The 55376-nt window shown below is 72.3% G+C and carries 57 protein-coding genes, 2 rRNA genes and 1 riboswitch (2 of these 60 cut by a window edge); of the genes, 25 read left to right on the plus strand and 34 right to left on the minus strand.

Translation table 11 applies throughout. The features are described from left to right. From AB8735_RS09775 to AB8735_RS09795, 5 genes are all read right to left on the minus strand, one after another. Positions 1–507 (minus strand): 23S ribosomal RNA (locus AB8735_RS09775) (it extends 2616 nt beyond the left edge of the window). A 273-nt stretch (positions 508–780) separates the two neighbouring features. Further along, positions 781–2306, minus strand: a 16S ribosomal RNA gene (locus tag AB8735_RS09780). The 16S and 23S rRNA genes sit together here, the layout of an rRNA operon. Before the next feature lie 556 nt (positions 2307–2862). Then, positions 2863–3513 (minus strand): DNA-3-methyladenine glycosylase, encoded by a 651-nt coding sequence (locus tag AB8735_RS09785; RefSeq protein WP_344030856.1) that lies wholly within the window; start codon positions 3511–3513, stop codon positions 2863–2865. Between the two features lie 38 nt (positions 3514–3551). Further along, positions 3552–3983, minus strand: coding sequence for a barstar family protein (locus tag AB8735_RS09790; protein ID WP_344030858.1), 432 nt, complete (start codon positions 3981–3983; stop codon positions 3552–3554). Continuing rightward, positions 3980–4471, minus strand: a complete 492-nt coding sequence (locus AB8735_RS09795; RefSeq protein ID WP_372406670.1) for a ribonuclease domain-containing protein — start codon at positions 4469–4471, stop codon at positions 3980–3982. The genes AB8735_RS09790 and AB8735_RS09795 overlap by 4 nt, the downstream gene beginning before the upstream one ends. A gap of 46 nt (positions 4472–4517) precedes the next feature. Between AB8735_RS09795 and AB8735_RS09800 the strand changes: the two genes are divergently transcribed. Then, entirely contained in the window at positions 4518–5087 is a 570-nt protein-coding gene (locus AB8735_RS09800) for a YbhB/YbcL family Raf kinase inhibitor-like protein (protein WP_372406672.1), read from the plus strand. 307 nt (positions 5088–5394) lie between these two features. On the opposite strand, the gene AB8735_RS09805 is transcribed toward AB8735_RS09800, so the two are convergent. From AB8735_RS09805 to AB8735_RS09820, 4 genes are all read right to left on the minus strand, one after another. Continuing rightward, a complete protein-coding gene (locus AB8735_RS09805; protein WP_372406673.1) occupies positions 5395–6162 on the minus strand; it encodes a sulfite exporter TauE/SafE family protein in 768 nt (255 codons plus the stop codon). A 122-nt stretch (positions 6163–6284) separates the two neighbouring features. Continuing rightward, positions 6285–7217 carry an SPFH domain-containing protein gene (locus AB8735_RS09810; protein ID WP_344030863.1) on the minus strand — a complete coding sequence of 311 codons (933 nt, stop codon included), beginning with the start codon at positions 7215–7217 and terminating at the stop codon, positions 6285–6287. Between the two features lie 118 nt (positions 7218–7335). Continuing rightward, positions 7336–7692: an NfeD family protein gene (locus AB8735_RS09815; protein WP_344030907.1), complete on the minus strand. Its 357-nt coding sequence runs from the start codon at positions 7690–7692 to the stop codon at positions 7336–7338. A 126-nt stretch (positions 7693–7818) separates the two neighbouring features. Further along, the gene (locus AB8735_RS09820) at positions 7819–8628 is read right to left on the minus strand and encodes an ABC transporter ATP-binding protein (RefSeq protein ID WP_344030865.1); all 810 of its coding nucleotides are present in this window, start codon (positions 8626–8628) and stop codon (positions 7819–7821) included. A 90-nt stretch (positions 8629–8718) separates the two neighbouring features. Between AB8735_RS09820 and AB8735_RS09825 the strand changes: the two genes are divergently transcribed. After that, on the plus strand, positions 8719–9525 hold the full coding sequence (locus AB8735_RS09825; RefSeq protein ID WP_344030867.1) for a hypothetical protein: 807 nt from the start codon (positions 8719–8721) through the stop codon (positions 9523–9525). Positions 9526–9594: 69 nt separating this feature from the next. Here AB8735_RS09825 and AB8735_RS09830 read toward each other — a convergent pair whose 3' ends face one another. From AB8735_RS09830 to AB8735_RS09845, 4 genes are all read right to left on the minus strand, one after another. Further along, a complete protein-coding gene (locus AB8735_RS09830; protein ID WP_372406674.1) occupies positions 9595–9843 on the minus strand; it encodes a chaplin in 249 nt (82 codons plus the stop codon). Between the two features lie 187 nt (positions 9844–10030). Beyond that, positions 10031–10276, minus strand: coding sequence for a chaplin (locus tag AB8735_RS09835; protein ID WP_372406675.1), 246 nt, complete (start codon positions 10274–10276; stop codon positions 10031–10033). A 172-nt stretch (positions 10277–10448) separates the two neighbouring features. Continuing rightward, entirely contained in the window at positions 10449–11096 is a 648-nt protein-coding gene (locus AB8735_RS09840) for a response regulator transcription factor (RefSeq protein WP_344030872.1), read from the minus strand. Beyond that, positions 11089–12240, minus strand: coding sequence for a GAF domain-containing sensor histidine kinase (locus AB8735_RS09845; RefSeq protein ID WP_344030874.1), 1152 nt, complete (start codon positions 12238–12240; stop codon positions 11089–11091). The genes AB8735_RS09840 and AB8735_RS09845 overlap by 8 nt, the downstream gene beginning before the upstream one ends. A 108-nt stretch (positions 12241–12348) precedes the next feature. Here AB8735_RS09845 and AB8735_RS09850 point away from each other — a divergent pair, with 108 nt between their 5' ends. Both AB8735_RS09850 and AB8735_RS09855 read left to right on the plus strand, forming a co-directional pair. Next, positions 12349–13047 carry a nitroreductase family protein gene (locus tag AB8735_RS09850; protein WP_372406678.1) on the plus strand — a complete coding sequence of 233 codons (699 nt, stop codon included), beginning with the start codon at positions 12349–12351 and terminating at the stop codon, positions 13045–13047. A 360-nt stretch (positions 13048–13407) separates the two neighbouring features. After that, positions 13408–14130: a transglycosylase SLT domain-containing protein gene (locus tag AB8735_RS09855; protein ID WP_372406681.1), complete on the plus strand. Its 723-nt coding sequence runs from the start codon at positions 13408–13410 to the stop codon at positions 14128–14130. 90 nt (positions 14131–14220) lie between these two features. Here the strand turns inward: AB8735_RS09855 and AB8735_RS09860 are convergent, their stop codons facing one another. Then, positions 14221–16851: an FHA domain-containing protein gene (locus AB8735_RS09860; protein ID WP_372406683.1), complete on the minus strand. Its 2631-nt coding sequence runs from the start codon at positions 16849–16851 to the stop codon at positions 14221–14223. A gap of 279 nt (positions 16852–17130) precedes the next feature. On the opposite strand from AB8735_RS09860, the gene AB8735_RS09865 reads away from it, so the two are divergent. Then, positions 17131–18789, plus strand: coding sequence for a streptophobe family protein (locus tag AB8735_RS09865; protein WP_372406686.1), 1659 nt, complete (start codon positions 17131–17133; stop codon positions 18787–18789). A gap of 77 nt (positions 18790–18866) precedes the next feature. Continuing rightward, entirely contained in the window at positions 18867–20108 is a 1242-nt protein-coding gene (gene serB, locus AB8735_RS09870; RefSeq protein WP_344030884.1) for a phosphoserine phosphatase SerB, read from the plus strand. A 346-nt stretch (positions 20109–20454) separates the two neighbouring features. Here serB and AB8735_RS09875 read toward each other — a convergent pair whose 3' ends face one another. The 4 genes from AB8735_RS09875 to AB8735_RS09890 all read right to left on the minus strand — a co-directional run bounded on the left by AB8735_RS09875 (position 20455) and on the right by AB8735_RS09890 (position 22895). Then, positions 20455–20973, minus strand: a complete 519-nt coding sequence (locus tag AB8735_RS09875; RefSeq protein ID WP_344030886.1) for a histidine phosphatase family protein — start codon at positions 20971–20973, stop codon at positions 20455–20457. A gap of 86 nt (positions 20974–21059) precedes the next feature. Next, positions 21060–21260: a hypothetical protein gene (locus tag AB8735_RS09880; RefSeq protein WP_372406687.1), complete on the minus strand. Its 201-nt coding sequence runs from the start codon at positions 21258–21260 to the stop codon at positions 21060–21062. A 165-nt stretch (positions 21261–21425) separates the two neighbouring features. Then, positions 21426–21548, minus strand: coding sequence for an SGM_5486 family transporter-associated protein (locus tag AB8735_RS09885; protein WP_344030890.1), 123 nt, complete (start codon positions 21546–21548; stop codon positions 21426–21428). A 75-nt stretch (positions 21549–21623) separates the two neighbouring features. Then, positions 21624–22895: a CynX/NimT family MFS transporter gene (locus AB8735_RS09890; protein ID WP_372406689.1), complete on the minus strand. Its 1272-nt coding sequence runs from the start codon at positions 22893–22895 to the stop codon at positions 21624–21626. Between the two features lie 29 nt (positions 22896–22924). Here AB8735_RS09890 and AB8735_RS09895 point away from each other — a divergent pair, with 29 nt between their 5' ends. Continuing rightward, positions 22925–23644: a FadR/GntR family transcriptional regulator gene (locus AB8735_RS09895; RefSeq protein ID WP_372411810.1), complete on the plus strand. Its 720-nt coding sequence runs from the start codon at positions 22925–22927 to the stop codon at positions 23642–23644. On the opposite strand, the gene AB8735_RS09900 is transcribed toward AB8735_RS09895, so the two are convergent. The 3 genes from AB8735_RS09900 to fabG all read right to left on the minus strand — a co-directional run bounded on the left by AB8735_RS09900 (position 23629) and on the right by fabG (position 25643). Next, positions 23629–24006, minus strand: coding sequence for a hypothetical protein (locus AB8735_RS09900; RefSeq protein WP_372406691.1), 378 nt, complete (start codon positions 24004–24006; stop codon positions 23629–23631). The genes AB8735_RS09895 and AB8735_RS09900 overlap by 16 nt on opposite strands. Before the next feature lie 156 nt (positions 24007–24162). Next, positions 24163–24933, minus strand: coding sequence for an enoyl-ACP reductase FabI (gene fabI / locus AB8735_RS09905; protein WP_344030895.1), 771 nt, complete (start codon positions 24931–24933; stop codon positions 24163–24165). 5 nt (positions 24934–24938) lie between these two features. Beyond that, a complete protein-coding gene (gene fabG / locus AB8735_RS09910) occupies positions 24939–25643 on the minus strand; it encodes a 3-oxoacyl-[acyl-carrier-protein] reductase (RefSeq protein WP_344030897.1) in 705 nt (234 codons plus the stop codon). 202 nt (positions 25644–25845) lie between these two features. On the opposite strand from fabG, the gene AB8735_RS09915 reads away from it, so the two are divergent. The 3 genes from AB8735_RS09915 (at position 25846) to tyrS (ending at position 30287) form a co-directional block, all read left to right on the plus strand. After that, entirely contained in the window at positions 25846–27369 is a 1524-nt protein-coding gene (locus tag AB8735_RS09915; protein ID WP_372406694.1) for a TldD/PmbA family protein, read from the plus strand. A gap of 2 nt (positions 27370–27371) precedes the next feature. Next, positions 27372–28769 carry a metallopeptidase TldD-related protein gene (locus AB8735_RS09920; RefSeq protein WP_372411811.1) on the plus strand — a complete coding sequence of 466 codons (1398 nt, stop codon included), beginning with the start codon at positions 27372–27374 and terminating at the stop codon, positions 28767–28769. Between the two features lie 99 nt (positions 28770–28868). After that, on the plus strand, positions 28869–30287 hold the full coding sequence (tyrS, locus tag AB8735_RS09925) for a tyrosine--tRNA ligase (RefSeq protein ID WP_372406696.1): 1419 nt from the start codon (positions 28869–28871) through the stop codon (positions 30285–30287). A 433-nt stretch (positions 30288–30720) separates the two neighbouring features. Here tyrS and AB8735_RS09930 read toward each other — a convergent pair whose 3' ends face one another. Then, complete coding sequence (locus AB8735_RS09930; protein ID WP_344022389.1) at positions 30721–30996, minus strand: GlsB/YeaQ/YmgE family stress response membrane protein; 276 nt, start codon at positions 30994–30996, stop codon at positions 30721–30723. A 141-nt stretch (positions 30997–31137) separates the two neighbouring features. On the opposite strand from AB8735_RS09930, the gene AB8735_RS09935 reads away from it, so the two are divergent. Continuing rightward, positions 31138–31512 carry a DUF3099 domain-containing protein gene (locus AB8735_RS09935; RefSeq protein ID WP_372406697.1) on the plus strand — a complete coding sequence of 125 codons (375 nt, stop codon included), beginning with the start codon at positions 31138–31140 and terminating at the stop codon, positions 31510–31512. Between the two features lie 222 nt (positions 31513–31734). Continuing rightward, positions 31735–31968: a hypothetical protein gene (locus AB8735_RS09940; protein WP_372406700.1), complete on the plus strand. Its 234-nt coding sequence runs from the start codon at positions 31735–31737 to the stop codon at positions 31966–31968. A 42-nt stretch (positions 31969–32010) separates the two neighbouring features. Here AB8735_RS09940 and moaA read toward each other — a convergent pair whose 3' ends face one another. The 3 genes from moaA to AB8735_RS09955 form a co-directional block, all read right to left on the minus strand. Continuing rightward, a complete protein-coding gene (moaA, locus tag AB8735_RS09945; protein WP_344022385.1) occupies positions 32011–32994 on the minus strand; it encodes a GTP 3',8-cyclase MoaA in 984 nt (327 codons plus the stop codon). A gap of 105 nt (positions 32995–33099) precedes the next feature. Beyond that, positions 33100–34728: a cation acetate symporter gene (locus tag AB8735_RS09950; protein ID WP_372406703.1), complete on the minus strand. Its 1629-nt coding sequence runs from the start codon at positions 34726–34728 to the stop codon at positions 33100–33102. Continuing rightward, the gene (locus AB8735_RS09955) at positions 34725–35123 is read right to left on the minus strand and encodes a DUF485 domain-containing protein (RefSeq protein ID WP_372406705.1); all 399 of its coding nucleotides are present in this window, start codon (positions 35121–35123) and stop codon (positions 34725–34727) included. Before AB8735_RS09955 ends, AB8735_RS09950 begins: the two co-directional genes overlap by 4 nt. A gap of 239 nt (positions 35124–35362) precedes the next feature. Between AB8735_RS09955 and AB8735_RS09960 the strand changes: the two genes are divergently transcribed. After that, a complete protein-coding gene (locus tag AB8735_RS09960; RefSeq protein ID WP_344022381.1) occupies positions 35363–35494 on the plus strand; it encodes a hypothetical protein in 132 nt (43 codons plus the stop codon). Between the two features lie 244 nt (positions 35495–35738). Then, the gene (locus AB8735_RS09965; RefSeq protein WP_344022379.1) at positions 35739–37265 is read left to right on the plus strand and encodes a S8 family serine peptidase; all 1527 of its coding nucleotides are present in this window, start codon (positions 35739–35741) and stop codon (positions 37263–37265) included. Positions 37266–37371: 106 nt separating this feature from the next. Here AB8735_RS09965 and AB8735_RS09970 read toward each other — a convergent pair whose 3' ends face one another. Beyond that, positions 37372–38001: a lysoplasmalogenase gene (locus AB8735_RS09970; protein WP_372406707.1), complete on the minus strand. Its 630-nt coding sequence runs from the start codon at positions 37999–38001 to the stop codon at positions 37372–37374. Beyond that, positions 37998–39020 carry a sterol desaturase family protein gene (locus AB8735_RS09975; RefSeq protein ID WP_372406708.1) on the minus strand — a complete coding sequence of 341 codons (1023 nt, stop codon included), beginning with the start codon at positions 39018–39020 and terminating at the stop codon, positions 37998–38000. Before AB8735_RS09975 ends, AB8735_RS09970 begins: the two co-directional genes overlap by 4 nt. Before the next feature lie 140 nt (positions 39021–39160). Here AB8735_RS09975 and AB8735_RS09980 point away from each other — a divergent pair, with 140 nt between their 5' ends. Both AB8735_RS09980 and AB8735_RS09985 read left to right on the plus strand, forming a co-directional pair. Beyond that, positions 39161–40180, plus strand: coding sequence for a DEDDh family exonuclease (locus tag AB8735_RS09980; RefSeq protein WP_344032268.1), 1020 nt, complete (start codon positions 39161–39163; stop codon positions 40178–40180). Between the two features lie 31 nt (positions 40181–40211). After that, positions 40212–40997, plus strand: a complete 786-nt coding sequence (locus tag AB8735_RS09985; protein WP_372406709.1) for an SURF1 family protein — start codon at positions 40212–40214, stop codon at positions 40995–40997. 176 nt (positions 40998–41173) lie between these two features. Here AB8735_RS09985 and AB8735_RS09990 read toward each other — a convergent pair whose 3' ends face one another. Then, positions 41174–41749, minus strand: a complete 576-nt coding sequence (locus AB8735_RS09990) for a hypothetical protein (protein WP_372406711.1) — start codon at positions 41747–41749, stop codon at positions 41174–41176. A gap of 119 nt (positions 41750–41868) precedes the next feature. Between AB8735_RS09990 and AB8735_RS09995 the strand changes: the two genes are divergently transcribed. From AB8735_RS09995 to amaP, 5 genes are read left to right on the plus strand one after another with little or no spacing between them, the layout of a single operon-like run. Next, positions 41869–42330, plus strand: a complete 462-nt coding sequence (locus AB8735_RS09995; RefSeq protein ID WP_344032273.1) for an Asp23/Gls24 family envelope stress response protein — start codon at positions 41869–41871, stop codon at positions 42328–42330. A 32-nt stretch (positions 42331–42362) separates the two neighbouring features. Next, positions 42363–42572: a hypothetical protein gene (locus AB8735_RS10000; RefSeq protein WP_372406713.1), complete on the plus strand. Its 210-nt coding sequence runs from the start codon at positions 42363–42365 to the stop codon at positions 42570–42572. Positions 42573–42575: 3 nt separating this feature from the next. Next, positions 42576–42929, plus strand: coding sequence for an Asp23/Gls24 family envelope stress response protein (locus tag AB8735_RS10005; RefSeq protein ID WP_372406714.1), 354 nt, complete (start codon positions 42576–42578; stop codon positions 42927–42929). Beyond that, entirely contained in the window at positions 42926–43498 is a 573-nt protein-coding gene (locus AB8735_RS10010) for a DUF6286 domain-containing protein (RefSeq protein ID WP_344032279.1), read from the plus strand. The genes AB8735_RS10005 and AB8735_RS10010 overlap by 4 nt, the downstream gene beginning before the upstream one ends. Continuing rightward, positions 43495–44097: an alkaline shock response membrane anchor protein AmaP gene (amaP, locus tag AB8735_RS10015; RefSeq protein WP_372406715.1), complete on the plus strand. Its 603-nt coding sequence runs from the start codon at positions 43495–43497 to the stop codon at positions 44095–44097. The genes AB8735_RS10010 and amaP overlap by 4 nt, the downstream gene beginning before the upstream one ends. 39 nt (positions 44098–44136) lie before the next feature. On the opposite strand, the gene AB8735_RS10020 is transcribed toward amaP, so the two are convergent. The 3 genes from AB8735_RS10020 to abc-f all read right to left on the minus strand — a co-directional run bounded on the left by AB8735_RS10020 (position 44137) and on the right by abc-f (position 47225). Then, entirely contained in the window at positions 44137–44928 is a 792-nt protein-coding gene (locus AB8735_RS10020) for an enoyl-CoA hydratase/isomerase family protein (RefSeq protein WP_344032283.1), read from the minus strand. Between the two features lie 119 nt (positions 44929–45047). Further along, entirely contained in the window at positions 45048–45269 is a 222-nt protein-coding gene (locus tag AB8735_RS10025; protein ID WP_030366669.1) for a helix-turn-helix domain-containing protein, read from the minus strand. Positions 45270–45626: 357 nt separating this feature from the next. Beyond that, positions 45627–47225 carry a ribosomal protection-like ABC-F family protein gene (gene abc-f / locus AB8735_RS10030; RefSeq protein WP_344032292.1) on the minus strand — a complete coding sequence of 533 codons (1599 nt, stop codon included), beginning with the start codon at positions 47223–47225 and terminating at the stop codon, positions 45627–45629. A gap of 336 nt (positions 47226–47561) precedes the next feature. Here abc-f and AB8735_RS10035 point away from each other — a divergent pair, with 336 nt between their 5' ends. After that, on the plus strand, positions 47562–48455 hold the full coding sequence (locus AB8735_RS10035) for a neutral zinc metallopeptidase (RefSeq protein WP_344032294.1): 894 nt from the start codon (positions 47562–47564) through the stop codon (positions 48453–48455). Between the two features lie 210 nt (positions 48456–48665). Here the strand turns inward: AB8735_RS10035 and AB8735_RS10040 are convergent, their stop codons facing one another. From AB8735_RS10040 to AB8735_RS10050, 3 genes are all read right to left on the minus strand, one after another. After that, on the minus strand, positions 48666–50063 hold the full coding sequence (locus AB8735_RS10040) for a hypothetical protein (protein ID WP_344028257.1): 1398 nt from the start codon (positions 50061–50063) through the stop codon (positions 48666–48668). 88 nt (positions 50064–50151) lie between these two features. Further along, positions 50152–51276, minus strand: a complete 1125-nt coding sequence (locus tag AB8735_RS10045) for an alpha/beta hydrolase (RefSeq protein WP_372406719.1) — start codon at positions 51274–51276, stop codon at positions 50152–50154. 75 nt (positions 51277–51351) lie between these two features. Continuing rightward, on the minus strand, positions 51352–52014 hold the full coding sequence (locus tag AB8735_RS10050; protein WP_372406721.1) for a class II aldolase/adducin family protein: 663 nt from the start codon (positions 52012–52014) through the stop codon (positions 51352–51354). A gap of 144 nt (positions 52015–52158) precedes the next feature. Here AB8735_RS10050 and AB8735_RS10055 point away from each other — a divergent pair, with 144 nt between their 5' ends. The 3 genes from AB8735_RS10055 to AB8735_RS10065 form a co-directional block, all read left to right on the plus strand. After that, positions 52159–53406, plus strand: coding sequence for an anion permease (locus AB8735_RS10055; protein WP_372406724.1), 1248 nt, complete (start codon positions 52159–52161; stop codon positions 53404–53406). A 14-nt stretch (positions 53407–53420) separates the two neighbouring features. Next, on the plus strand, positions 53421–53636 hold the full coding sequence (locus tag AB8735_RS10060; RefSeq protein ID WP_344028269.1) for a hypothetical protein: 216 nt from the start codon (positions 53421–53423) through the stop codon (positions 53634–53636). A 698-nt stretch (positions 53637–54334) separates the two neighbouring features. After that, positions 54335–54483, plus strand: a riboswitch (cobalamin riboswitch). Positions 54484–54603: 120 nt separating this feature from the next. Beyond that, on the plus strand, positions 54604–55376 hold the 5' portion of the coding sequence (locus tag AB8735_RS10065; protein WP_372406726.1) for a cobalamin biosynthesis protein. 202 nt of this gene lie beyond the right edge of the window; 773 of the gene's 975 nt are visible here — the first part of the coding sequence; the start codon lies at positions 54604–54606; its stop codon lies off the right edge, out of view.

A 55376-nucleotide genomic window follows, 5' to 3' on the forward strand; every position in this document is an offset into this window, starting at 1 on the left:
CGGGTGGTCCCGCCAGATTCACACGGGATTTCTCGGGCCCCGTGCTACTTGGGTGTCTCTCAAACGAGCCGCTAATGTTTCAGCTACGGGGGTCTTACCCTCTACGCCGGACCTTTCGCATGTCCTTCGCCTACATCAACGGTTTCTGACTCGTCCAACAGCCGGCAGACTGTTGAAGAGAGATCCCACAACCCCCACGACGCAACCCCTGCCGGGTATCACACGCCGTAGGTTTGGCCTCATCCAGTTTCGCTCGCCACTACTCCCGGAATCACGGTTGTTTTCTCTTCCTGCGGGTACTGAGATGTTTCACTTCCCCGCGTTCCCTCCACACTGCCTATGTGTTCAGCAGCGGGTGACAGCCCATGACGACTGCCGGGTTTCCCCATTCGGACACCCCCGGATCACAGCTCGGTTGACAGCTCCCCGGGGCCTATCGCGGCCTCCCACGTCCTTCATCGGTTCCTGGTGCCAAGGCATCCACCGTGCGCCCTTAAAAACTTGGCCACAGATGCTCGCGTCCACTGTGCAGTTCTCAAACAACGACCAGCCACCCGTCACAACCTGCCGAAGCAGACCTACACCGGGGCCGGCAGAAGGAACAGCCTCTCGGCCGTACCCTCAGACACCCAACAGCGTGCCCGACACTCTCCACCCAGGACTCACGTTCCACGCCGAAGCAGTACTAATGATCCCTTCCGGAAAGTGCCGAATAGTCAACGTTCCACCCATGAGCAACCGTGCAGAACGTTTGTCTGCAGTCGGCTATGTGCTCCTTAGAAAGGAGGTGATCCAGCCGCACCTTCCGGTACGGCTACCTTGTTACGACTTCGTCCCAATCGCCAGTCCCACCTTCGACGGCTCCCTCCACAAGGGTTGGGCCACCGGCTTCGGGTGTTACCGACTTTCGTGACGTGACGGGCGGTGTGTACAAGGCCCGGGAACGTATTCACCGCAGCAATGCTGATCTGCGATTACTAGCAACTCCAACTTCATGGGGTCGAGTTGCAGACCCCAATCCGAACTGAGACCGGCTTTTTGAGATTCGCTCCACCTCACGGCATCGCAGCTCATTGTACCGGCCATTGTAGCACGTGTGCAGCCCAAGACATAAGGGGCATGATGACTTGACGTCGTCCCCACCTTCCTCCGAGTTGACCCCGGCAGTCTCCTGTGAGTCCCCATCACCCCGAAAGGCATGCTGGCAACACAGAACAAGGGTTGCGCTCGTTGCGGGACTTAACCCAACATCTCACGACACGAGCTGACGACAGCCATGCACCACCTGTACACCGACCACAAGGGGGCGACCATCTCTGGCCGTTTCCGGTGTATGTCAAGCCTTGGTAAGGTTCTTCGCGTTGCGTCGAATTAAGCCACATGCTCCGCTGCTTGTGCGGGCCCCCGTCAATTCCTTTGAGTTTTAGCCTTGCGGCCGTACTCCCCAGGCGGGGCACTTAATGCGTTAGCTGCGGCACGGACGACGTGGAATGTCGCCCACACCTAGTGCCCAACGTTTACGGCGTGGACTACCAGGGTATCTAATCCTGTTCGCTCCCCACGCTTTCGCTCCTCAGCGTCAGTATCGGCCCAGAGATCCGCCTTCGCCACCGGTGTTCCTCCTGATATCTGCGCATTTCACCGCTACACCAGGAATTCCGATCTCCCCTACCGAACTCTAGCCTGCCCGTATCGAATGCAGACCCGGGGTTAAGCCCCGGGCTTTCACATCCGACGCGACAAGCCGCCTACGAGCTCTTTACGCCCAATAATTCCGGACAACGCTTGCGCCCTACGTATTACCGCGGCTGCTGGCACGTAGTTAGCCGGCGCTTCTTCTGCAGGTACCGTCACTTTCGCTTCTTCCCTGCTGAAAGAGGTTTACAACCCGAAGGCCGTCATCCCTCACGCGGCGTCGCTGCATCAGGCTTTCGCCCATTGTGCAATATTCCCCACTGCTGCCTCCCGTAGGAGTCTGGGCCGTGTCTCAGTCCCAGTGTGGCCGGTCGCCCTCTCAGGCCGGCTACCCGTCGTCGCCTTGGTAGGCCATCACCCCACCAACAAGCTGATAGGCCGCGGGCTCATCCTGCACCGCCGGAGCTTTCCACCACCAACCATGCGGTCAGCGGTCGTATCCGGTATTAGACCCCGTTTCCAGGGCTTGTCCCAGAGTGCAGGGCAGATTGCCCACGTGTTACTCACCCGTTCGCCACTAATCCACCACCGAAGCGGCTTCATCGTTCGACTTGCATGTGTTAAGCACGCCGCCAGCGTTCGTCCTGAGCCAGGATCAAACTCTCCGTGAATGTGTACCGGGCTGCGTTTAATTAAAAACTGCCGGTTCAACACTCGCGTTGAGCGGAACAGCCAGGCGGAATAAGCCCGGCCGTTCACAGCGTCCTCGCTGTGTTTTTCAAAGGAACCTCATCCCAACCGGTAAACCAGCCGGGACGGGGTTGTTTTATAGTCTGGCGTTGACTTTTGGCACGCTGTTGAGTTCTCAAGGAACGGACGCTTCCTTCGTACTCACCGAGACTCTCTCTCGGCTTTCCTCCGGGCGCTTCCCTTCGGTGTTTCCGACTCTATCAGATCTTTTTCCGTGCCGTTCCCGGCCCGGATTCAGAATCCGAATTCCCGTCGGAGGGGATGTCCATCACTTTAGCGGAATTTCCCGCCGACTCCCAATCGAGCCGGCCGGATCCATTCGAGCCCTGATTTCGGCACAGCGAAACCAAGCCCCGTCCGGGGATCCCGCGTAGTAGTGGTGGTACCGCCTATCGGTACAGACGCCCATGGCGCTGCCCGTCTCCAGCGGCTCGGGCTACGTTAGGCCCTTCCGGGGCCGGAGTCAAGCACTGCCGGTCAGGCCTTCGTCCGGGTGCGGTCCCGTGGGACATGTGCCCGGTACGGGCTCACCGTCCGGTCGCCGTCCACCCAGAAGCGCCAGGGGTGCGTCGCCCCTTCGCCGCCGACGCCCGTACGGGGGCCGTTGCGGATCGACGAGGTGGGGAGCGGCGTTCCCGCCAGGACGGAGAGGGGGGCCGCCGGACCGGCGCAGAGGTCCGTGCCGTTGAGGCTGCGGTCCACGTCGAGGGCGGTGGCCAGGCGGGCCGGGCCCTGGGCGAGGTCGCGGTCGTTGCGCGACTTGGGCCGACGGGCGCGGGCCAGGTCATGGCCCTTGAGCACCTCGCCCGCGCGCAGCAGCACACCGCTCGCCGCGCCCTCCGGGCCGCACACCAGGTTGAGACTGAACCACATCCCATAGATGAAGTAGACGTACGCGTGACCGGGCGGGCCGAACATGGCCGCGTTCCGCTCCGTACGTCCCCGGTAGGCATGCGATCCCGGGTCCGCCTCGCCCGCGTAGGCCTCGACCTCCGTGATGCGGAGCTCGATCGGCCCGTCGGGGCCCGTGCGGACGAGGGTGCGGCCGAGCAGGTCGGGGGCCACCTCGAGGACGGGCCGGTCGAAGAAGGCGCGGGCGAGCGGAGTGCGGTCAGGGCCGGAGGTCATGCCGGCCGAGGGTAGTGGAACGGCCGGCCCCCCGTGGGTCAGGCGAGCAGGACCGCCATGGGGGTCTGCCGGCCCGTCCAGTACCCGACGGCGTCGGTGAGGATCGTCCTCGCGACGGAGGCCGCCTCGGGGGCGGCCTTCTGGAAGGCGTCCCAGTCCTCCGCGACGAGGAGATAGCCGTGCGGCTCGCCGTCCTTGCGCCACCAGGAGAGGTCGGTGAGGCAGTCCGCGAGGGCGTCCCAGTTGTGGCCGAACCACCCGGGGAAGCCCAGGTCGGCGGCGCAGCGGTCGAGGAAGGCGGTCTTGTCCCCGATGCCGTCGAGGTGGAGCCGGGCCGTGCGCCAGCCCGCGTCGGCGGCCTGCGCCGCGGCGTGTTCGGGGGTCTCGGTGACGGGCAGCCGATAGAGACCGGGCGGGACCGAGCCGGTGAGGAGCCCGGGGACGCCGGGGGCGGGGAGTTGGCTGGTCATGGGTGCACCACCGCTTCGAAGGTCTTGTAGTGGTCGCCGGTGTAGTAGCGCTCGGAGTGACTGCCGGTCACGATGCGGCGGGCGCCGCGGTTGCGGGCCTCAGGGGTGGGGACCGTGTACTCGTGGTAGTAGCCGCGGGACTGCTTGGGCAGCCGGTTCTCGTAGTTGCCGAAGACCGTGCCGTCCTTGGGGTACGGGAACGGCCCGCCCTTGTCGATGAGTTCCAGGGTGCGTCTGGCTTCGGGCGGGAGCTTGTCCGGGGTGACGGTCCGCATGCCCTTGGCCCAGGAGGGGGTGGTGCCGGAGCCGCCGGTGGTTCTGCCGGAGGAGGTTGTGGCCGGTGCCTTTGCGGACTTGCCGTGGTCACCGGAGGAGCAGGCGGGGAGGAGGAACAGGGGCAGGGCGGCGAGGAGCACGGTGAGGGAGCGCAGGGCGCGGCCGGCCGGTCGTCGTCCGCCTCGTCGGAACATACGTCGAAGCACGTCCATATGGTCGCAGCCCGCGTCGTCCGTGCCTCGCTAGGCTGGCGCCCTCATGTCCGTGCGTACTGGAGGTGTCTCCGTGTCAGCTGGTCAGGGCCGTCCGCCGCTCCCCCACGATTTCTTCCCGCCGGTCCCCTCGTTCACGGTGGTGAGCGAGGACGTCGAGCCCGGGGCGCGGCTCCGCGACGGCCAGGTCCTCAGCGGGGGCAACACCTCTCCCCAACTGCGCTGGGAGGGCTTCCCGGAGGGGACGAAGAGCTTCGCCGTGACCTGCTTCGACCCCGACGCCCCCACGGGCAGCGGGTTCTGGCACTGGGTCCTCTTCGACCTCCCCGCGACGGTGACCGAACTGCCGGCGGGGGCCGGGAGCGGTGACATGAAGGGGCTGCCGGCGGGGGCGGTGCACGTCCGGAACGACTACGGGACGCGGGACTTCGGGGGCGCGGCGCCGCCGGCCGGGGACGGCCCGCACCGGTACGTCTTCACCGTGTACGCCGTGGACCAGGAGAAGTTGGGGCCGGACGCGGCGGCGACGCCGGCGTTCGTCGGGTTCCATCTGCGGTTCCATGCGCTGGGGCGGGCGCAGTTGATCGGGGAGTACGAGGTGCCCGCGGCCGGCTGACCTGTGGCCCGGCGGCGGGCCGGGCGGCGGCCGGAAATTCCGTTGCGCGCCCTGGCCCGTGCCGCCACAGTGGTTCCTGCCGACGGCTTCGCATGCGGCCGTCGGGCGGCGGATACCGCAGTGGCGGGGGCGGGTTGGCGTGTCGCGCGTCGGCGCCGCCTGTCGGAGCCCTGGGCGTGGGCCCGGGGTGGCCTCGTCCGCTGCCGTGCGCTCCGGGCCCGCGTTTCTGACGGGGGAAGGGCCCGGAGCGTTTCCGTTTCCGCGGGGGTTTGCTCCTGACCCGTCCTTGAACGCCGGACAGGCTGATTCAGCGCAGCAGCAACTGCACGATCGCGACCACCCCCACCGTCACGATCACTCCCCGCAGCACCGTCGGGCTCAGGCGGCGTGCGACCTTCGCGCCCAGCTGGCCTCCCAGCGTGGAGCCCACGGCTATCAGCAGCACGGCCTCCCAGTTCACCTCCGCGACGAAGACGAAGAAGACCGCCGCGACGCCGTTCACCACCACGCCCAGGACGTTCTTGAGGCCGTTGATGCGCTGGAGGTCGTCGTCGAGCAAGAGGCCCATGAGGGAGAGGTACATGACTCCCTGGGCCGCGCCGAAGTAGCCGCCGTAGGTGCTGGCCAGCAGGAGGCCGAGGAGGAGGGCGACGCCGCCGTCCGCGTGCGGGGCGGTGCCGTTGCGTTCGTGGCGGCGGGCGAGCGCCCGGGCGAGCCGGGGCTGGAGGATCACCAGCACCAGCGCGAGCGCGATGAGCGCGGGGACGATCGCGTCGAACGCCCGCGACGGCAGGGCGAGCAGCAGGGCCGCCCCGGCGAGGCCGCCCGCCAGGGCGACGAGGCCGAAGCGGAGGATCCGGGCGCGCTGGCCGCGCAGTTCGCGGCGGTAGCCGACGACCCCGCTGACGCTGCCGCTGATCAGCCCCAGGGTGTTGGAGACGTTGGCGGTGACCGGCGGCAGTCCCGCGGCGAGCAGCACCGGAAAGGTGAACAGCGTGCCGGAGCCGACGACGACGTTGATGGTGCCGGCTCCGATGCCGGCCGCGAAGACCGCGAGTGCTTCCCAGATGGACAAGGCCATCTCCTTCGGATCAGTACGGCGCCTCCCCGCCATGGCAGGTCGGGGGGCCGTACTTGATCATGCACGAGAAGGAGCGGGAAGGATACGGCTGTTGAAGGAGTTGCTGGATACGGTCGTCAGTCGATCGGCGGCTCTTCGCGGCGCGGGCTCTCCTTGGTCGTCTTCACGACGCCCCGGGGGCCGCCGAAGTTGCCGACGGCGCCGCTGAGGCCCTTGAGGGCGTCACCGATCTCGCTGGGCACGATCCAGAGCTTGTTGGCGTCGCCCTCGGCAATCTTCGGGAGCATCTGGAGGTACTGGTAGGAGAGCAGCTTCTCGTCGGGGTCGCCGGCGTGGATGGACTCGAAGACCGTGCGGATCGCCTGGGCCTCGCCCTCGGCGCGCAGGGCCGCGGCCTTGGCCTCGCCCTCGGCGCGCAGGATCGCGGACTGCTTCTCGCCCTCCGCGGTGAGGATCTGCGACTGACGGATGCCCTCGGCGGTGAGGATCGCGGCACGCTTGTCACGGTCGGCGCGCATCTGCTTCTCCATCGAGTCCTGGATGGAGGTGGGCGGTTCGATCGCCTTGAGCTCGACGCGGTTGACGCGGATGCCCCACTTGCCCGTCGCCTCGTCGAGGACGCCGCGCAGGGCCGCGTTGATCTCCTCGCGGGAGGTGAGGGTCCGCTCCAGGTCCATGCCGCCGATGATGTTGCGCAGGGTGGTGACGGTGAGCTGCTCGATGGCCTGGATGAAGCTGGACACCTCGTAGGTCGCGGCCCGCGCGTCCGTCACCTGGTAGTAGATGACGGTGTCGATGTTGACGACGAGGTTGTCCTGGGTGATGACGGGCTGCGGGGGGAACGGCACGACCTGCTCGCGGAGGTCGATGCGGTTGCGGATGGAGTCGATGAACGGGACGACGATGTTGAGGCCGGCGTTGAGCGTCCGGGTGTAGCGGCCGAAGCGCTCGACGATGGCGGCGCTGGCCTGCGGGATGACCTGCACCGTCTTCATGAGGGCGATGAAGACGAGCACCACCAGGATGATCAGGACGATGATGATCGCCATCGTGGCTCCTCGTGCCTTTGTCGTGGGTCGGGCGTGCCGGGATCGATCGTGTCCGGGGAGTCTTTCAGAACCGGCGGTGGCGTGCAGGCCGGATCCCGCCGCCCCCGTAACGGTCGTCTCACATCACCACCGCCGTCGCGCCGTCGATGTCGACGACATCGACCTGCTCTCCGGCCTCGTAGACATGGCCCCCGTCGAGGGCCCGCGCGGACCAGATCTCGCCGCCGAGCTTGATGCGCCCGCCGTGGCCGTCGACCCGCTCCAGGACGACGGCCTGCCGCCCCTTGAGGGCCTCGATCCCGGACTGCAGGGCGGGGCGGCGGGCACGCTGCCGGTTGGCGATCGGCCGGACCACGGCGATCAGGGCGACGGAGACGACGGCGAAGACGACGAACTGGGTCACCGTGCCCCCGCCCAGCGCGTCCGTGACGGCTGCCGCGACGGCTCCGACCGCGAGCATGCCGAACTCCGGCATCGCGGTCACGACCAGGGGGATGCCGAGCCCGACGGCGGCCACGAGCCACCACGCCCATGTGTTCACATGGTCATGGTAGGCGCGTGGGAGGGGTCACCGACAGGGCTCCTCGGCCCTACGGGGGGCTTACGAGAGCGGCAGGCCGTGCGCGGTCCAGCGGTCGCCGCGGCTCTCGACGACCAGGGGGAGGCCGAAGCACTTGGACAGGTTGCGGGAGGTGAGTTCGAGCTCGATGGGACCGGCGGCGAGCACCTGGCCCTGACGGATCATCAGGACGTGGGTGAAGCCGGGGGCGATCTCCTCGACGTGGTGGGTGACCATCACCATCGAGGGGGCGAGCGGGTCCCGGGCGAGCCGGCCGAGGCGGCGCACCAGGTCCTCGCGGCCGCCGAGGTCGAGGCCCGCGGCGGGCTCGTCCAGCATCAGCAGCTCGGGGTCGATCATCATCGCGCGGGCGATGAGGGTGCGCTTGCGCTCGCCCTCGGAGAGGGTGCCGAACTTCCGGTCCAGGTGCTCGGTCATGCCGAGCACGTCGAGGAAGGCGCGGGCGCGCTGCTCGTCGACGGTCTCGTAGTCCTCGCGCCAGGTGGCGGTCATGCCGTACGCCGCGGTGAGCACCGTCTGCAGGACGGTCTGGGTGCGCGGCAGCTTGTCGGCGAGGGCGATGCCCGCCATGCCGATGCGCGGCCGCAGTTCGAAGACGTCGACCGAGCCGAGCGTCTCGCCGAGGATCCGTGCCGTGCCCTTGGTCGGGAAGAGGTAGCTGGAGGCGACATTGAGAAGCGTGGTCTTGCCGGCGCCGTTGGGGCCGAGGATCACCCAGCGCTCGCCCTCCTTGACCGACCAGGAGACCTGATCCAGCAGAGCCCGGCCCTCGCGGACCACGGATACGTCCACCAGTTCCAGTACATCGCTCATGAGCGCGTTGTCTCCCATTGCAGTTCGTCGTCGCTGGCGCCTGTCGGCGCAGCCCCCAGGGAAAACCTACGCCACCTGCCGTCGTCGCCAGTCCCTAGGCTGGGGCACATGCTCGATGAACATCGCTCAGGCCGGCTGACAGCCTGGGGAAATGCCCTGCTTGCCGGATTTGCCGCACCTGATGACGTGGCGCTCCGTATCACCGGGGAGGACGCCGTCCACCGGGTCGTCGGCCTGCCGGGTGAATCCGGGCCCGTGGGCCTGACCCTCGCACTGGGCAGACTGCGCGCGCTCGGCGCGGCGGGGCTGCGGCTGGCGCTGCCGGCGCCCGGGCACCCGCTGGGGCTGAGCGGGCCGCCGGAGTTCAACGCCCTGGCCCTGGAGGCCGGCGAGGCGGTCGTCGCCGTGGGAACGGGCCTGGGGCTGGTGCCCGAGGTGCACGCGGCGGGGCCCGAGGGCGACGAACACGTGGAGGTCCTCTGGCAGTGCCTGCCGGTGCGCGAGGCGCCGCCGGCGGATGTGCCGTCGCTGGGCGAGGCGGAGCGGGAGCTCGCGGAGGCGCTGCGGGAGGCGACGGAGGTGCTCACCCGGCTCGACGTGGCGGGCTCGGGGCCGGCGGCCGAGGCGGCGCTGGAGGCGTACCGGGCAAGGGCGGGGCGCGGGAAGGAGATCCTTGCGCCGGGATATCCGCCGCGCGCGGCGCGCGTGCTGGAGCTGGCGCAGCGGGTGGGCGCGCTGGTCGCCATCGCGAGCGGATCGGGGGACGGCGGCGGCCGGGAGCACGGGGCCGCCGTGAGCGCGGCCGAGATCACGGCACGGGCGGCGGCGCTGCGGCCCGTGGAGCGCACGGCCCGGCGGGCCCAGGTGGCCGCGTACAACGCGCTGCTGGAGGAGCGGGAGCGCGGCAGGCCATAAAAGAAGCCATGAAGGAAGCGGCCACGGACAAGGCCCCGCGGACCGAGGGTCCGCGGGGCCTTCCGGGCGTCACTTGCTGATGCAGACGTTTCCGAATGTCGGGTTCAGGAGCCCGATGATGTCGATCGTGTTGCCGCAAGCGTTGATCGGCACGTCCAGGGGGATCTGGATGACGTTGCCGGAAATGACGCCGGGCGAGCCCTTCGCGACACCGTGGGCGCTGGAGCCTTCGTCGTGCGCGACTGCAGTACCGACGGAGGCGCCGACGGCGACGCCTGCGGCGGCCAGAACGAGAGCGGCCTTTTTGGCTCGGTTCATGGGTGTCTTCCTTTGCTGGTGACCTCGCGGCCCCGGTGACGGAGTCGCGCCCTGATGAACGCCACCGCACCACCGACGGCACGGCCGTCAGTGGCGTTTGCCCTCGTTCGGGCGATTGATCACCCTCGGACGTCGGCCCCGCAGGGGCGGGGCCGACCGACCGGGCGGGTGACCGCCGGGGGTGCCGTTAATCGTTGACGCAGTCGTTTCCGTGCGCCGGGTTCAGCAGGCCCACGACGTTGATGGTGTTGCCGCACACGTTCACGGGGACCTCGACGGGCGCCTGGATGACGTTGCCGGAGACCACGCCGGGGGAGTTCTTGGCAAGGCCGTCCGCGCCGTGCGAGGTGTGCGCGGAGGCGACACCACCGGCGAGGGCGGCGAGACTGCCGGCCGCGAGCGTGACGGCAGCTGCCTTCTTCATGTTCTTCACTCTTCCTCTGACCTTCCTGGAACGTCCCACGGCCAGCCGCCGCGGTTACGCCATGGAAAACGGGCCACCGCCATCCGGGTTATCGGCTCCGGCGGACAATCACACGACCGCATGAACCGCTCGTCGGAATGAGACGTTCCGGATAGACGGCAGCCCGCTCCCACCAGGCAGATCAGTCGCCGACCCCGTGCCGGACCGCCCAGAGGGCCGCCTGGGTGCGGTCGGCGAGGTCGAGCTTCATCAGGATGTTGGAGACATGCGTCTTGACCGTCTTCTCCGAGAGCACCAGCGCACGGGCGATCTCCCGGTTGGACCGGCCGTCGGCGATCAGGGCGAGCACCTCGCGCTCGCGCTCGGTGAGCGCGTTGCCCCGCCCCTGGCCGCCGCCCGAGTCGTCCTGGGTCAGCAGCGCACCGGCCACCTCGGGCTGGAGCAGGACGTGCCCGGCGTGCACCGAGCGGATGGCACCGGCGAGCGCGTCGGGGTCCACGTCCTTGTAGACATAGCCCGCGGCCCCAGCCTTCAGGGCCGGGATCACCGTGCGCTGCTCGGTGAAGCTGGTGACGACCAGCACCCGGGCGGGGCTGTCCAGGGCGTGGAGCCGGCGCAGCGCCTCGATGCCGTCCATGCCGGGCATCTTCACGTCCAGGAGGATCACATCGGGCCGCAGCTCCTCGGCGCGGGCCACGCCCTCGGCGCCGTCGGCCGCCTCCCCCACCACCTCGATGTCGTCCTGGATCTCCAGGAAGGTGCGCAGGCCCTTGCGGACCACCTGGTGATCGTCCACCAGCAGAACCTTGATCGTGTGGCCCTCAGCCACCGGGCACCTCCATCTCGATCGCGGTGCCCTGTCCGGGCTCCGAGACAACCTTCAGCCTGCCGCCGACCCCGTTGGCCCGGTCCCTCATGGAGACCAGGCCCAGGTGGCGGCCCGCCTGCCGGACGGCGGACGGGTCGAATCCGCTTCCGTCGTCGGCCACCCGCAGCGTGGCGCCCTGGCCCCGCCGGGCGAGGGTGACCTCGACGTGCTCCGCGCCGGAGTGGCGCAGGGCGTTGTGGAGGGCCTCCTGGGCGACGCGCAGCAGTGCCTCCTCCTGGGAGGCCGGCAGCGCCCGCATCCCGTGGGCGGCAAAGCCGACGCTCGCGGCGTGGGCCCGGTCGAGCACCTTGACCTGGGTGCGCAGGGTGGCGACCAGCCCATCCTCGTCGAGCCCGGCCGGGCGCAGTTCGACCACCGCGGCGCGCAGCTCGTCGGTGGCCTCGGCGGCCAGATGGGCGACCTGGTGCAGCTGGTCCTTGGCGCGGCCCGGGTCGCGGTCCACCAGGGCGGTGGCGGCCTGGGCCGTCAGCCGCAGGGAGAACAGCTTCTGAGCGACGGCGTCGTGCAGCTCGTGGGCGAGCCGGGCGCGCTCGTCGGCGATGGTCAGCTCGCGGCTGCGCTCGTAGAGACGGGCGTTGGTCAGGGCGATGGCGGCGTGCTGGGCGAGGACGGCGAGCAGCTCCTCGTCCTCGTCGGTGAAGCCGCAGCCGACGCCGGTGCCGCCGTGCTTGTACGCCTTGTTGGCGAGGAAGAGGACGGCGAGGTTCTCGTCCCCGTCGGCGACGGGCATGCCGAGGAAGTCGCCCATCTCGGGGTGGGCGTCGGGCCAGCCGCCGAAGCGGGGGTCCTTGCGGACGTCGGCGAGCCGCTGGGGGTTCTTGTCCTCCAGCATGGCGGCGAGGATGCCGTGCTGGCGGGGCAGCGGGCCGATGGCCTTCCACGTCTCGTCGCTGACGCCGTCGACGACGAACTGGGAGAAGCCTCCGTGGTCGTCGGGAACGCCGAGGGCGGCGTACTGGGCGTCGAGCAGCTCGCGTGCGGAGACGACGATCGTCTTGAGGACGTCCCGCACCTCCAGATGTCTGCTCATCGCGAGGATCGCGGCGCTCACGGCGGAGAGGCCGGAGCGTGGGCCATGGGTCATGGGATCACCGTAGACCGCCGGGCGATCTCCGCGGATCGGACCGCTGGCGGGCGGGCGCTTACACCGCGCGCCCTAGGCCGAAGGGCCCTCCCGCGCCAGACTCGTGTCATGTCTATACCAACGCAGTGGACACCCACCCATGGCGATCCCTACCGGCCGGTCCCCTACCGGCCCGGCCGGATACCCGCCGACGAGTCGCTGGCCCGGGCCGCGGAGCTGCGCGCGCGCATGGCGGAGCGGCGGACCGTGCGGCAGTTCTCCGCCGACCCGGTGCCGGAGCAGGCGGTGCGGGACGCGATCGCCTGCGCGGCCACGGCGCCGTCCGGGGCGCACCAGCAGCCGTGGACGTTCGTCCTGGTCAAGGACGCCGAGGTGCGGGCGCGGATCCGGGCGGCGGCGGAAGAGGAGGAGCGCACCTCCTACGCCGGGCGGCTCGGCGAGGAGTGGCTGGCGGCCCTGCGGCCGCTGGGCACGGACGAGGTGAAGCCGCATCTGACGGACGCGCCGGCGCTGATCGTGGTCTTCCAGCAGCGCTACTGGCTGGGGGCGGACGGGGAGCGGCGCAAGCACTACTACGTGGACGAGTCGGTGGGCATCGCCGTCGGGATGCTGCTCTCGGCGCTGCACCTGTCGGGGCTGGCGGCCCTGGTGCACACGCCGAGCCCGATGCGGTTCCTGTCCGAGGTGCTGGGACGGCCGGTGAACGAGAAGGCGTTCGCGGTGATCCCGGTCGGCTATCCGGCGGACGACTGCCGGGTCCCGGGGCTGGTGCGCAAGAGCCTGGACCAGGTGCTGGTCGAGATCTGAGCCGGGTCCCCGCCGGGCCCGGCGGGGAGGTGCACCGAGGGTGCGGACACGGTCACACCGAGTGCGGCGGAGCACCGCCCGGTGTGACCCCGCACATAGGACGCACATCACCTACGACGGTGGATAGTGGACGGATAAACCGCCCGTAAAGAGGGGTGTGAGCGGGAGTCGGCCGGTTTTCCGGGGGGTCGCCCGAGGGGTTCCGCAACGAAGCGGGATAGTACGTCACATCTTTGCCAGGACTTTTTGCTGCCGCTAACAATTGCCCCGTCGCAGGGCGCCGTAGATCGATACGGCGCTTCTTTAACGCGCCGATCCGGGCCCGCGACCCCACGCGATTGGAAGAGGTTCAGCTCAGTCATGCGCTCCATCTCCGGCTATACCCGTCTCACGAAGGTCCACAAGTTCTCCGCGGCGGGCATCGCCGCGGCAGGCGTCGCCGCCGTGGCATTCGCGGTCGTCCCCGCCTCCGCGGAGGGTGACAAGCAGCAGGCGATCGCCGTGAAGCCGGTGGCGTGGAACGCCAAGACGTTCGGCACCGAGGACCAGCGGGCGGAGCTCGTGCAGCAGGCGGACAGCGCCGCCCAGCAGGCCCGCCACGAGGCCGAGGCCCGGAAGAAGTCCGAGGCCGAGGCGAAGGCCAAGGCGGACAAGGAGCGCGCCGAGAAGGAGGCCGCGAGCCGGTCCGCCGCGCGCAAGCCGGTCGAGGCGGAGACCGCCGCCCCCAAGGCCGCCCCGGCCGCCCCGGCCCCCAAGTCCTACGCGAACAACCTGGACGGCTGGATCCGCGAGGCCCTGGACATCATGGCCGCCAAGGGCATCCCGGGCTCCTACGACGGCATCTACCGCAACGTCATGCGGGAGTCGACGGGCAACCCGAACGCCATCAACAACTGGGACTCGAACGCCGCCGCCGGCATCCCCTCCAAGGGCCTGCTCCAGGTGATCGACCCGACCTTCCAGGCGTACCACATCGAGGGCACCTCCTGGAACATCTACGACCCGGTCGCCAACATCGCCGCCGCCTGCAACTACGCGGCCAAGACCTACGGCTCCATGGACAACGTCAACTCGGCCTACTGAGCCGGGCGGACACCAAAAGGGCGCTGCACCCGGTTTCCCGGGTGCAGCGCCCTTTTGCAGTGGCAATGCGGATTACTTCCGCATGATCTCTTACTTCCGCATGACTTCCGGCTCGTGCCGGCGCAGCAGGCGCGCGACCGCGAATCCGCAGGCGACGCCGAGCGCGACGAGGACGACCATGTCGATGCCCCACTGGCCGACCGTGTGGGCCCAGAGCGGGTCGAGGTTGTTCCGGTCGTTCTTGTCCATCGGCGCCATGATGTGCGAGAGGTCCAGCGTGGCACCGGCCGCGCCGATGGCCCAGCGGGAGGGCATCAGCCAGGCGACCTGCTCGACGCCCGGGGCGTCGTAGATCTTGAACATGATGCCGGTGAAGACGACCTGGACGATCGCGAACATCACCAGCAGCGGCATGGTCTTCTCCGCGGTCTTCACCAGGGAGGAGATCACCAGGCCGATCATCATGGACGTGAAGCCGAGGGCGATGATCACCAAGCAGAGCTCGGCGGCCGGCACGGCCTTGAGGATCAGCCCCTCCTCCGGCAGCTTGCGGATCGAGAAGCCGATGGCGGAGATGATCACGCCCTGGAGCGCGGTGATCGCGCCCAGGACGACGACCTTCGACATCAGGTACGCGGACCGGGAGAGGCCGACGGCGCGCTCCCGCTCGTAGATCACCCGTTCCTTGATGAGCTCGCGGACGGAGTTGGCGGCGCCCGAGAAGCACATGCCGACCGCGAGGATCAGCATGATCGTGCCGGCGTCCTGGTTGAAGTGGCCCTTGGCGGGGGCCCCGAGCCCGTAGTCGGAGGGGATCACACAGCTCACGCCGCCGAGCACGGCGGGCAGGATGAGCATGAGCCCCATGAAGCCCCGGTCGGAGGCGATCACCGACACATAGCGGCGCATCAGCGTCCACAGCTGGGAGCCCCAGCTCTGCGGCACCGGCGGCTTGACCACCTGCGGCTGGACATGGACGGACTGCGGCGCCACCGCGTCGATGTCCGCGGCGTACATCTGGTAGTGCTGGGAGCCCTTCCAGCGCCCGGCCCAGTCGTAGTCGCGGTAGTTCTCGAAGGCGGAGAAGACATCCGCCCAGGTCTCGTACCCGAAGAAGTTGAGCGCCTCCTCGGGCGGGCCGAAGTAGGCGACCGAGCCGCCGGGCGCCATGACCAGCAGCTTGTCGCAGAGCGCCAGTTCGGCGACGGAGTGCGTGACCACCAGGACGGTGCGGCCGTCGTCGGCGAGGCCGCGCAGCAGCTGCATCACATCGCGGTCCATGCCCGGGTCGAGGCCGGAGGTGGGCTCGTCCAGGAAGATCAGCGACGGCTTGGTCAGCAGCTCCAGGGCGACGGAGACGCGCTTGCGCTGGCCGCCGGAGAGCGAGGTGACCTTCTTGTCCTTGTGGATGTCGAGCTTGAGCTCGCGCAGCACCTCGTCGATGCGCGCCTCGCGCTCGGCGGGCGCGGTGTCGCCGGGGAAGCGCAGCTTGGCGGCGTAGCGCAGCGCCTTCCGGACGGTGAGCTCCTTGTGGAGGATGTCGTCCTGCGGCACCAGGCCGATGCGCTGGCGCAGTTCGGCGAACTGCTTGTAGAGATTGCGGTTGTCGTAGAGGACGTCGCCCTGGTTGGCCGGCCGGTAGCCGGTGAGCGCCTTGAGCAGGGTGGACTTGCCGGAGCCGGACGGGCCGATGACGGCGATCAGCGACTTCTCCGGGACGCCGAAGGAGACGTCCTTGAGGATCTGCTTGCCGCCGTCCACCGTGACGGTCAGATGGCGCGCCGAGAAGGAGACGTCGCCGGTGTCGACGAACTCCTCCAGGCGGTCGCCGACGAGCCGGAAGGCGGAGTGGCCGACGCCCACGATGTCGTTCGGGCCGATGACCTGCTGGCGGACCGGCTGGCCGTTGACGTAGGTGCCGTTGTGGCTGCCCAGGTCGACGATCTCGAAGCGGCCGTCCTGGCCGGCCCGGAACTCGGCGTGGTAGCGGGAGACCTGGAGGTCGGCGACGACCAGGTCGTTCTCCAGGGCACGGCCGATGCGCATCACGCGGCCGGCGGCCAGCTGGTGGAACGTCGTCGGGCTGCGGTCGCCGTGCGCGGGCGGGGCACCGGCCGCCGCGCCGGGCGGGAGGTGTCCCTGTCCCTGCTCCGGCGAGGATGCCTGGTGCGGGATGTGCGGCTGGGGCTGCTGCCAGGAGCCCTGGGGCTGCGGCTGCTGGTACGGCTGAGCCTGCGGCTGCTGCACGTACTGCTGTGGCTGGGCCTGCTGCGGCTGGGCCTGCTGCGGGGGCTGGTGCCCCCACCCGGCGGACGGCTGCTGGTACTGCTGCGGGTGCGGCTGCTGTGCCGCCTGCCCCTGCGGTGCCGCCAGCGCGGTCTGCGCGCTGAACAGGTCGGCCGCGGGTGCGGCGGCGGCCGCGGCGCCCGCGGTCAGCCGCGGGCCGTCCGTCGCGTTCCCCAGGTGCACGACCGAGCCGGGGCCGATCTCCAGCTGATGGATCCGCTGGCCCTGCGCATAGGTGCCGTTGGTGCTTCCCTGGTCCTCGAGGACCCAACTGCCGCCGTTCCAGCGGACGATGGCGTGCCGCCATGAGACGCGGGCGTCCTCCAGCACCATGTCGCCCTGCGGATCGCGTCCGAGGGTGTACGACCTGGACGGGTCCAGCGTCCAGGTCTGTCCATTCAATTCCAGTACGAGTTCAGGCACTCCATGCCCCACTACTTGTCCCCCGATGTATCCCCCGCACAGGGAGTCTGCACAGGGAGTCTAGGGATGGCGAACATCGGGAGGAACTATTTCAGGCACAGTCCCCCGATCGAAAGTCGGGGATTGACGGACCTCCCTTCCCACCCTCTTCCCACCCGCTTCGCACCCCCTTCTTCCCCGCTTCCCGTGCGCCGTTGACGGGGCGGAAACACCACCGGAGAGTGGTAATCGCCCACGGCCGCACGGAAATCACACGGCCGTCGGCAGATTGGTACGGACCGGGGGGCCGTGATGACCATCACCAGTGACCGGGGCGGGGCGCGGCCGGTCCTCATCGCAGTGGCCGGGGTGGGCTGGGCCTTCCTCGCGATGGCCGGGACGGCCGCGCTCGGACTGCACCTGCTGGGCGCCGACCGGGCCGGGGCGCTCGGGCCGATGACCGCCGCGGTGGTCGTCCTCGCCACCGGCGGTTCCGTCGAGCCCTCGGGGGCCGTCGAGGCGTTCGGCCTCACCGGCGCCGGGGCACGGTCCTCCATCGACGTGCTGCCGCTGGGGGTGACGCTCGTCGGCGCGCTGGTGCTCGGGGCGGCCTTCGTCCGCTCCCTGCGCCCGGCCGGGCCCGTCGTCGGCGGCCGCGAACTGGCCGCGCGCGCCGGGGTGATGGCCGCCGTCTTCCTGCTCGTGCTCGGCGGGCTCGCCTGGGCGGGCTCCTCCACCGTCACCATCGACGGCACCGCCCTGGTCCCCGGCGGCGGGGACGGCGGACCGAAACTGGAGCTCCCCGGCATCGGGGACCTCGGCGACCTCCCCGACCGGCTGGCCGGGCTCGCCCGCGCCAAGGCCGCCGTCGGCTTCTCGGTGCGGACCGGGCCGTCGCTGCTGGGCGGCGCCGCCTGGGTGCTCGTCGTCCTGCTGGTCACCCTGCTGGCCGCCCGCACCGCACCGCTGCCGCACGGCGCGCGGGCGCTGCACCGCTCGGTGCGCCCCGCGGCCTCGGCGCTGTGCGCCGTGCTGGTGCTGGCCGTCGCCGCCGGCTGGGCCGCGGCGGCGGGCGCGACGGCCGGGGACGACCACCCGGGACGGATCGCCGGCGCCGCGCTCCTCGGGGCGCCGAACGGGGTGTGGCTCGGGCTGCCGCTCGGCCTCTTCGTGCCCTGGCACGGCAGGGCCGCCGGGAGCCTGCTGGGCGTCCTCCCCGACCCCCTCGACCGGCTGTTGAACGGCGGCGCCGATCAGACCGTCGGGGTGGGCCGGCTCGTCGGCCTCGACGACCGGGTGCTGCTGCTCCCGGCCGCCTGCGCCCTGGCCGTGCTGCTGGCCGGGGTGCTCACGGCGGTGCGCACCCCGCGCGGGACGGGCGGTGCGGCCGCGTACGCCGGCCGGTGCGCGCTGGCGCTCGGCGCGGTCACGGCGGTGGCCCTGCCGCTGCTGGCCCTGGCCACCAGGGTCAGGGCCGACGCGAGCCTGTCGGTACTGGGCATCGACGCCGCGGGGGCCGGGCTCGAACTGTCCGGGAGCGTCCCGCTCGCGGCGCTGCTCGGGGCGGTGTGGGGCCTGGGCGCGGGGGCGGTGGGCGGGCTGCTCGCACGGTGGACGGGGGCGGCGGGGCGGCGGGCGGTGCCGTACGCGTACGCCTACGGGGAGGCTCCCGCCGGGGACCCGGCGGCAGGGGCGCCCGGCCCCCACCGGCCCTCGCCGCGGTACGGGGCCGCGTCCCCCGACACCAATCCCTATCTACGGCCGGACGGGCAGCGGCACAGGAGTCTGTACGACAGCCCGACCCATCAGGCGGCCGGTCCGCCGGAGCGCTCCCCGGAACCGCCACCGGTCCCGCCACCGGTCCCGCCGTCCGGGGAGCACCGGTACGGGAGTCCGCCCCCGCCGCCGCCGGGTCCGCCGCCGCCCCCACGGGGGTGGCCGGGCCGGGGCGGGCGGCCGCCGCGCCGGTGACCCGGTGGTGAACAGTGCGTTCCCCACCCGGCTCCCCCTGCGGCGGCCCGCGGGGCACCGGCTACCGTAGAAGCACCATGAGCGCACCGCAGATCCCACCTGCCACCGCTGTTGCCGGCCTCTCCGCCGACGACGAGCCCACCCTCCTCGTCAAGATCTTCGGGAAGGACCGGCCGGGCATCACCGCCGGGCTCTTCGACACGCTCGCCGCCTACGCGGTCGACGTCATAGACATCGAGCAGGTCGTCACCCGGGGGCGGATCACCCTCTGCGTCCTCGTCACCGCCCCCGCCGGGGCCGGTGCCTCCGAGGGCGACCTGCGGGCGACCGTCCACAGCTGGGCCGAGTCGATGCACCTCCAGACCGAGATCATCTCCGGCCGGGGCGACAACAGGCCGCGCGGCGTGGGCCGTTCGCACGTCACGGTGCTGGGCCACCCGCTCACCGCGGAGTCCACCGCGGCCATCGCGGCCAGCATCACCGGCACGGGCGGCAACATCGACCGTATCTTCCGGCTCGCCAAGTACCCCGTGACCGCAGTGGAGTTCGCGGTCTCCGGCGCGGAGACGGAGAAGCTGCGCACGGCGCTGGCCGTCGAGGCCGCCCGGCTCGGGGTGGACGTGGCCGTCGTCGCGTCGGGCCTGCAACGGCGGGCGCAGCGCCTGGTGGTGATGGACGTCGACTCCACGCTGATCCAGGACGAGGTCATCGAACTGTTCGCGGCGCACGCGGGCTGCGAGGCCGAGGTCGCGGAGGTGACCGCGCAGGCGATGCGCGGCGAACTGGACTTCGAGCAGTCGCTGCACGCGCGGGTGGCGCTGCTGGCCGGGCTGGACGAGTCGGTGGTGGACAAGGTCCGTGCGGAGGTCCGGCTGACGCCCGGGGCCCGGACCCTGATCCGTACGCTGAAGCGGCTCGGCTTCCAGGTCGGCGTGGTCTCCGGGGGGTTCACCCAGGTCACGGACGACCTGCGGGAGCGGCTCGGGCTGGACTTCGCGTCCGCCAACACACTGGAGATCGTCGACGGGAAGCTGACCGGCCGGGTCACCGGGGAGATCGTGGACCGCGCCGGGAAGGCGCGGCTGCTCCGCCGGTTCGCGGCCGAGGCCGGGGTGCCGCTGGCCCAGACGGTGGCGGTCGGGGACGGCGCGAACGACCTGGACATGCTGAACGCGGCCGGGCTGGGGGTGGCGTTCAACGCGAAGCCGGTGGTGCGGGAGGCGGCGCATACGGCGGTGAACGTGCCGTTCCTGGACACGGTGCTGTATTTGCTGGGGGTTACGCGGGAGGAAGTCGAGGCGGCGAACACGCACGAGTGAGTGTTCGGGTGGGTTTCGCTCCCCGCCCCGCCCTGACCCTCCCCCAGAGGGGGTACCCCCACGCAGGGGCTGCGCCCCTGCGCGACCCTTCGTGCGCGCTGCCGCGCGCGGGGTCGCGCTCCGCGCGGTGGGCGGGGCTTCGCCCCTGCGCCCCACCGGGGGCTCCGCCCCCTGGCCCCCGAAGCGCCCTTCGGACGCTGTCCTCAAACGCCGGACGGGCTGAATCAGCCCGTCCGGCGTTTGAGGACAATGCGGCGCAGCCGCATTGCGGGCCGAGGGGCGCAGCCCCGGAAGAAACGGTGAAAGGGCGGGGCGGGGAGAACAAAACCCACCCCCGGCGAAAGCCCTACGCGTGCGGCGCCCAGAACGCCGCCAGCCGTCCCACCCCGTGCTCCACGCCCTTCCACGAACCGCCGAACGTGATCACCGCGATCGCCGCCGTCGGGAAGCCGGACCGGTTCATCCGCGCCAGCAGATCCCCGTCCGCCTCCCCCGTCAGCGCGTCCGCCAGCGCGTGCATCCCGGGGTTGTGGCCGATCAGCAGCAGGTCGGAGACCTCGTCGGACACCTCGTTGAGCAAGGCGATCAGCTCACCGAGGGACGCTTCGTAGAGCCGTTCCTCGTACACCGTGCGCGGCCGCTGCGGCAGCTCCGGCACGGCGAGCTTCCAGGTCTCGCGCGTGCGGGCGGCGGTGGAGCACAGGGCCAGCTCGGGGGTGACGCCGGATCCGGCGAGCCAGCGTCCGGCGACCGGAGCGTCCTTGCGGCCGCGCTCGGCGAGCGGACGCTCGTGGTCGTCGACGTCGGGCCAGTCGGCCTTGGCGTGGCGGAAGAGGACGATCCTGCGGGTCGTTTCGGCGCTCATGCGGTCCAGCTTCGCATGAAACCGACCGCGAGGCGCGGGGTGTTGGGAGGCTTGCACTCCCCGGGGGAAGAGCCTGCGGAAGGGCCTCACGGCAGCCAGTGCCCGACGAGCAGGACGAGGCGGGCCACGATGCCGGGCGCCGCCGGGGCGGCCTCCGCCGCGGGGGCCGGGGCCGGGGCGGCCAGCAGGACGAACAGGGCCACGAAGGCGAGCGCGGGCAGCACCGCGGCCCACCACGGCAGGCGGGTCTGCACGGTACGCGTGCGGTCGTGCCTGCGGGCGGGCATGGGGTCGCCTCCGTACGGTCCGGTCGGTGCACCGCCGCGTCGCGGTGCACTACGAACCTACGGAGCGGGAGCGCCCTCTCCCATCCGGTGAACCCCCCAGTCCTCCCGGAGGCGGGCCCCCTAGGGGGGTGGTGCCGGCACCACCCCCGGGAGAGGACGGGCCGGTCAGCCGGAGGCGAAGGTGGCGATGATGCCGATGACGACGGTGATGCCGAGCATCGCGCCGAGGATGGTCAGAAGCGCCTTCTGACCGTTCTTGGGGTCGGGATTGGTGTCCATGACGGGCATGCCCCCAGTGTCCCAGCCCGCCCGGCCGCCCCGGCACCGGGGTCGGATCCCGTCCCGTCGCTCGGATCCCGTCGCTCAGGTCTCGTCCTCGACGCTGCGGTCGCGCCCGGCCAGCACCCCGGCCACCGCCTGCGGCACCAGCAGCGCCGCCAGCAGCGCGATGGGCAGCCCCCAGCCGCCGGTGGCCTGGTAGAGACGGCCCACCAGCAACGGCCCGGGGATGGAGAGGAGATAGCCGATGCTCTGGACGAAGGCGGACAGCCGCACCACGCCCGCGCCGGTCCGCGCCCGCATGCCGATCATCGTCAGGGCCAGCGGGAAGGAGCTGTTGGCGATGCCGAGGAGCACGGCCCAGGCCCAGCACCCGCCGGCCGGGGCGAAGCGGAGACCGGCGTACCCGGCGAGACCGCAGGCGATGAGGGCCAGCGCGATGACGCCCTGGTTGCGCGCCCGGGCCGCGATGCCGGGGAGCAGCAGCGAGAAGGGCATGCCCACCAGCATGGTCACCGCCGCCAGCAGCCCCGCCGTCCCCGCGCCCACGCCCGCGTCGCGGAAGATCTGCGGCATCCAGCCCATGGTGATGTACGCGCCGGTGGCCTGGAGCCCGAAGAAGACGGCGAGGGCCCAGGCGGTGGGGCTGCGGACCATCCGCGGGGCGGGCTCCTCGGCGGCCGGGACGGCCGCGGCGGGCGCGGCCCGGTCCCGGGCGGCGATGCCCCACCACACCGCCCCCGCCCCGAGGGCGAGCAGCGACCAGACGGCCAGCCCCGGCCGCCAGCCGCCGCCCAGCGCGCCGGCCAGCGGCACGGTGGAGGCGGCGGCGAGCGCCGAGCCGCCGGTGAGGGCCATGGAGTACAGGCCGGTCAGCGGGCCGACCCGGTCGGGGAACCAGCGCTTGACGACGACGGGCATCAGCACGTTGCCCACCGCTATGCCGGCCAGGGCGAGCGCGCTCAGCAGCAGGAACCCGGCGGTGCCGCCCGCGAACGGCCGCAGCGCCAGGCCCGCGGCGACCGCGGCGAGCCCGCCGCAGACCACGGACGCCGGGCCGAAGCGCCGGGCCAGCCGCGGCGCGGCCGGGCCGAGCAGCGCGAAGCACAGGGAGGGGACGGAGGTGAGCAGCCCGGCGACGGTGCCGCTCATGCCGAGGCCGTGCCGCACCTCCTCCATCAGCGAGCCCAGGGCGGTGACCGCGGGCCGCAGGTTGAGGGCGGCCAGGACGAGACCCATGGCGAGCCACCACCGTCCCGTCGGCCCGCGGACCGCTCTTCCCGCGGCCGTCGCCGCGGACCGCCCGTCCGCCGTGTCCGTCGCCCCGCCCTCTGTGCCCACCATGGCACCCATCATAGAATCATGGGATGAATGAGGTACCAGCGATGTCCCTGACCTCGCCCCGCAGGGCCCCGCTCGTGGACCAGGTGATCGACGGGCTGCGCCGGCAGATCACCTCCGGCGCCTGGCCGGTCGGCTCCCGCATCCCCACCGAGCCGGAGCTCGTCGAGCAGCTGGGCGTCGCCCGGAACACCGTCCGGGAGGCCGTCCGCGCCCTCGCGCACAACGGTCTGCTCACCATCCGGCAGGGCTCGGGCACCTATGTCGCCGCCACCAGCGAACTGGCCGGCGTGATGCAGCGCCGCTTCGCCGGCGCCGATCCGCTGCACGTGGCGGAGCTGCGCAGCGCCCTGGAGACGAAGGCCGCGGCCCTCGCCGCGGAGCGCCGCACGGAGGAGGACCTCGGTCTGCTGGAGGAGCTGCTGGAGCGGCGCGAGCGGGAGTGGCGCTCGGGCGGGCTGGAGCGGTTCGTCGAGGCGGACGCGGCGTTCCACACCGCGGTCGTGGCCGCCGCGCACAACGAGGTGCTGGCCGCGCTCTACGCGGACCTCGGCGCGGTCGTCCGGGACTTCCTGCGCGGGGACGTGGGGACGGAGCCGCGCTCCCGGGTGCTGACGGACCACGCCCGGCTGGTCGCGGCGATCCGGTCCGGGGACGCGGCCGCGGCGGCCGCCGAGGCGAGCACGTACCCGTACGTCGTGAGGGAGGACGGCGGAGACGGAGGAGACGAGGGAGACGGGGAGGGCGATCAGCCCGGCGCGTGACTGACCCAGGCCTCCCGCACGGTCAGCCAGCAGCGCTGGGCGAGGGTGACGTGCCGCGTCGGGCCGACGATGACCGGGGCGGTGTCCATGGCGGGGTCCCACCAGCGGGCGCAGCGCAGGTGCAGCTGGACCCGGTCGGGGGTGGCGTTGCCGTTGAAGCAGTCGGCGGTGGCGTGCGAGCCGCGGACGAGGGTGTGGCACTCGGCCCCGGGCGGCGGGCCCGGCGGGACGGGACGCGGCGCCGGGCGGGCGGACGCTCCGCGGGGGTGGGCGGCGAGCGGGCCGGGCGCGGAGGGCCCGGCGAGGGCCGCGGCGGTCAGCAGCAGTGCGGTGGTCCGGCGGAGACCGGAGGCGCATATCACGGCCGTACCTCCTCCCCCGGTGGTCCGAGGGGACGTTGCTCCCTCAGTGTGCGGGCGGGCGGCCGGATTATCGACTCGAACGGCGGAGTGACGACGCGAGGGCCGCGGTCCGTCCCGGGGGACGGGCCGCGGCCCTCGCGCGATCGGCAGGAGGCGTCAGGCACCCATCATGTGCACGCCGCCGTCGACGTGCACGATCTCGCCCGTGGTGCGGGGGAAGAAGTCCGACAGCAGGCCGACGACGCCGCGGCCGGCCGGCTCCGGGTCGGCGAGGTCCCAGCCGATGGGCGCGCGGTGGTTCCACACGTCCGCCAGCTCCTCGAAGCCCGGGATGGACTTGGCGGCCATCGAGCGGATCGGGCCGGCCGAGACCAGGTTGCAGCGGATGCCCTTGGGGCCCAGGTCACGGGCGAGGTAGCGGTTGGTGCCCTCCAGGGCGGCCTTGGCCACGCCCATCCAGTCGTACTTCGGCCAGGCGAACTGGGCGTCGAAGGTGAGGCCGACGACGGAGGAGCCCTCGCGCATCACCGGCAGCAGCGCGGTGGCGAGCGCCTTGTAGGAGTACGCCGAGACGTGGACGGCCGTGGAGACGTCCTCCCACGTGGCCTCCAGGAAGTTGAAGGCGCCCTGCGGGCCGAAGGCGATGGAGTGCACGATGCCGTCCAGGGCGACGCCCTCGCCGAGGTGCTCGCGCACCTTGTCGGCGATGGTGTCCAGCTGCTCCTGGTTGGTGACGTCGAGCTCGATCACCGGAGCGGGCTTCGGCAGCCGCTTGGCGATGCGCTCGACCAGGGTGAGCCGGCCGAACCCGGTCAGGATGACCTCGGCGCCCTCGTTCTGGGCCACCTTGGCGGCCTGGAAGGCGATCGACTGCTCGGTCAGGACACCCGTGACCAGGATGCGCTTGCCTGCGAGGATTCCACTCATGGCGATCAGTGACCCATGCCCAATCCGCCGTCGACGGGAACGACGGCTCCGGTGATGTATGCGGCCTCGTCCGAGGCGAGGAAGCGGACCGAGGCGGCAATCTCCTCGGGCTGCGCGTAACGGCCCAGCGGGACGTTGGCGACGATGCCGGCGCGCTGCTCGTCGCTGAGCACGGCCGTCATGTCGGTGTCCACGAAGCCGGGCGCGACGACGTTGACGGTGATGTTGCGGGAACCCAGCTCACGGGCGAGGGAGCGGGCGAAGCCCACCAGGCCGGCCTTGGAGGCGGCGTAGTTCGCCTGCCCCGCCGAGCCCAGCAGGCCGACCACGGAGGAGATCAGCACGACGCGGCCCTTGCGGGCGCGCAGCATGCCCTTCGAGGCGCGCTTGACGACCCGGAAGGTGCCGGTGAGGTTGGTCTCGACGACCGAGGTGAAGTCCTCCTCGGACATGCGCAGCAGCAGCTGGTCGCGGGTGACGCCGGCGTTGGCCACCAGCACCTCGACCGCGCCCTGCTTCTCCTCGATCTCCTTGTAGGCCTGCTCGACCTGCTCCGGGTCCGTGATGTCGCACCTGACCGCGAGGAAGCCCTCCGGCGGCTCGCCCGAACGGTAGGTGATGGCGACCTTGTCCCCCGCGTCGGCGAAGGCGCGCGCGATGGCGAGGCCGATGCCCCGGTTTCCTCCGGTGACGAGAACCGAGCGGCTCAAAGGATCACCCTTCCGTTAGTGGATCCGTTTCCATGGACATGGACGGAGCTGGACTACATGAACGTATCGGTAGAGGTCACCGAAGAGACAATCGGGCACTGACAGGGGACGGGTGCCGGTCACTGTTGGATCTCTACAGAATCTCCTGCCGCCGGGGGCGCCGCGTGGGCATGATGCACGGCGACGACCTTCGGGAGGTTCCGTGCCGCATTCCATCGACGCGTCATTTCTCGCGCTTCCCTTGCGTCCCCTGGCCGACGCCGCCCTGGCGCGCGCCCGCGCGCTGGGCGCCGAGCACGCCGACTTCCGCTTCGAGCGGGTGCGCACCGCCGGCCGGCGGCTGCGCGACTCGCGCCTCGCGGGCTCCTCGGACACCACCGACCTGGGCTACGGCGTACGGGTGGTGCACGACGGGGCCTGGGGCTTCGCCTCGGGCACCGAGCCGACCATGGACGCCGCCGCGCGCGTGGCCGGGCAGGCGGTGGCCATGGCCAGACTGACGGCGAAGGTGAACGCCGCGGCGGGTTCGGCCGAGAGGGTGGAGCTGGCCGACGAGCCCGCGTACGGGGAGCGCACCTGGGTCTCCTCCTACGAGGTGGACCCCTTCTCCGTACCCGACGACGAGAAGACCGCGCTGCTGGCCGGCTACAGCGACCGGCTGCTGGCCGCCGAGGGCGTGAGCCATGTGGACGCCTCGCTGGTGACCGTGCACGAGAACAAGTTCTACGCGGACACGGCGGGCACGACGACCACGCAGCAGCGCGTCCGGCTGCACCCCCAGCTGACGGCGGTGGCCGTGGACCCGGGCGGCGGCACCTTCGAGTCGATGCGCACCCTGGCCCCGCCGACGGGCCGCGGCTGGGAGTACCTGACGGGCACCGGCTGGGACTGGGACGCCGAACTGGCGGAGATGCCGGGGCTGTTGGCGGAGAAGCTGCGCGCGCCGGGCGTCCGGGCCGGCGCGTACGACCTGGTCGTCGACGCGTCCAACCTGTGGCTGACGATCCACGAGTCGATCGGCCACGCCACCGAGCTCGACCGCGCCCTGGGCTACGAGGCGGCCTACGCGGGCACCTCGTTCGCCACCCCCGACGGGCTGGGGACGCTGCGGTACGGCTCGCCGCTGATGAACGTCACCGGCGACCGGACGGCCGAGTACGGCCTGGCGACCGTCGGGTACGACGACGAGGGCGTGGCCGCCCAGTCCTGGAACCTGATCGAGGACGGCATCCTGACCGGCTACCAGCTGGACCGGAGGATCGCCCGGCTGCACGGGCTGGGCCGCTCCAACGGCTGCTCGTACGCGGACTCGCCGTCGCGCATGCCGCTGCAGCGGATGGCGAACGTCTCGCTGCTCCCGGCACCGGACGGACCGTCGGCCGAGGAGCTGATCGCGGACGTGGACCGGGGGATCTATGTGGTCGGCAACCGGTCCTGGTCGATCGACCAGCAGCGCTACAACTTCCAGTTCACCCAGCAGAGGGCATACGCGATCCGGAAGGGCCGGCTGGCCGGGCAGCTGCGCGACGTGGCCTACCAGGCGACGACGACGGACTTCTGGGGCTCGATGACGGCCGTGGGCGGTCCGCAGACCTATGTGCTGGGCGGGGCCTTCAACTGCGGCAAGGCCCAGCCGGGGCAGATCGCGGCCGTCTCGCACGGCTGCCCCACGGCCCTCTTCCGGGACGTGAACATCCTGAACACGGCACAGGAGGCGGGCAAGTGACGATGCGTCGGAACAGCCCTCACGAGATCGTCGAACGGGCCCTGGCGCTCTCCCGGGCCGACGGCTGCACGGTGATCGTCGCCGAGCGCTCCACCGCCAATCTGCGCTGGGCGCGCAACGCGCCCACCACCAACGGCGTCACGCGCGGCCGCACCGTCACCGTGATCGCCACCGTGGACGGCGGCAGCGGCACCGCCGCGGGCGTCGTCTCACGGTCCGGGGTCACCGCCACGGACCTGGCGGAGCTGGTAGGGGCCGCCGAGCACGCCGCCCGCGCGGCGGGCCCGGCCGAGGACGCCGCGCCCCCGGTGACGGGCGTACCGCACTCCCCCGGTTTCACCGACGGACCCGCCGAGACGACCGCCGCCGTCTTCGACGCCTTCGCCCCCGCCCTGGGCGAGTCCTTCGCCCGCGCCCGACCGGCCGGCCGCGAGCTGTACGGCTTCGCCCACCACGAGACCGTCACCAGCTATCTGGGCACCTCCGCCGGGCTGCGGCTGCGGCACGACCAGCCCACCGGCGGCGTCGAGCTGAACGCCAAGGCGGCCGACGGCACCGGCTCGGCGTGGACGGCCGTGCCCACCCGGGACTTCCGCGAAGTGGACCCGCTCGCCCTGGACGCCTCCCTCGCCGAGCGGCTGGGCTGGTCCCGCCGCCGCGTCGAGGTCCCCGCCGGGCGGCACCCCACGCTGCTGCCGCCGTCGGCCGTGGCCGACCTGATGGTCTACCTGCAGTTGCGGGCCGACGCCCGGAACGCGGCGGAGGGCCGCACCGTCTTCTCCCGGGCCGGCGGCGGGACCCGGGTGGGCGAGAAACTGGCGGCGCTGCCCCTGACGCTGCGCAGCGACCCCTCGGCCCCCGGCCTGGAGTGCGCCCCGTTCGTCCTGGCGGGCAGCTCGACCGACGGGACCTCGGTGTTCGACAACGGGCTGCCGGTGGGCGCCACCGACTGGATCCGCGACGGCGTGCTGGAGCGGCTGGTCACCACCCGGCACAGCGCCGCGCTGACCGGCCTGCCGGTCGCTCCGTACCCGGACAACCTGATCCTGGACGCGGGCGGCACCCGTTCCCTGCCGGAGATGATCGCGGCGAGCGGGCACGACGGACCCGAGCTGCTGCTCACCTCCCTCTGGTACATCCGCGAGGTGGACCCCGCGACGCTGCTGGTGACGGGTCTGACCCGGGACGGGGTGTTCCTGGTGCGGGACGGCGAGGCGGTGGGCGAGGTGACCAACTTCCGCTTCAACGAGTCGCCGGTGGGCCTGCTCTCCCGGGCCGTCGAGGCGGGGCGCACCGAGCCGACCCTGGCCCGGGACATCGGCAAGTACTTCGGCCGGACGGCGATGCCGGCGCTGCGGATCCCGGACTTCAACATGAGCTCGGTGAGCAAGGGGGTCTGAGGGGGTCCGAGGAGCGGACGGAGCTCTGTCGGGCCCTCCGAATAGACTGGCCCGACGGGCTCGTCCCGTCCAACCGTCCGCAACGATCTCAGGAACGCCATGACACGCCTCGGCGAATCCGTCGCCCGCGCCAGCGAGCTCCTCGCGCAGGACCTCTCCACCGACTCGACCGTGGAGCGGCTGCTCACCGAGACCAAGGCGCGGCGCTATCTGGACCTGACGGACCTCTCGCCCGAGGAGCAGGCCGCCCTGATCGCGGGCCGCGCCGTGGAGGTGCTGCCGGGCGAGGAGAAGCTCGCCGAGCGGATCGGGGAGCGCCGGGCGGCGGGCAAGGGCCTGCACATCAAGCTGGGCATCGACCCGACCGCCGCCGACGTCCACCTCGGCCACACCGTCCCGATGATCGTCCTCAGCCGCTTCCAGCGGATGGGCCACGACGTCACGCTGCTGATCGGCGACTTCACGGCGAAGATCGGCGACCCGACGGGGCGTACGGCCGAGCGGCCGCCGCTGACCGACGCCGACATCGAGAAGAACCTGGCCGGCTACCGCGAGCAGGTGCGGCCGTTCTTCGACTTCGAGGCGGTCAGCTTCCGCCAGAACAGCGAGTGGCTGTCCCCCTACACCTTCCCGGAGCTGCTGGGCCTGCTCTCCCAGGTGCCGGTCTCGCAGCTGCTGCAGCGCGAGGACTTCCGCAACCGGCTCTCCTCGGGCTCCGGTCTGACCATGTCCGAGCTGCTCTACCCGGTCGCCCAGGGCCTGGATTCCGTTGCCCTGGACTGCGACGTGGAGCTCGGCGGCGCCGACCAGCTGCTCAACCTGCAGATGGGCCGCAAGCTGATGGAGCTGCGCGGGCAGCGGCCGCAGCTGGTGGTCACCATGCCGCTCATCGAGGGCACGGACGGCACCGGCGCCAAGATGTCCAAGTCCAAGGGCAACTACGTCGGGCTGAACGCCACCGCCGACGACGTCTTCGGCAAGATCATGTCCGTTCCGGACCGGCTCATGGAGCCGTACCTCAAGGCGTGGACCGAGTGGACGGACGCGGAGATCGCGCTCGTCCTCGGCCGGGTCGAGGCGCGCTCCCTGCACCCGATGGACCTCAAGAAGGTCCTCGCCGGTGAGGTCGTGGCCGCGCTCTACGGCGTCGAGGCAGCGATGGCCGCCCGGGCGGGATTCGTCGCGCAGTTCTCGAAGAAGAGCTTCACGGACGTCGAGGCGCTCCCGGTCGTCGAGATCGCCGAGCACGGGGCCGAACCGGTGACGGGCGTCCTCAGCAAGGTGCTGGGCTTCCAGCCGAGTGCGTCGGCGGCGCGGCGGGTGGCCAAGCAGAACGGGCTGCGACTGGTCGTCGAGACGGGTGACGGCCAGCAGGCGATCGTGCTCGCCGAGGCGGATGCGATCCGTCCGCTGGGCGAGGTCGTTCCCGAGCTGCTGGCGGGGGCGGGGCTGGGCTCCGCGGCGGGGAGCGTCTACCTCAAGGCGGGGCGCAAGATTGCGGAGCTGCGGGGGCTGTAGGTCGCGGGGGGGGTGTGCCCCGGTCCCGCCCTTTCGCCGTTTCCCCGGGGCGGGGCCCCGGACCCGGCACCGCGGCTTCGCCGCGGGTGGGCGGGGCTTCGCCCCTGCACCCCACCGGGGGCTGCGCCCCCTGGACCCCCGAAGCGCCCTCCGGGCGCTGTCCTCAAACGCCGGACGGGCTGAAATGGCGCGCCGATCCAGCCCGTCCGGCGTTTGAGGACGAGCGGCGAAGCCGCGACAAACGGGGTCCGGGGCGGAGCCCCGAAAAAGGGGGCCAGGGGCGAAGCCCCGGAAGCAGGGGTGCAGGGGGCGCAGCCCCCGCCGGGGCGCAGGGGCGGAGCCCCGCCACCCGCCCACCGCGCGGCAGCGCGGTGCCGGGCCGAGGGGGTGGGGCCCCCGGAAGAAACGGTGAAAGGGCGGGCCAGGGGCAAACTCACCCCTCGGAACGACGACCCCGCACCGCCGCCCACACCCGATCCCCCAGCGCCACCACAACCACCGCCCCGATCAGCTGCAGCGCATGCCGGATCCAGTCGATGCCGTGCGTGTGCCGCACACCCAGCCCGGACGCGCCCCAGTTCCCCAGAGCCGCCCCGATCATGCCGCAGATGATCGTCAGCAGGAGCGGAATCCGCTGCTTCCCCGGGAGGATCGCCTTGGCGATCAGTCCCAGGACGAGACCGACGATGATGGCCCACAACCAGTTCATGGCGTCAGTCTCGGCCCGCCGGAACGGCACCGCATGTCGAGCCGTCCCACCCGCCGCCCCGCCCTCGTCCTGCCGGGAGTCGCGGCGTAACGTTGAGTACATCCCGACCCGGACAGTGGACCGGACAGCAGAGGCGATCAGGTGGTGCACGTGATACGGAAGCGCGGCCGGACGGAGACCTTCCGGATCACCGGGGCCCGGCAGGGTCTGAAGGAGGACGTGCGCGGGCGCGAGCGACGCTATGTGATCTCGATGGGGATCCGCACGCTCGCGGTCATCCTGACAGTGGTGCTGTGGAACGTGGAGCGTTACGTCGCGCTCGGCACCCTCGTCCTGGGCATGTTGCTCCCCTACGTCGCGGTGGTGATCGCCAACGCGGGCCGGGAGAACGTCCCTTCGCTGCCCAGGACGTTCATCCCCGGGCCCACCCGGCCGGCCATCACCCCCGGCTCCGGCGGAGCGGCGAAGTCCGCCGGTGAGAGCCCTCGCGGGACCCAACAAGGCGACCAGGACTGAGGCTTGGGTTCCGGAGCGCCGGGGCGGAAGCTCAGCAAAACCTCAAATCAATCATGTCTTTAGGTGCCCTCCGCGGGGCTCTCCGTGACATACTTCGTAGGCGCTCCGCATCCCCCGTCGGAGCGAATGATCGACGCCGGGCGGCTCCCCCCGTGGCTGCCCGGCGTCGTCGTGCCCGCATCCGGACGCCTCGTGCGGCGCACCTGCACGTAGAGTTGACGGGTGATCTTCCCCGACGCAGCCGACGCAGCGACCGCCCCGATCTGTTCCGCCAAGGGCTGCCGCGCCCCCGCCGTGTGGGTGCTGGCGTGGAACAACCCCAAGCTGCACACCCCCGAGCGCCGCAAGACCTGGCTCGCGTGCGAGGAGCACCGCGAGCACCTGTCGGAGTTCCTCGGCGTGCGCGGCTTCCTCAAGGACGTGGTGACGCTCCAGGAGTGGGAAGCCATGAACTAGCGCGCCTCGTCGAACGAGCGCCCCTCACCGAACGAGCGCGCCTCAGCCGCCTATCGCGGACATCGGCCGGCGCGGCTGGAGGAACGCCGGGTCGTCCAGGCCGGAGCCGGCCTTCTTGCCCCACATCGCCCGCTGCCACCGCCGGGCGATCTCCTCGTCGTCGGCGCCCGAGCGCAGCGCTCCGCGCAGGTCCGTCTCCTCGGTGGCGAACAGGCAGGTGCGGACCTGCCCGTCGGCGGTCAGCCGGGTGCGGTCGCAGGCCGAGCAGAACGGGCGGGTGACCGAGGCGATGACGCCGACCCTGGCCGGGCCGCCGTCGACGAGCCAGCGCTCGGCGGGGGCGGAGCCGCGGCCCTCCTCGGGGGTGAGCGTGAAGCGGGTGCGCAGGCTCGCCAGGATGTCGGCGGCGGTGATCATCTCCTCGCGCCGCCAGCCGTGCTGGGCGTCCAGCGGCATCTGCTCGATGAAGCGCAGCTCGTACCCGTGGTCGACGGCCCAGGCGAGCAGGTCGGGGGCCTCGTCGTCGTTGAGGCCGGGCATCAGGACGGTGTTGACCTTGACGGGGTCGAGGCCGGCGGCCCGGGCGGCGGCGAGTCCGTCGAGGACGTCCTGGTGGCGCTTGCGCCGGGTGAGCTGCCGGAAGACGTCGGGGCGCAGGGTGTCGAGGGAGACGTTGACCCGGTCGAGGCCGGCCTCCTGCAGGGCGCGCGCGGTGCGCGCCAGGCCGATGCCGTTGGTGGTGAGGGACATCCGGGGACGCGGCGCGAGGGCGGCGCAGCGCTCGACGATGGAGACCAGTCCGGGGCGGAGCAGCGGTTCGCCACCGGTGAAGCGGACCTCGGTGATGCCGAGCCGGGTGACGGCGATCCCCACCAGGCGGACGATCTCGTCGTCGGTGAGCAGGTCCTGGCGGGAGAGCCACTGGAGGCCCTCCTCCGGCATGCAGTAGGTGCAGCGGAGGTTGCAGCGGTCGGTGAGGGAGACTCTCAGGTCGGTGGCGACACGACCGTAGGTGTCCATGAGCACGGCGCTGCCCCTCCCGCGGTGACCATTGGTGCCGATGGTCCGCAGCGTACGCGATCCCTTGGGGCATCAACAGTTCGTTGATGCCCCGCGGGACCGCGGCGGAAGTCAGTGCGCGCCGTAGCCGGTGAGCGAACGGACCTCCAGTTCGGCGTACTTCCTCGGATCCGCCTCCTCCTGCGGGAGCAGCGAGCCGAGCCAGCCGAGCAGGAAGCCGAGCGGGATGGAGACGAGGCCGGGGTTGCCGAGGGGGAACCAGTCGAAGCTCATCCCGGGGAAGAGCGCCTTGGGATTGCCCGAGACGACCGGCGAGAAGATCACCAGCGTGACGGAGGAGACGAGTCCGCCGTAGATCGACCAGAGGGCGCCGCGGGTGGTGAAGCGCTTCCAGAAGAGGCTGTAGAGGACCGTCGGGAGGTTGGCCGAGGCGGCGACGGCGAAGGCCAGCGCCACCAGGGCGGCTGCGTTGAGCCGGTGGGCGAAGATGCCCAGCACGATGGAGATCCCGCCGATGACCACGGCGGCGATCTTGGCGGTGAGGACCTCCTCCTTCTCCCCCGTCGCGCCCTTGCGGATGACGTTGGCCCACAGGTCGTGCGCGAAGGACGCGGACGAGGCGAGCGTGAGGCCGGCGACCACGGCGAGGATCGTGGCGAAGGCGACGGCGGAGATCACCGCGAGCAGCACGGCACCGCCGGTGGATCCCGCCCCGCCGCCGACCTCCTCAGCGAGCAGCGGCGCCGCGGTGTTGCCGGACTCGTTCGAGGCGATGATCGCCTTGGAGCCGACGAGGGCCGCCGCGCCGAAGCCCAGGGCGATGGTCATCAGGTAGAAGGCGCCGATGATGCCGATCGCCCAGTTCACCGACTTCCGGGCCGCCTTGGCGGTGGGCACGGTGTAGAAGCGGATGAGGATGTGCGGCAGTCCGGCCGTGCCGAGGACGAGCGCCAGGCCCAGCGAGACGAAGTTGAGCTTGGAGGTGCCGTCCTTGCCGTACTGGAGCCCGGGTTCGAGGAACGCCCTGCCCTTGCCGCTCTTGTCGGCGGCGGCGCCGAGCAGGTGGGAGAGGTTCCAGTCGAACTTGTTGAGCACCAGGATCGTGATCAGCAGGGTGCCCGCGATGAGCAGGACCGCCTTGACGATCTGCACCCAGGTGGTGCCCTTCATCCCGCCGATGGTCACATAGAGCACCATCACCAGGCCCACCAGGACGATGATCCAGCGCCGTGCCCCCTCGCCGCTGGCACCCAGCAGCAGGGCGACGAGCGCGCCCGCGCCGACCATCTGGGCCAGCAGGTAGAAGATCGAGACGACGATGGTGGAGGTGCCGGCGGCGGTGCGCACCGGGCGCTGCGCCAGCCGGTGGGCGAGGACGTCGGCCATGGTGAACCGGCCGGAGTTGCGCAGCGGTTCGGCGACCAGCAGCAGGGCGACCAGCCAGGCGACGAGGAAGCCGATGGAGTAGAGGAAGCCGTCGTAGCCGAAGAGGGCGATGGCCCCGGCGATGCCGAGGAAGGACGCCGCAGACATGTAGTCGCCGGAGATGGCCAGGCCGTTCTGGAAACCGGTGAAGGAGCGGCCGCCGGCGTAGAAGTCCTCGGCGCCCTTGGTCTGCCGGCCCGCCCAGACGGTGATGCCCAGGGTGATGGCGACGAAGACCGAGAACAGCGTGATGATCAGGGTGCGGTGCTCGCCCGCCCCTCCGGCGGCGGCGAGCACGGTCGTGGAGGTGGTCATTCCGCCGCCTCCATACGGGCCTTGACGGCCTCGGCCCGGGGGTCGATGTGGGCCGCGGCGTGCCGGGAGTACCACCAGGCGATCAGGAAGGTGGTGAGGAACTGGGCGAGGCCGAACACGAGGGCGACGTTGATGTTTCCGACGAGCACGGTGTCCATGAAGCCGCCCGCGTAGTTGGACAGCAGCACGTAGAGCAGGTACCAGGCGACGAAGGCGACGGTGACCGGGAAGGCGAAGGAGCGGTGGGCCGTGCGCAGTTCGCCGAACTCGTCGCTCTTCTGGACCGCGAGGAAGCGGTCGGGCTGCACGGGAATGCCGGGCCGGGGCGGTCCGTCCGGCTGCGGGGGCGGTGCGGCGGCGGGGGTGGGGGTCTCCGCGACCTCTTCTGAGTCCACGGCCTCTCCTGACGGTGGGTGGGTGCGGGCGCGAGCCGAAGGCTGTGATACGGGTCACGCATCGTAGAGGGACACCGCAGTATGCGACAGGGGGGCGGTCGTTGAATGACGGAGTGCGGGCCGGATGGGGCAAAACCGCCCGGAGAAAGCCTCGTTGACCCGGTGTGAGCAGCGAGCCGCCGCCTCAGCGGCAGTCCCCCGGTCCGTCCCCTGATCGACGGCCGTTCGGAATCATCAGGTTGACGGCGACCGTACCGGCCGTGCACATGGACCCGCCCGCGGTGATCCCGGTCGCCGGCCGCTGGTACGGGCCGAAGGTGCTGCTGCCGCCGCTGAGCATCGAGGCGCTGCGGGCTCCCGGCGGGGGCTGAACTCCGGCGCCGGGCAAGAAGGTCCCGGGCAAGAAGGTCCCGGGCAAGAAGGTCGTCCCGGGCAAGGAGGTCCCGGGCAGGGCATCCGGGCAAGAGACGTCCCAGTCAGGGACAAAGCGGCCTGTTCCTGCCATCGACTTGGGGAATTCATTGCTCCGCGGCCATGATCGGCGCTAGCTTCACTCGTCATGTACCCGTCCGGGCGCGCCTGGTGCCCGGACGGCCCGGATGATGTGGAGTTCCCATGGCTCATCTGCGCACCAGACGCCGGCACGCCCTCCTCGCCGTGCCCGCCGCCCTGGCGCTCACCGCCTCCCTCGGCTTCCTGCCCGGCGTCGCCTCGGCCGCCGCCCCGGCGGCGAAGGCCAAGGTCGCGACGGACGGCCCGCTGCTGTCGTACGTGGTCAACACCGGTACCGAGCGCGGCACGCTCGACACGGTGAAGAAGGCCGTCGGGCAGAACGGCGGCAGCATCGTCGAGTCGTACGACAAGATCGGCGTCATCGTCGCGCACTCGGCCAACCCCGAGTTCGCCAAGACCCTGCGCACCGTGCCGGGCGTGACGTCCGCGGGCGCCACCCGCACCGCCCCCATCACTCCGGCGGCCACCACGGACGTGGGCAAGCCCGAGAAGGTCAAGCTGCCGAAGGGATTCGCGGCGGCCGCGGCGAAGGCGGCGAAGTCCGGCAAGTCGGCGCAGGAGCCGCTGGAGAGCCTTCAGTGGGACCTCCCGGCCATCAAGGCCGACCAGGCCGCGAAGGTCAACCCGGGCAGCCGCAAGGTCACCGTCGGCGTCATCGACACGGGTGTCGACGACACCCACCCCGACCTCGCACCCAACTTCTCCCGCTCCCAGTCGGCCAGCTGTGTCACCGGCAAGGCGGACACCAGCCCCGGCGCCTGGCGGCCGTTCGACCCCAAGACGGACTACCACGGCACGCACGTGGCCGGCACCATAGCCGCGGCCCGCAACGGCATCGGCGTGGCCGGCGTCGCCCCGAACGCGAAGATAGCCGCGCTCAAGGTGAGCACCGCCAAGGGCAGCTTCTTCTACGCGGAGAGCGTGGTCTGCGCCTTCGTCTTCGCCGCCGACCACGGCATATCGGTGACGAACAACAGCTACTACGTCGACCCGTGGATGTTCAACTGCGCGGACGACGCCGACCAGAAGGCCATCTCCGACGCGGTCAACCGCGCGGTGCAGTACGCCGACCGCAAGGGCGTCGTCAACGTCGCCTCGGCCGGCAACTCCAACTTCGACCTGGCGTCCAAGAAGATCACCGACGCGTCGAGCCCCAACGACACCAAGCCCGGCTCCCGTGACATCGACCCGGCCAAGTGCCTGGACGTCCCGGCCCAGCTGCCCGGCATGGTCACCGTCGCCGCGACCGGCGTCAAGTCGCTGAAGTCGTACTACTCCAACTACGGCCTGGGCCAGATCACCGTGGCGGCCCCCGGCGGCGACGCCCGCCAGATCCCGGACGCCCCCGCCAAGGACGGCCGCATCCTCTCCACCCTGCCTGACGGCGAGTACGGCTTCCTCCAGGGCACCTCGATGGCCGGTCCGCACGTCGCGGGCGTGATGGCGCTGCTGAAGAGCACCCACCCCAAGTCCAGCCCGGCGGAGCTCCGGTGGATCCTCAAGGCCCAGGCCAAGAACCCGGGCTGCCCGGTGCAGGCTCCGGCCGACGCGCCCTGCGTGGGCACCAAGAACATCAACAGCCACTACGGCTACGGCATCGTCGACGCCCTGGCCGCGGTCCGCGGCTGACGTCCGGTCCGACGGGCGGAGGGGACGGGGCCGGTGCGCCCCGTCCCCTCCGCTCTTCGTCCCTCCGCTCTTCCGCGTGGCCTCCCGCCGCACGCGGACGGCCGCCTCACGCGCCCCGCGCCGCCCGTACGACGGCGTCCGCCAGGAGGGCCTGCGCCCCGAGGTAGGTCAGCATGATCCAGAACTGGGGCGCGGGCGCCTGCGGCCACTCGGCGAGCCCCGAGGCGATCAGTCCGTCGGAGAGCAGGAAGAGCGCACCGCCCGCCGCGCCCCGGCGCCCGGTGCGCAGCGCCCCGTACGCCATCAGCGTCAGCAGCAGTCCGTACCCCGCGACGGGGACGCGCAGCCGCTCGGGCAGCCCGGGCCACAGCAGCCCGGTGGTCGCGGCCCAGGCCGCGGCGTAGCCGGCTCCCGGCAGCCGGCGGAACCGGCCCGCGGGACGGCTCCCATGCCGGGCGAACAGCCCCAGGTAGCACAGGTGCCCGGCCGCGAACGCGCCCATCCCCAGCAGGAACGCCGCCTCCCCGCCGGTCTGCAGCAGGACGTCCCCCGCGCAGCCGAGCAGCAGCGCGACCGCGAGCAGCGGGGGCCCGCCCCGCACCAGGACGTACTCGGCCAGCAGCGGCATCAGCACCGGCTTGGTGGCCCGTGCGACGGGCGTGGCGCCGGTGAGCAGGGCGCCGAGGTGGACGCCCCCGGCGGCCAGGGCGAGCCGGGGGCGGCGCAGCGCCCTCACCGGCCGGCCTTCCCGGGCGCGGCCTCCCGGCCGGGGCCGGCGCCCACCGCCCGCTCCGCCGCGGCGACTTGGGCCCGACCGGGGCCGGATGCCGCGCCGCGCCCGGGCCGCCCGGCCGCCTCCGGCCCGTAGGCCGGGGCCCGCCCGGGGACCGGGGCGCGGCCCCTCCCGGACCCCGCCGGCTCGAACCCCTTCGGCTGCCAGCCCGGTCCGCGGAAGATCCGCCCCGCGCGCTCGCCCCACGTCCGGGCGGCGCGCACATCGCGCGCGATCGCGGCGTACTCATGGGTGGCGACGCGCAGCGGGTTGTAGGTGTGGATGTTCTTCGTCAACCCGTAGACGGGCCGTTCCCCCTCCGCCACGAACGAGCCGAAGAGCCGGTCCCAGACGATGAGGATCCCGCCGAAGTTTCGGTCCAGATAACCGCCTTGGGAGGCGTGGTGCACCCGGTGGTGCGAGGGGGTGTTGAGGACGTACTCGAAGGGCCGGGGCAGCTTCCCGACCCGTTCGGTGTGGACCCAGAACTGGTAGACGAGGTTGGCGCCCGAGCAGAAGGCGACGGCTGCCGGGTGCACCCCCAGCGCCACCATCGGCACATAGAACGGCCAGACCGTCCAGGTGGTCCACGGCTGGCGCAGCGCGGTGGTGAAGTTGAACTTCCGGCTGGAGTGGTGCACGACGTGGCAGGCCCACAGGATCCTGATCACGTGGTGGCCGCGGTGCGACCAGTAGTAGAAGAAGTCCTGGGCGAGCAGCATCAGGGGCAGCGTCCACCACAGCAGCGGGACGCGCAGCGGGGTGAGTTCGTAGATCGCGGTGTAGACCGCGACGATGGGGATCTTCCACAGCGCGTCGAAGACCACGCTGCCGATCCCCATGCCGATGCTGGTCGCCGCGTCCTTGGCCTCGTAGCCCTCGGCCTCGTCGTCGGGATGGAGGCGGTAGCTCACCGCCTCGATCACGGTGAGCACGGTGAAGGCGGGGACCGACCACAACACGACATCCGGAAGGTGCGGCATGACGGCACCATAAACACGCCGACGGCCTTACGGCTAGGGGTTGTTACCCTCGGGTACCGATCGTGGTTACCGTCGGTTCGGCCGAGATCGGCGGGGGAGGCGGAAAGCGCTGTCAGTGCGGGCCCGTAAGCTCTTGGACCATGCTCGAAGACCGCATCGCAGCCGCATCGCCCACCCCGTGGCCGGCCGCGTATCCCGAGGGATACGCGGTCGTCGACGTGGAGACCACCGGGCTCGCCCGGGACGACCGGATAGTGTCGGCTGCCGTCTACCAGCTGGACGCCCGCGGCCGGGTGGAGGACTCCTGGTACACGCTGGTCAACCCGCGCCGCGACCCCGGCCCGGTGTGGATCCACGGGCTGACCTCCGAAGTCCTCGCGGACGCCCCGGTGTTCGAGGATGTCGCGGAGGAGTTCGCGAAGCGGCTGGACGGCCGGGTGCTGGTCGCGCACAACGCGGCGTTCGACTGGTCGATGATCGCCCGGGAGTACGCGCGGGCGGGCTCCGAGGCCCCGGTGCGCCGGCGGCTGTGCACGATCGCGCTCTCCAAGGAGCTCGGGCTGCCGCTGCCCAACCACAAGCTGGAGTCCCTGGCCGCGCATTACGGGGTGGAGCAGCGGCAGGCGCACCACGCGCTGGACGACGCCCGGGTGCTGGCGGAGGCGTTCCGGCCGAGCCTCGCGCTGGCGGCGGAGGCGAATCTGCGGCTCCCGCTGCTGGCCTGCCAGCCGCTGACGGAGTGGTCCGACGGCCCGGCGGCCATCCGCTCGGCGACCGTCGGCTACCAGCCGTCCTGGCAGCACCGCGGCGGCGCGACCTGGCGGCCGAGCCGCAAGCGGCCCGCCTGCCCGTACCCCAACCCCGGCCGCTATGAACCGGGCAAACAGCTCATTCAGGGCATGCGGGTGGCGTTCTCCGGCGACACCTCGATCGACCGGGAGCTGCTGGAGGACCGGGCGACCGAGGCCGGGCTCCACGTGGCGACGAGCATCTCGCGGCTGACCAGCCTGCTGGTCACCAACGACCCGGGCTCCCATACCTCCAAGACGGTCAGGGCCCGGCAGTACGGGACGCCGGTCGTCGACGAGGCCGCCTTCGTGCAGCTGCTCTCGCACGTGCTGCCGGCGGAGGGGGCGCGGCCCGGCGCACCCGGCCGATGAGGGCCGGGTGGCACGAGGTACCGTCACTTGCGTGTACCGCTTCCTGCTGACCCGGCAGTGGGTGATCCTCACGCTCGTGGGGATCGTCCTCATCCCGGTGATGATCAAACTGGGCTTCTGGCAGCTGCATCGCCATGAGCAACGGGTGGCGCGCAACAACCAGATCGGCCGCAGCCTCGACCACGCACCCGTGCCCGTCACCGATCTGACGGCGCCCGGCCGCGAGGTGACGCACGACGCCGTCTGGCGCCGGGTGACCGCGAAGGGGTCGTACGACCCCAAGGGCGAGGTCGTGGTCCGCCTGCGGACCGACAACTCCGGCAAGTCCGGCTTCATGGTCGTCACCCCGTTCGTGCTGGACGACGGCCGGGCGGTCCTGGTCAACCGCGGCTGGATCCCGGCCGACGCCGGCCAGCGCGAGTACCCGAAGGTCCCCGCCCCGCCCGCGGGCCGGATCGACCTCACCGGACGGCTGCGCGCCGACGAGGACCCCGGCGAGGGCATCCGGGACACGAAGGGGCTGCCGCCCCGGATGATCATGATCATCAACAGCGAGCGGCAGGCGAAGGCGCTGCACCGGCCGCTGCTCGGCGGCTACCTGGAGCTGATCTCCCCCGACGGTGAGGGGCAGCCGCAGACGATCGACCCGCCCGATCACAGCAGCATCGGCAATCACATGGCGTACACGGTGCAGTGGTGGCTGTTCTCGGCGTTCGTGCCCATCGGCTGGGTGATCCTCGTCCGGCGCGAGCGGCGGGACCGGATTGCGGCGGCGGCCGCGGCGGCGGAGGCGGAAGCGGTGCCCGCGGGGGTTTGAGGGGTTTTGCCCCTGGCCCGCCCTTTCACCGTTTCTTCCGGGGAGACCCCGGACCCCATTCGCCCTTCGGGCGAAGTCCTCAATCGCCGGACGGGCTGATTTTCAGCCCGTCCGGCGATTGAGGACACCCGCGCGGAGCGCAAAGAAACGGTGAAAGGGCGGGACCGGGGCAAAACTCACCCGCGGCCCCCGACCGCCGCGACAATCACCGCCCCACCCACAAACCCCCGCACCGCCCGCGCCACATCCAGCACCCGGACCCCCTCCTCAACCCCGATCCACGTAACCGCCTCCCCGACGGCGGACGCCGCGGCCACGCCCGGCACCGGCAAGGAGCCGGACAGCACCGGCACCTCCGGCGGAGAAACAGCAGGCACCGACTCCACCACCCGCACATCGACCCCCTCCACCACCAACCCCACCCACCCCTCCGCAGCCCCGATCAACGCCTCCCGCACCCGCCCCGCCACGACCGGCAACGGCTCCCCCAGCTCCGCCGCCAGCTCCACGGAGATCCTCAACGGCCCGGCGGGCAGGGCGCCGGGGGGAACCGGGACCGGCCCGGGAATCACCGGCGCGGCAGGGCTCCGGTCCAGACGGACCACCCCCAGGCGCACCCCCGCCGGCATCGGGACGGCCCGCAGCACCGCCCCCGCCGCCGCCTCCGCGATCCACGTTCCCTCCTCCGCGCCGCCCAGCGGCAGCAGCCTGCCGAGGGCGAGTTGCCGGCGGACCTCCCAGGCCCCGTCCATATCCGTCCTCCTGCCGCACACGCCGCGAAGATCGCACCGACAGGGCCTATCGTGTCAACAGATCGGTGCGCGCCATGTCCCTCCCGCGGAACACTTCCCTGGAAGCGAGGCGAACGACCATGACCGACACGCCGGCCGGCCCGGACGGACCGGGGGCGGCCAAGGAGCCCAAGGGACCCAAGGAGTACGTGGCCCCGGCCGACCGGGGGCGCACCACCATCGCGGACGGCGTCGTGGAGAAGATCGCCGGGCTGGCGGCCCGCGACGTGGTCGGCGTCCACACGATGGGGAGCGGGTTCGCGCGCACCTTCGGCGCGGTGCGGGACCGGGTGCCCGGCAGCGGCAAGTCCGCGACGCGCGGGGTGAAGGCGGAGGTCGGCGAGGTCCAGACGGCGCTCGATCTGGAGATCGTCGTCGACTACGGAGTGGCGATCGCCGAGGTGGCCCGCGCCGTGCGGGAGAACGTCATCGCCGCGGTGGAGCGCATGACTGGTCTGGAGGTCGTCGAGGTGAACATCGCCGTCAGCGATGTGAAGCTGCCCGACGAGGAGGAGGAAGAGACCCCGCCGAGGATCCAGTGACCCGGACCGGACCGGTGACGAGGAGCACACCCATGAGCATGGCCGTGATCGGCCTGATCGTCGGCATGGCGCTGGGCTTCGCCGGGTACTTCGGCGGGTTCGGCGCCTTCCTGCTGGTGGCGGCGCTGGGCGCCGTCGGTTTCGTCGCCGGCCGGTTCCTCGACGGGGACCTGGAGGCGGGCGACTTCTTCCGCCCGCGCGAACGTGACCGCGACCGTGACCGCGACGACCGGCGGCGGTAGGCGATGACCGTCGCACGGGGAGGGCCGGCCGTGGAAGCGGCCGGACGCGGAGCCACCCGGATCGCCGACCGCGTCGTCGCGAAGATCGCCTCGCAGGCCGCGCGCGAGGCGCTGGACGACGGGAGGGGTACGCCTCCCTACGCATCCGTGACCGTCCACGAGGAGACGGCCCGGGTGACCGTGTCCGTCGAACTCGGCTACCCGGTGGACATCGCCGAGCGCTGCCGCGCCGTACGGCGGCGGATCGCCGAACGCGTGGGGGCGCTGGCGGGCATGGCGGTGCCGGAGGTCGTGGTCACCGTCGAGCGGCTGCACTCGCGGCACCTGCGGCACGGCGGGACGGAGCGGGTGCGGTGAACGGGCCCGGGGAGGACGGGGACGGCGGCCGCGCGGGCCGCTTCTGGTCGGCCCGCCGGGTGCCCGCCGCGCTGGCCGCGGCGGTCGTGCTGGGTGCGACGGCGCTCCTCCTCTACGACGTGGCGGCGGTACGGGCCGGCCGCCGGGCCCTGGGCTGGCGGCAGCGGCTCGCCCGCGAACTGGCCCACCGGCCCCTGGACAACGGCTGGATCGTCGCGGGCGCGGTGGTGGCGGTGCTGCTGGGACTCTGGCTGATCGTCCTGGCCCTGACGCCCGGCCGGCGGGGCGTGCTGCCGATGCGACGCGACAGTCCCGACGTCCGGGCCGTGCTCGACCGCCGGGCGGCGGCGCTGGTGCTGCGGGACCGGGTGATGGAGGTCTCCGGGGTGCAGTCCGTACGGGTCGACGTCGGCCGGCGGACGGTCCGGGCGCGGGCGCGCTCCCACTTCCGGGACCTGGACGAGGTACGGGCGGACGTGGACGGCGTTCTGGCCGACGGCGTACGGGAGTTGGGGCTCGCCCGGCGGCCCGTCCTGTCGGTCCGCGTCCACCGGCCGCCGAGGCGGTGAACGCGGTGCTGCGCACGGTCAACCGCGTACTGCTGGGACTCGCGGGCCTGTTGCTGCTGGCGTTCGGCGCGGCGGTGCTCGTCGGGGCACTGGACCTGCCCCGGCACTGGGGCTTCTCCCTGCCGTCCGGCTGGCCGTTCCGGGGGCCGGACGACGTCCTGCTCACGGCCGGGGACCGGCGGCGGTGGCGGGACCGGGGCTGGTGGTGGCCGGTCGTGCTCGCCGCACTGGCGGTGCTCGCGCTGCTCGCCGTGTGGTGGCTGGTGGTGCAGCTGCGGCGGAGGCGGGTACGGGACGTGGTGCTCGGCGGCGACGATCCCGTCGTGCTGGTGCGGGGGCACGCGCTGGAGGAGGCGCTGGCGGCGGAGGCGGGCGCCCTGGACGGGGTCGAGCGGGCGGGGGTGATGCTGGTGGGGCGGCGAAGTGCGCCCCGGGCGCGGGTGGTTCTGGTGCTGGGGGCGGGGGCGGTGCCGGAGGCGGTCCTGCGGCGTTTCCGGGTGGAGGTCCTGGGGGCGGCCCGGACCTCGGCGGGGCTGGCCCGGCTTCCGGCGGAGGTACGCCTGCGGACGGTGCGGCACCGCGCGGAGCGCGTGGGGTGAGGTGCCTCGGACACGCCCTGGGCCCACGCGCCCGGCGCATTACTCCCCGAGACCCGCCAGATCCCTCAACCGCCGCCCCTGGGCGGCCCGCTCCGCCGCCCGCTGCTCGTCGTACGAGCGGCCCGCCGCCCCCCGCAGCAGCGCCTTCGTCTCGACGACCGCGTCCCGCGGGGCCGCCAGCAGCGCGGCGGCCAAGTCGTCCGTCGCCGCGGCGAGTTCGCCGGCGGGCACGACGAGATTGGCCAGGCCGGTCCGCTCGGCCTCCGCGGCGTGGACGAAGCGCCCGGTCGCGCAGATCTCCAACGCCCGCGCATAGCCGACGAGTCCGACCAGCGGCTGGGTGCCGCCCAGGTCGGGCACCAGCCCCAGGCTGGTCTCGCGCATGGCGAACTGCACGTCGTCCGCACAGATCCGCAGGTCGCACGCGAGGGCGAGCTGGAAGCCCGCACCGATCGCATGGCCCTGCACGGCGGCTATGGAGACGATGTCGTTCCGCCGCCACCAGGTGAACGCCCGCTGGTACGCGGCGATTTCCGCGTCGAGGTCGGCCTCGGAGCCGCGCGCCAGATCCAGGAACGACGGCTCCCCGTCGAACCCCTCGGGCGTGAACGCCTGCCGGTCGAGGCCCGCGGAGAAGGACTTGCCCTCGCCGCGGAGCACCACGACCCGCACGCTGCCCGGCAGCAGCCGCCCGGCCTCGGTGAGCGCCCGCCACATGGCGGGCGACTGGGCGTTGCGCTTGGCGGGACGGTTCAGCGTGACGGTGGCCACCGCGTCGAGCACGGTGAGCCGCACGCCGTCCTGGTCGAGCAGGGCCTGCGGGGCGGTCATGGAAGCCTCCGGAGTCGGAACTGCAGTCAGCAACAAGTGACTGCACAGTAACCACCCGGCCGGAACGACGGCCGACCGGGTGGCACCGTCCATGCTTCAGTGCCCGACAGGACCGCGTGTCAGGCCGAGGCGGCCTTCTTGCCACGCGTCGCCCCGCCGCGACCCCGCAGGATCACGCCGGATTCGCTGAGCATCCGGTGGACAAAGCCGTAGGAGCGGCCGGTCTCTTCGGCCAGCGCCCTGATGCTCGCACCGGAGTCGTACTTCTTCTTCAGGTCTGCCGCGAGCTTCTCGCGCGCGGCGCCGGTCACCCGGCTGCCCTTCTTCAGAGTCTCGGCCACCCGTGCCTCCTCATGGGAGATGCGCCTCTTGACTCTCATGATCACCCCTTGCCGGGATCCTGGCCACCCATTCGGCAAGGTCGATGACAGAAGGTTTCCGCGATCCGGGCCGCGAACAGCCCCCGGAGCAGGCGATTCCGTCCCTACCCGGCCGTACGGCCGTACGGGTGGCCGGGTGAAGCGGCAGGTCAGGGACGGAGCCGGGAGTGCGGGAGCGGAGCGCGGCCGGTGGCCGGTGCCCTGCGTGCGCCGGAGCGTTCCACCACACCGGGGTACGAGCCGTCCTCACTCAGATGAAGGATCACGCATCGTCCGAATGATCGGGACGGGACTGATCAAGCGAACCGCGGGAGCGCCTCAGGCGAGGGAGACCAGGTCCGCGTAGTCCGGACCCCACAGGTCCTCCACGCCGTCCGGCAGCAGGATGATGCGCTCCGGCTCCAGCGCGTCCACGGCGCCCTCGTCGTGCGTCACCAGCACGACCGCGCCCTTGTAGGTGCGCAGGGCGCCCAGGATCTCCTCGCGGCTGGCGGGGTCGAGGTTGTTGGTGGGCTCGTCCAGGAGGAGGACGTTCGCGGAGGAGACCACCAGCGTGGCCAGGGCCAGCCGGGTCTTCTCACCGCCGGAGAGCACGCCCGCGGGCTTGTCGACGTCGTCGCCGGAGAACAGGAACGAGCCCAGCGTCTTGCGGACCTCGACCAGATCCAGGTCGGGGGCCGAGGAGCGCATGTTCTCCAGGACCGTGCGGTCCGGGTCCAGCGTCTCGTGCTCCTGGGCGTAGTAGCCGAGCTTGAGGCCGTGGCCGGGGGTGACCTCACCGGTGTCGGGCTTCTCGGCCCCGGCGAGCAGCCGCAGCAGCGTGGTCTTGCCCGCGCCGTTGAGGCCGAGGATCACGACGCGGGAGCCCTTGTCGATGGCCAGGTCGACGTCGGTGAAGATCTCCAGCGAGCCGTAGGACTTGGACAGGCCCTCGGCGGTGAGCGGGGTCTTGCCGCAGGGCGCGGGCTCGGGGAAGCGGAGCTTGGCGACCTTGTCGGAGGCGCGCACCTCCTCCAGGCCCTTGAGCAGCCGCTCGGCGCGCTTGGCCATGTTCTGCGCGGCCACGGTCTTGGTGGCCTTGGCCCGCATCTTGTCGGCCTGGGAGTTGAGCGCGGCGGCCTTCTTCTCCGCGTTCTGCCGCTCGCGCTTGCGGCGCTTCTCGTCGGCCTCGCGCTGCTGCTGGTAGAGCTTCCAGCCCATGTTGTAGACGTCGATGACCGAGCGGTTGGCGTCGAGGTAGAAGACCTTGTTGACGACGGTCTCGACCAGGTCGACGTCGTGGGAGATCACCACGAAGCCGCCGCGGTAGGTCTTGAGGTAGTCGCGCAGCCAGGCGATGGAGTCGGCGTCGAGGTGGTTCGTGGGCTCGTCGAGGAGCAGGGTGTCGGCGTCGGAGAAGAGGATCCGGGCCAGCTCGACACGGCGGCGCTGACCGCCGGAGAGGGTGTGCAGCGGCTGGCCGAGGATGCGGTCGGGCAGCCCCAGGCTGGCGGCGATGGTGGCGGCCTCGGCCTCGGCGGCGTACCCGCCCTTGGTGAGGAACTCCGTCTCCAGGCGCTCGTACTTCTTCATGGCCTTCTCGCGCGTGGCGCCCTTGCCGTTGGCCATGCGGTCCTCGTTCTCGCGCATCTTGCGGAGGACGGCGTCCAGGCCGCGGGCGGAGAGGACGCGGTCGCGGGCGAGCACGTCGAGGTCGCCGGTGCGCGGGTCCTGCGGGAGGTAGCCGACCTCGCCGGAGCGGCTGATGGTGCCGGCGGCGGGGATGCCCTCGCCGGCCAGGCACTTGGTCAGCGTGGTCTTGCCGGCGCCGTTGCGGCCGACCAGACCGATGCGGTCGCCCTTGGCGATGCGGAACGAGGCCGACTCGATGAGGACACGGGCGCCGGCGCGCAGCTCGAGGCCGGAGGCGGTGATCACGGGAACTACTCCTGGGCAGGGTGGACGGCGGTCGGGAAGGGGGCGAGCACTGCCGCGCGGTGCGGCGCGGCGCCGTCTAATGCACGAGGAGAGAAGCCATGGGGAAGAGTCTAACGGGGGCGGGCAAGCAGATTTCCCGGTCGGGCGGCGGGCCCGGGGGCGCACGGAGAGTGCTCGCACGCCGGTCGTACACCGTCCGGCCTCCGCCGGATTCGCCGCCGTCCGCCCGGGTTCACTACCGTTCCGGACGGCCCGGGCGGGCACGAAACGGGCGGGCACGGAACAATCGGTGCACCGATACTCGGGGTGACGGACCCCGTGGGAGAGGCGGCGGGCATGCAGTTCGACGACGACGCGGACCTGGACACCTCACAGGTGCAGGACGAGCGGGGCAGCCGGATCCCCGGGGGCGGGCTGACCGTGGGCGGCGGGGTCGTGGGGCTGCTGGCCCTGCTCGCCGGGCTGTTCTTCGGCATCGGCCCGCAGGAGCTGGGACTGTCCTCGGGGAATTCGGGCAACCCGTCCGGGACCGCCAGTACGGACAGCCAGGTGGCGCAGAGCTGCAAGAAGGGGCGGGACGCCAACACCCGGGAGGACTGCCGGATCGTCGGTGTCGTCAACAGCGTCCAGTCCTTCTGGAAGCAGGAGTACGCCCGCGGCGGCCGCGCCTACAACCCGGCGCCGACCAAGCTCTTCACCGACCGGACGAACACCGCCTGCGGGTCCGCGACCTCGGCCGTCGGCCCGTTCTACTGCCCCGGCGACCACAAGGTCTATCTCGACCTGGGCTTCTTCAAGGAGCTCACCGACAAGTTCGGGGCCCGCGGCGGACCGTTCGCCGAGGCGTACGTGGTGGCGCACGAGTACGGGCACCACATCCAGAACCTGACCGGGACCCTGGCCCGCTCCCAGGACCGGAAGACCGGCGAGACCAGCAACTCCGTCAAGGTCGAGCTCCAGGCGGACTGCTACGCCGGGGTCTGGGCGCACCACGCGACCACCACCCCGGACCCGGCGACGGGCCGGCCGCTGCTCAAGCAGCTCTCGCAGCAGGACATCAGCGACGGCCTGTCGGCCGCGGCGGCGGTGGGCGACGACCGCATCCAGGAGAAGTTCCAGGGGCGGGTGACCCCGGAGAGCTGGACGCACGGGTCGGCGGCGCAGCGTCAGCAGTGGTTCACGACGGGCTATCGGACGGGGAGCGTGGCGGCCTGCGACACGTTCCGCTGACGGCGGGGGGTTTGCCCCGGTCCCGCCCTTTCACCGTTTCCTTGCGCTCCGCGCGGGTGTCCTCAAACGCCGGACGGGCTATTTCAGCCCGTCCGGCGCTTGAGGACTTCGCCCGAAGGGCGAATGGGGGCCCGGGGGTCTCCCCCCGGAAGAAACGGTGAAAGGGCGGGCCAGGGGCAAATCACCCCACCCGGGGCCCCGCGCACCGGATCACGTACCCCCGCGATGCACCTGGAAAGCCGCCCGCCGCACCGCCTTGGCCAGCGCCGGATCCGGATGCGCGGCGGCCAGAGCCACCAGCACCTGGACCGTACGCGGGTGGCCGACGGCGCGCACCTCCTCCAGGAGACCCGGCACCGTGCCCTGCACCGCCGAGTCGAGATGGCGCACCAGCAGCCGGCTCTCGCCGTGGTCGGCGACGGCCGCGGCGGTGTCCACCCAGAGCCAGGTGGCCTCCTCACGGGTGAGGACCTCCGCCGCCTCCTCGGGGTCGTGCCCCTCCTGCTCGGCGAGCCACAGCAGGGCGTACGGGCGGACGGCCGGCTCGTCGACGGCGGCGCGCACCGCGGGCTCCGCGGGGGCGCCCACGGCGCGCAGCGCCTCGAAGGCCAGCCCGCGCACCAGCGCGTCGTCGCCCCGGGCCGCGGCCAGCAGCTCGTCGACCGCGCTGCGCACCGGCCGGGCGGCGAGCCAGGCCCGGTACTCGGCACGGGCCGGGCCCGGGCTGAGGTCGGCGCAGCCGCGCAGCATGGCCTCGGCGGCGAGCTCGATGTTGCCCGCGGGGCTCTGGGCGGCCACGCAGATCTGCTCCAGCTTGACCCACACCGCCCAGTTCCCCAGCGGCGTCAGCACCGCCTCGGCCGTCGGGCCGGTGCCGCGGACCACGAGGGCGCCGACCGAGGCGAGCCCGTCCAGGGCCCAGTCGAGCAGGCCGGCGAGCGGTCCGAGCTCCTCGGGGCAGCGGTCGGCGAGGTCCGGCACGGGGCGTCCTTCGTGCCGGACCTCGTAGCGGACCTCGCAGCGCTCGGCGCGGATCTCGGCCACGCGCTGCCGGAGGAGGTCGAGCAGCTCGGCGACGGGGACCGGGCCGGCGGACAGGTGCAGGACGGACAGCAGCTGGGGCGCGGCCTCGACGACCTCGGCGGCGACGGTCGCGTCGGTGCCGGCCGGTTCGGGGCGGGCGATCGACCAGGCGTCGAAGAGCGCCACCCAGCCGCGCAGCACGGCGCTGTCGTCCCGGTCCCAGGCGGTCAGCCGCCAGCCGGGGCGGGCGGTGTTGCCGTGCAGTTCCAGGAGGCCGGCCAGCCGGGCCCGGTCCCAGTCGGCCCGGACCCGGTCGGGCGTCACCCCCAGGGCGGCCGCGGCCCGGTCGGCGGCCCGGCCGAGCTCCTCGGGACGGGCCTGCTGGTCGGCCGCCCAGCGGGCGAGGCGGACGGCGCCGGTGAGCCCGGCTCTCGCCTGCCGGGCGAGTTCCGGCCGGGCCGGGATGCCGGCGGGCGGGCGGGGGGCGGGACGGGAGCCCCGGTCGGCCACCGCCTTGCGGGCGGCGGCGATCGGCTGCCGGGGGACGAGTCTGAGCCGGGAGTCGCGCGGAGTACGGGACGTCACAGGAGCAGTCTTGCCGTTCACGCTCCGAAAACCCAATCGGAATCAACCATGCAGACACCCATGACCCCTGGTGGCGACCGGTGGCGCCCTACATCAGGGGCGTCAGGAAGCGCCGCAGGGCCTCCTCGTAGCCCGCCGGGTCGGCGTTCCACAGGGCGGAGTGCCCGGCGTCGCGGACCGTCCGCAGGGTGACCAGGTCGGGACGGTGCGCGGCGAGGTCGCGGGAGAGGTGCCAGGGGGCCACGGGGTCGTCCGGGGCGTGCAGGAGCAGGGTGGGCACGGCCAGCCGTGCCGGGTCGGCGGCGGCCCGGAGTTCGCCCTGGTCGAGGCCGGCGCGGGCGCGGGCCGAATGCACCGCGAGCGGGCGCAGCGCGGCGGGCGGACGGCGCCCGGCGAGCGCGTGCAGCGCGGCGTCCCAGTCGAGCACCGGGGAGTCCAGGACGAGCCCCGCGACGCGCGGGCCGGTCTGCGGGTCGGCGGCGGCGAGCAGCGCCGCGGTGGCCCCGGTGGACCAGCCGAGCAGCACCACGCGCCGGGCCCCGCGGCGCACGGCCTCCGCGACGGCGGCGGCGACGTCGTGCCGCTCGGCGGCGCCGAGCCGGCCGATGCCGTCGGCGGGCCGGGGCGCGCCGGGGTCGCCGCGGAGCGCGGGGACGAGCACGGGGAGCCGGGCGCGGTGCAGGAACGGCAGGACGACCATGGGGTGTTCGCGGGTGGTGCCCAGGCCGTGCACGGCGACGACGGCGGTGTCCCGGGCGCCGGGCAGGAACCAGGCCGGCAGCGTGCCGTCCGCGCCGGGCACGTCCACCTCGCGGTGGACGATGCCCAGCGCCTGGTACGGGTCGCCGAGGTGGACCTGCGGGGTGAAGTGGACGTGCGCGCCTTCGTGGAGGTGGCCGTGGACGACCCGGACGAGCCGGCGGACGACGCGGTCGTGGGGGTGCGAGACGTCCGCGACGGGCGGCCCGACGATCGCGTGCAGGCCGGGCGCGGCGAGCCCGTACGTGCCGGGGCGCAGGGCGTTGGGGGTGCGGGCGAGGGTGACGGTGTCGGTGTCGGCCGCGTGCACGGTGAGGGGGTGCTCGCCGGGCAGCGGCGTGCCGGGCCCGGTCCGCAGGGCGGCGGTGCCCGCGTACCGCCCGGCCGCCAGCGCGGCCGCCGACGCGGCGGCCGCGACCGCCGCCGTCCAGGCCGTCGTCCTGACCAGATGCATCCCTCAAGTGTCGGCGGCGGCGCGGGGCGGGGCCAGTCGACGGGGACCGGCGAGCGGGTGTTTCTGTCTGGATCTTTACGGTTCCTGCCCATATTTGGTCAGCTTCTGGGCCGCCTCGGCGAGCTGGTCCGGGCTCAGCAGGGTGGGCGTACGGCCGGGCACGCCCGAAGCGGCCAGCCAGACGCGGCACATCCACTCCAGCTGGGCGGTGCGGTCGTGGGCCTGCTCCGGGGTCGCCCCGTAGGTGAGCGTGCCGTGGTTGCGCAGCAGGCAGCCGGTGCGGCCGTCGAGGGCGGCCAGGGCGTGGCGGGCGAGCTCGTCGCTGCCGTAGAGGGCGTAGGGCGCGACGCGGACGGGCCCGCCGAGGGCCGCGGTCATGTAGTGGACCGCCGGCAGCTCGTCGACGAGCGTGGAGACGGCCGTGGCGTGGACGGCGTGGGTGTGCACGATCGCCGCGGCGCCGGTGGCCCGGTAGACGGCGAGGTGCAGCGGCAGTTCGCTGGTGGGCGCGAGCCCGTCGCCGAGCGGGCGGCCGTCCGGGTCCACGGCCACCAGGTCCTCCGGACCGAGCCGGTCGTACGGCACACCGCTGGGCGTGACAAGGATCATCTCTCCGAGCCGGGCCGAAACGTTTCCCGAGGTGCCCACCACCAGCCCCTCGGCGGCCGTCCGCCGGGCCGTGGCCAGCACTTCCGCCCGGATCCGGGCCTCTGCCGCGGACCCCTTCGATTCCTTCACGGTTCACCGCCTCCGGTTCGCGTCACCGTGGCTCCCGCGCCCGTTCACCTTCCGTTCACCCGGAGTCCCTACGGTCGCCGCGTACTGACGTACGGAGTCCGACCGTCGTACGGAATCTGACCGCCTGACTGATTGCCTGGGTGAATGGAACACATCACGCTTCTCATCGGGATCGTGATCGTCACGGCCTTGGTGTTCGACTTTACGAACGGCTTCCACGACACGGCCAACGCGATGGCCACCACCATTTCCACCGGGGCTCTCAGACCCAAGGTCGCGGTGGCCATGTCGGCGGTGCTCAACCTCGTCGGCGCGTTCCTCTCGGTGGAGGTCGCCAAGACGATCTCCGGAGGCATCATCGACGAGAGCGCCGGGATCAGACCAGAGGTGATTTTCGCCGGTCTGGTCGGCGCGATCGTCTGGAATCTGCTGACCTGGCTGGCGGGCCTGCCCTCCAGTTCCTCGCACGCCCTCTTCGGCGGCCTGATCGGCGCGACGCTGGTCTCGGTCGGCACCCACGGCGTCCACGGCGAGGCCGTCGTCATGAAGGTCCTCATCCCGGCCGTGGCCGCGCCGATCGTCGCCGGCGTCGCCGCGACGCTCGCGACCCGGCTCACCTACCGGCTGGCCCGCGGCCGCGACGAGGCCGACACCGCGCGGGGCTACCGCGCCGGGCAGATCGCCTCCGCCGCGCTCGTCTCGCTGGCCCACGGCACCAACGACGCGCAGAAGACCATGGGCGTGATCACCCTCGCCCTGGTCACCGGCGGCGTCGTCGCCCCGCACTCCGACCCGCCGCTGTGGGTCGTCGTCTCGGCCGGCCTCGCGATCGCCCTCGGTACGTACCTGGGCGGCTGGCGCATCATCCAGACCCTCGGCAAGGGCCTCACCGACATCCGCCCCGCGCAGGGCTTCGCCGCCCAGACCGGTGCCGCGACGGTGATCCTCGCCTCCTCGCACATCGGCTTCGCGCTCTCCACCACGCAGGTCTGCTCCGGCTCGATCATGGGCGCCGGGCTCGGCCGCAAGGGCGGCGTGGTCCGCTGGTCCACGGCCGGCCGCATGGTCATCGCCTGGTGCCTGACGCTCCCCGCGGCCGGTCTGGTCGCCGGCGGCGCGGCGCTCCTCGCGGACCAGGGCGACTGGGGCGTCGCGGCCGTCGCCGTCCTGGGCATCGCCGTGAGCGGCGCGATCTGGCTGGCGTCGCGGCGGAAGCCGGTCACGGGCGACGATGCGGCGCCCTCCCCCGCCGTCGCGGAGGAGCCGGCGGGTGTCGTCACCCAGGCCCTGCAGGCCGTGGCCCCGCCGCCGGCCGCCCCGGCTGCCCCGGCCGCCCCGTCCGTCACCACCCCCGAGCCCGCGGTGACCCCCGCCGTGGCCGCGACCAGCTGAGGAATCCTTCCGCGATGAACATCAATTGGGCCGCGCTCGGCCAGGTCTTCGGTGTCAGTGTCGTGATGACGGTGGCGCTGGTGGGGGTCTTCACGCTGGGGATCGTGGGGACGTCGGGGTCCCGCGAGGGCGGGGGGTCGTCCACGGGGTTGGTCCGCGCCGGTGCGTATGCGTGTTATGCGGCGTGTGCGGCGGTGGTCGGGTACGGGATCTATTTGATCGTCGCCTGAGGCGGCGGTCTCGGGGCGGGTCGGGGGGTTTTTGCCCCCGGCCCGCCCTTTCGCCTCCCCCAGAGGGGGTACCCCCACCCGGGGCGGGGCCCCGGACCCGGACCGCCCCTCCGGGCGGTGGCGGGGCTTCGCCCCTGCGCCCCCTGGACCCCTGAAGCGCCCTGCGGGCGCTGTCCTCAAGCGCCGGACAGGCTGGGTGTGTGCCCCGGTCCCGCCCTTTCACCGTTTCTTCCGGGGAGACCCCGGACCCCGTCCGCCCTTCGGGCGGAGTCCTCAAACGCCGGACGGGCTGAAGTGCCCGCCCGGGCTGAAGTACGCGCCCCGGCTGAAGTACGCGCCCCGGCTGAAGTGCGCACCCGGGCTGAAGCGCGCGCCCGGGCTTTGGAATCCGGCCCGGGCCCGAAACCCAGCCCGTCCGGCGTTTGAGGACGAGCGGCGGAGCCGCGACAAACGGGGTCCGGGGCGGAGCCCCGAAAAAGGGGGCCAGGGGCGAAGCCCCGGAAGCAGGGGTGCAGGGGGCGCAGCCCCCGCCGGGGAGCAGGGGCGGAGCCCCGCCCACCGCGCGGCAGCGCGGTGCCGGGCCGAGGGGGCGGAGCCCCCGGAAGAAACGGTGAAAGGGCGGGCCAGGGGCAAACCCAAACCCGAGTTGACGCCCGCTCACGGGCCATGGTGGACTGCCGAGGCCAAACGGCGACAGCAGAGGAAGCCGGTGCGAGTCCGGCGCGGTCCCGCCACTGTCACCGGGGAGCGCGCCCCCGCGCAGCACCACGCAGCACCGCAACGCCACGGCAGCCGAACACCGCCGGAAGGCAAGGGGATCCGCGCCGATCCGGGAGCCAGGAGACTCTGGTCGCCGGTCACGTCGAACCAGGGCGCGGACCCTGAGTGAGGACACAGAGCCATGCCCGGCCGCCGCCGACCACCGACCGGACCGCGTTCGCCCCGAGGTGCGACGGCGGTCTGACGCGTGCCCTCCGCCGACCCCCTCGGCTTCGCCTGCGGCGCCGTCCTCGGTTTCGCCTGCGACCTCGTCCTCGCCGACCCCCGCCGCGGCCACCCCGTCGCCGCCTTCGGCCGCGCCGCGCACTCCGTCGAGCGCCGGCTGTGGCGCGACCACCGCGCCCACGGCACCCTGCACACCCTCGTGTGCGCCGGTGGCGCGGCCGCGGGCGCCGCCCTGCTCGCCCGCGCCACCCGCGGCCACCGCACCGCGGACGCCGCCCTGACCGCCGCCGCGACCTGGGCCGTCCTCGGCGGCACCTCCCTCGGCCGCGAGGCCCGCGCCATCGGCGGGGCGCTCGAAGCGGGCGACCTCGATGTCGCCCGCGAACGGCTGCCGCACCTGTGCGGGCGCGACCCGCAGTCCCTGGACGGGCAGCAGATGGCCCGCGCCGTCGTGGAGTCCGTCGCCGAGAACACCTCCGACGCCGTCGTCGGCGCCCTCGTCTGGGGCGCGTTCGCGGGCGTCCCCGGCCTCATCGGCTTCCGCGCGGTCAACACACTCGACGCGATGGTGGGCCACGAGTCCCCCCGTTACCGCCGCTTCGGCTGGGCCTCCGCCCGGCTCGACGACGTCGTCGGCTGGCCCGGCGCCCGGCTCACCGCCGCCCTGGCCGTCCTCGCCGGCCCCGACCGGCGCGACGCGCTGCGCGTCGCCCGGCGCGACGCCGGCCGCCACCCCAGCCCCAACGCGGGCCCGGTGGAAGCCGCGTTCGCGGGCGCCCTGGGCGTACGCCTCGG

The organism is Streptomyces luteireticuli (assembly GCF_041519305.1).
Classification (GTDB): Bacteria; Actinomycetota; Actinomycetes; order Streptomycetales; family Streptomycetaceae; genus Streptomyces; species Streptomyces luteireticuli.

Excerpts from the sequence above, each read along its gene's own strand:
- AB8735_RS09965 (WP_344022379.1), top strand. The coding sequence starts at position 35,739 with ATGGCTCATCTGCGCACCAGACGCCGGCACGCCCTCCTCGCCGTGCCC.
- AB8735_RS09980 (WP_344032268.1), top strand. The coding sequence starts at position 39,161 with ATGCTCGAAGACCGCATCGCAGCCGCATCGCCCACCCCGTGGCCGGCC.
- AB8735_RS10005 (WP_372406714.1), top strand. The coding sequence starts at position 42,576 with ATGACCGTCGCACGGGGAGGGCCGGCCGTGGAAGCGGCCGGACGCGGA.
- AB8735_RS09820 (WP_344030865.1), bottom strand. The coding sequence starts at position 8,628 with ATGGGAGACAACGCGCTCATGAGCGATGTACTGGAACTGGTGGACGTA.
- AB8735_RS09990 (WP_372406711.1), bottom strand. The coding sequence starts at position 41,749 with ATGGACGGGGCCTGGGAGGTCCGCCGGCAACTCGCCCTCGGCAGGCTG.
- AB8735_RS09885 (WP_344030890.1), bottom strand. The coding sequence starts at position 21,548 with ATGCCCGTCATGGACACCAATCCCGACCCCAAGAACGGTCAGAAGGCG.
- AB8735_RS09875 (WP_344030886.1), bottom strand. The coding sequence starts at position 20,973 with ATGAGCGCCGAAACGACCCGCAGGATCGTCCTCTTCCGCCACGCCAAG.
- AB8735_RS09850 (WP_372406678.1), top strand. The coding sequence starts at position 12,349 with ATGTCTATACCAACGCAGTGGACACCCACCCATGGCGATCCCTACCGG.
- AB8735_RS10020 (WP_344032283.1), bottom strand. The coding sequence starts at position 44,928 with ATGACCGCCCCGCAGGCCCTGCTCGACCAGGACGGCGTGCGGCTCACC.
- AB8735_RS09845 (WP_344030874.1), bottom strand. The coding sequence starts at position 12,240 with ATGACCCATGGCCCACGCTCCGGCCTCTCCGCCGTGAGCGCCGCGATC.
- AB8735_RS09895 (WP_372411810.1), top strand. The coding sequence starts at position 22,925 with ATGTCCCTGACCTCGCCCCGCAGGGCCCCGCTCGTGGACCAGGTGATC.
- AB8735_RS09920 (WP_372411811.1), top strand. The coding sequence starts at position 27,372 with ATGCGTCGGAACAGCCCTCACGAGATCGTCGAACGGGCCCTGGCGCTC.
- AB8735_RS09890 (WP_372406689.1), bottom strand. The coding sequence starts at position 22,895 with ATGATGGGTGCCATGGTGGGCACAGAGGGCGGGGCGACGGACACGGCG.
- AB8735_RS09830 (WP_372406674.1), bottom strand. The coding sequence starts at position 9,843 with ATGAACCGAGCCAAAAAGGCCGCTCTCGTTCTGGCCGCCGCAGGCGTC.
- AB8735_RS09995 (WP_344032273.1), top strand. The coding sequence starts at position 41,869 with ATGACCGACACGCCGGCCGGCCCGGACGGACCGGGGGCGGCCAAGGAG.
- AB8735_RS10060 (WP_344028269.1), top strand. The coding sequence starts at position 53,421 with ATGAACATCAATTGGGCCGCGCTCGGCCAGGTCTTCGGTGTCAGTGTC.
- tyrS (WP_372406696.1), top strand. The coding sequence starts at position 28,869 with ATGACACGCCTCGGCGAATCCGTCGCCCGCGCCAGCGAGCTCCTCGCG.
- AB8735_RS09930 (WP_344022389.1), bottom strand. The coding sequence starts at position 30,996 with ATGAACTGGTTGTGGGCCATCATCGTCGGTCTCGTCCTGGGACTGATC.
- AB8735_RS09810 (WP_344030863.1), bottom strand. The coding sequence starts at position 7,217 with ATGGCGATCATCATCGTCCTGATCATCCTGGTGGTGCTCGTCTTCATC.
- AB8735_RS10055 (WP_372406724.1), top strand. The coding sequence starts at position 52,159 with ATGGAACACATCACGCTTCTCATCGGGATCGTGATCGTCACGGCCTTG.
- serB (WP_344030884.1), top strand. The coding sequence starts at position 18,867 with ATGAGCGCACCGCAGATCCCACCTGCCACCGCTGTTGCCGGCCTCTCC.
- AB8735_RS10000 (WP_372406713.1), top strand. The coding sequence starts at position 42,363 with ATGAGCATGGCCGTGATCGGCCTGATCGTCGGCATGGCGCTGGGCTTC.
- AB8735_RS09795 (WP_372406670.1), bottom strand. The coding sequence starts at position 4,471 with ATGGACGTGCTTCGACGTATGTTCCGACGAGGCGGACGACGACCGGCC.
- AB8735_RS09880 (WP_372406687.1), bottom strand. The coding sequence starts at position 21,260 with ATGCCCGCCCGCAGGCACGACCGCACGCGTACCGTGCAGACCCGCCTG.
- AB8735_RS09785 (WP_344030856.1), bottom strand. The coding sequence starts at position 3,513 with ATGACCTCCGGCCCTGACCGCACTCCGCTCGCCCGCGCCTTCTTCGAC.
- AB8735_RS09975 (WP_372406708.1), bottom strand. The coding sequence starts at position 39,020 with ATGCCGCACCTTCCGGATGTCGTGTTGTGGTCGGTCCCCGCCTTCACC.
- fabI (WP_344030895.1), bottom strand. The coding sequence starts at position 24,933 with ATGAGTGGAATCCTCGCAGGCAAGCGCATCCTGGTCACGGGTGTCCTG.
- AB8735_RS10045 (WP_372406719.1), bottom strand. The coding sequence starts at position 51,276 with ATGCATCTGGTCAGGACGACGGCCTGGACGGCGGCGGTCGCGGCCGCC.
- AB8735_RS09800 (WP_372406672.1), top strand. The coding sequence starts at position 4,518 with ATGTCCGTGCGTACTGGAGGTGTCTCCGTGTCAGCTGGTCAGGGCCGT.
- AB8735_RS09950 (WP_372406703.1), bottom strand. The coding sequence starts at position 34,728 with ATGACCACCTCCACGACCGTGCTCGCCGCCGCCGGAGGGGCGGGCGAG.
- AB8735_RS09815 (WP_344030907.1), bottom strand. The coding sequence starts at position 7,692 with ATGCCGGAGTTCGGCATGCTCGCGGTCGGAGCCGTCGCGGCAGCCGTC.
- AB8735_RS09865 (WP_372406686.1), top strand. The coding sequence starts at position 17,131 with ATGACCATCACCAGTGACCGGGGCGGGGCGCGGCCGGTCCTCATCGCA.
- AB8735_RS09790 (WP_344030858.1), bottom strand. The coding sequence starts at position 3,983 with ATGACCAGCCAACTCCCCGCCCCCGGCGTCCCCGGGCTCCTCACCGGC.
- AB8735_RS09825 (WP_344030867.1), top strand. The coding sequence starts at position 8,719 with ATGCTCGATGAACATCGCTCAGGCCGGCTGACAGCCTGGGGAAATGCC.
- AB8735_RS10035 (WP_344032294.1), top strand. The coding sequence starts at position 47,562 with ATGCAGTTCGACGACGACGCGGACCTGGACACCTCACAGGTGCAGGAC.
- AB8735_RS09855 (WP_372406681.1), top strand. The coding sequence starts at position 13,408 with ATGCGCTCCATCTCCGGCTATACCCGTCTCACGAAGGTCCACAAGTTC.